Source organism: Bacillus sp. 105MF, from assembly GCF_000374885.1.
Lineage (GTDB): Bacteria > Bacillota > Bacilli > Bacillales > Bacillaceae_G > Bacillus_A > Bacillus_A pseudomycoides.
Genome location: NZ_KB895566.1, coordinates 57,672 through 115,342, shown reverse-complemented (window position 1 = coordinate 115,342; position 57,671 = coordinate 57,672). Strand labels below are relative to the sequence as shown.

The following is a 57,671-nucleotide window of genomic DNA, read 5'->3' as shown; positions in this document are numbered from 1 at the left end:
CTAGAAGAAAGTCAAAAAAATGCAGAGCGCGAATGGAACGAAGCAGAAGAGCATCGTAAACAATCTGAAAAACTTCATCGTGAATTACAGCGTCAAATCATTGAATTTAACGATGAGCGTGATGAAAGATTATTAAAAGCGCAAAAAGAGGGCGAAGAAAAAGTAGAAGCTGCGAAAAAAGAAGCAGAAGGTATCATTCATGAACTTCGTCAACTGCGTAAAGCGCAGCTTGCAAGCGTGAAAGATCATGAGCTCATTGAAGCGAAAAGTCGTCTAGAAGGGGCAGCGCCAGAGCTTGTGAAAAAACAAAGAGTAAAAGTGAAAAACACAGCGCCAAAACAACAATTGCGAGCAGGCGACGAAGTGAAAGTATTAACATTCGGTCAAAAAGGACAGCTGCTGAAAAAAGTAAGCGATAATGAGTGGAACGTCCAAATTGGTATTCTGAAGATGAAAGTGAAAGAATCCGATATGGAGTACATTAATACGCCACAACCGGTTGAGAAGAAAGCAGTGGCGACTGTTAAGGGAAGAGACTATCACGTTTCCTTAGAGCTTGACCTTCGTGGCGAGCGTTTTGAAAATGCGATGATGCGCGTTGAAAAATATTTAGATGATGCACAGCTTGCAAACTATCCACGTGTATCCATCATTCACGGAAAAGGAACAGGAGCACTTCGCCAAGGGGTACAAGACTACTTGAAAAAACATCGCGGCGTGAAAAACTACCGTTACGGTGACATGGGCGAGGGAGGCCTAGGCGTAACAGTTGTCGAATTAAAATAACACAAAACCAAGCAAAAGGGGAAACCATTATATGTTTATGGACAAACTTGCAAAAGTATTGTTAGCTTGTTGCGGAATATTTTTGGTGATTGGGGTTATTTATTTAGTGGTTTTTGCGAAGTAAGGGAGCGTCAATCTCGGCATCAGTATACCGCCTGAGATTGACGCTTTTTCTTTTCGGATAATCTATAAGAAAAAAGGAATATGACATGAAAATTAACCAATTTATAAGCGAAGCATTATCCTGCTCAAGGCGAGAAACAGACCGCCTTATTAAAGCGGACCTCGTGGCAATTAACGGTGAAGTGTGTACGCACGGTACGATTGTTACGGAGAATGATATTGTAACGATTGATGGCAAAACGATTGAAAAAGAGGACAAAGAAAAAATCTACATTGCCTTCCATAAACCAGTTGGCATTACTTGTACAGCTGCGGATCATATTGACGGGAATATCATCGAGTATATCAATCATCCCGAAAGAATCTTTCCAGTTGGCCGCTTAGATAAAGCGTCGGAAGGATTGATTTTGTTAACGAATGATGGAAGGATTGCCAATCAAATTTTACACGGAGGTCATGAGCATGAAAAAGAATATATTGTAACGGTCGATAAGCCATTTACAGATTGGTTTATTGACGGAATGTCCCGTGGCGTGAAGATTAAAGATGGAATAACGAAGCAGTGTAAAGTGACACGAGTAAATAGTTCTACATTTCGAATTATTTTAACGCAAGGAATGAACAGACAAATTCGTCGAATGAGCCGTGCTTTTGGATATACAGTAACAAAACTGAAGCGCGTACGAATTATGAATATTAAGCTTGATGGATTAGAGGATGGAGAGTGGCGGAATGTCACAGTGCAAGAGTTACAGGAATTATTGAAGCAGTTATAGTCGTTTTTCTGTGTTTATTTTTAAAAAAATAAAACTATTGATTTTTTTAAAAATAGCCCATATAATAAAAAACAACAATATTCGACAATATATTTTATAAAAGTAATGATGAGGACACGAGTTATTTTTTACGATTCTCAGAGAGGGGAGCCTTAGGCTGTGAGCTTCCTAATACGAAAAGATATACTTACCACCTCTAAACTTCAAGAGTGAACGGCATGATGCATTGTAATTCTTGACGGATAAAACCGTTATCAATTTACACGAGCTATAAAATGAGTTTATTTCGTTATACATTCATTTTATTAGAATAAGGGTGGAACCACGATTTCAACACTCGTCCCTTTGTTAGGGACGGGTGTTTTTTGCGTTCTTTTATAGGGGAAGTAGGATTGAAAGAGGAAATGTAACGGATTTTTATTTCTGAATATTTTGTCTATTTATCGATTTTTAGGAGGTAAATGAAAATGAAATCATCTTTAAAGTTATCTGAGATGTTTGCAATAAGTTTAATGTTATTTGCACTATTCTTCGGCGCAGGTAATATGATTTTCCCACCAGCGTTAGGACAAGGTGCTGGAACAGATGTATGGATTGCGTTGTTTGGTTTTATCATTACAGGGGTAGGACTTCCTTTACTAGGGGTTATTGTCATTGCTTTAAAAGGAGATATCAATGAATTAGCAGGTCGCGTGCATCCTTTATTTGCACTTGTTTTTACAGTTGCGATTTATTTATGTTTAGGTGTATTTGTCAGCGTTCCGCGTACAGGAACGGTTGCTTATGAGATGGGAGTCGCTCCATTTTTATCAAGTTCAGTAGCGAGCCAAGCATATCCACTTGTTATCTTTACATTCATTTTCTTTGCAGTTACTTTCTATTTAGCATTAAACCCTTCAAAATTAGTAGGGCGCATCGGAAAAGTATTAACACCAATTTTATTAGCTGTCATTGCAATTATTGTTATTAAAGCACTTATTACACCAATTGGAGAGTTCGGTGCACCGACAGAAACATACAAAGATCCACTGTTTAAAGGATTTATTGATGGATATTTAACATTAGACGGATTAGCAGCACTTGTTTTCGGAAATGTGGTTATCAATGCCCTAAAAGGAAAAGGGATTACAAATAAGAAAAGTATTGCGAAAGTAACAATCTTTGCAGGAATTATTGCAGCACTTGGCTTACTTATCATTTACTTAGCACTCGCTTACCTTGGGGCTTCTAGTGTATCGCTTGGAATGGGAGAAAACGGCGGTGTTATTTTAACAAACGTTGTTCATCATTTATTTGGAAATTACGGCACACTACTACTTGGGGTAGCAATTGCGGCTGCATGTTTAACAACTTCTGTTGGGATTGTCGCAGCTTGTGGAGATTTTTTCTCAGCACTACTACCAAAGCTGTCTTATCAAAAAGTTGTTTTTATCTTCTGCGTGTTAGCATTTATGGTAGCAAACCTAGGTTTAACACAATTAAATGCATTAGCATTACCAATCTTAATAGCAATCTATCCAATTGGAATCGTATTAATCATATTATCGCTAATTGAAAATTACCTTCGTATCCCGTTGGCAATGTATGTGGGTGGTATTATAGGAGCATTTGTTATTAGCTTTTTCGATGGATTAAATAATGCACACATTCAAATTGCAGCATTAGCGCCGATTTTAGAAAAAGTTCCGTTTTATAGTGTAGGGATTGGATGGTTAATTCCAGGAATGATCGGTATGTTTGTTGGGTATGTTGTTTCGGCTTTTCAGAAGCGAGAAGTTGTTGTAGGGAAATAAGGTAAAGAGGCTTTCTTTGAAAGAAAGTCTCTTTTTTTTGTAGAAAAGCTTACATATATAGAAAGTGAGATGTTGGGAAATGTACCCCGCATTACTGCCTGTAAAAGCCCGATTGGTGAGGGCCAATAATCAGTGGGGGATGAAGAAAATCCCCACTGATTAAAGTTTCACTTTATCTAAATCTATTGTTCATTGATGAAGGAGTTTTCAAGCTAAAAAAGACTGTCATTTTATTAATCCTTGTTTGTAACACCTATTCAGTTTCACCCACATAATATAATATCGTCGTTCAATAAAGTTTGAGGAGGAATATACCTTATGAATAAAAAGCCAATTGTTCTCCATGATGAGCCTTTTGTAGCCCAGTATGAACAAATAATTACACCAGCAGAATGCCAAGAGTTAATCGAACTATCTAAAAAGCACATCCAACCCGCACAAGCCTATGGACATACAGGGGAACGGAAATCAGATTTTACTTGGCTTCCACACTATTCACATGGACTTGTTAGTCAAGTATCTGAACTTATTGCTACTGCTATGCCCTTGCCGCTTAATCACGCTGAGCCATTACAAGCAGCGAGATATGAAGTTGGAGGGAAATTTGATGCTCATATTGATTGTTATGGTACCTGGCACGAAGACGGAAGGAACCGAGTTGAACAAGGGGGACAACGACTTTATACAGCTATTCTTTATTTGAATACAGTTAATGCAGGTGGAGAAACTTTTTTTCCCTCTCTGAATCTTACAGTTACTCCAAGCGAAGGGAAATTATTAGTTTTTGAAAATTGTAAAAGAGGGACAAATGAACCACATCCCCTTTCATTGCATGAAGGTTGTGCGGTACATGAAGGAGAAAAATGGATTGCTACATTATGGTTTCGTGAAAAACCACAATATTAAAAATCCATTATTTGGTTTTTGAGAGAAATGAAAGTTTTTGTTTATTCTTGTTTATGTACAGGGTTTTTCCGTTGGACAGTGCTCTAAGACTGATCTTTAGATAAGAGTCTCATCTTTTACATCGTATAAAGTGAAACTTTAATCAGTGGGGATTTTCTTCATCCCCCACTGATTATTGGCCCTCACCAATCGGGCTTTTACGGGCAGTTGATCTCCCACCTAACTTCTTTGCTTTTGCCGAATTTTGAGATGGGAGTCTTACTGCCCGCAAATAGCGGGATAAATATATAACAGTCGTTCTAGGCAACGAGCTGGTTGTACTCGCAAAGCAATAATATGGTATAGTGAAACGAGGCTTTTTTTCAGTCTCGTTTTTTAAATGCTTCCTACTAAATAGAAAGCATTCAAATGGAAAGGAAGACATTACATGCGATCAGAAGTAAATGTAAAGATAAAACCGAAATTTATAAAAGAGATTAAAAGTGGCTACCCACTTATTTTAAAAGATGCAATTCAAAACTTAAATGATATACGTGAAGAGGGGGCAATCATCAAAATTGTTGATGAGAAGAACCAATTTCTTGGTAAAGGATATTACGGAAAGCAAAATAAAGGATATGGCTGGATTTTAACAAGAAAAGAGCAGGAGCACATTGACCAAGCTTTCTTTGAAAGAAAAATCAAATCAGCGTTACATAAGAGAAAAGGTTTTTACAAATCGAATGACACGACTGCATTCCGCGCTGTAAATGGTGAAGGTGATGGCCTTGGTGGTTTAATCATCGATTATTACGATGGTTATTATGTAATTAGCTGGTATAGTGAAGGGATTTATTCTTTTAAAGATGAAATCATTGGGGCTCTTCAAAAAGTAGCAAACTTTAAAGGAATCTACCAGAAGAAGCGTTTTGATACAAAAGGAAAGTATATTGAAGAAGATGACTTTGTAAGTGGAGAGCACGGTGAGTTCCCAATCATCGTGAAAGAGAACGGGGTAAACTTCGCCGTATACTTAAACGATGGAGCGATGGTCGGTGTATTTTTAGATCAGCGTAACGTTAGAAAGCAAATTCGTGACACGTACGCAAAGGGGAAAACAGTGTTAAATATGTTCTCTTACACAGGTGCTTTTTCTGTATTCGCAGCACTTGGCGGAGCGACAAAAACAACAAGTGTTGATCTTGCGAATCGTAGTTTAAGTAAAACAATTGAACAATTTAGCGTGAACGGTATTGACTACGAAGCGCAAGATATTATCGTAGAAGATGTATTCCATTACTTTAAATACGCGGCGAAAAAACAAATGAAATTTGATATGGTTGTACTAGATCCACCAAGCTTTGCACGGTCTAAAAAATATACATTTAGTGCAGCAAAAGACTATAAAAACCTATTAAAAGAAACAATCGCCATTACAGAAAACAACGGTACTATCGTTGCTTCTACAAACTGCAGTACATTTGATATGAAAAAATTTAAAGGCTTTATTGATACAGCGTTCAAAGAAATGAATGGCAAATATAAAATATTAGAAGAACATTCTTTGCCAGAAGATTTCCGTACGATTGACCAATTTAAAGAAGGCGACTATTTAAAGGTTGTTTTTATTGAAAAAATTAAAGGATAATTAAAACATATCAGCATTTTGACAAAGGATATCGACTTACAGATAAAAAACGATATAAGAAAAGGAGCTCAATTTCAAAATGAGCTCCTTTTCCTATTGAACAATATGCTGCACTCTGCCAACTTGCCCGTCTTGTAAGCGCACTTTAATGCCGTGCGGATGAGACGGTGAGTTTGTCAAAATATCTTTTACAGTCCCTCTAGTGAGTGTACCAGTACGTTGGTCTTTTTTTAAGACAATATCAACTTCAAGACCTGGTGAAATGTTAGCTCGTTTTTGCCCGTTCATTTACACACCTGTACGTCTACGTTGGTTGTTCGTTTTCTTCGTTTGTTGGTTTTGTAGTTTTTTCGTTGCTTGACTTTGATTTGCAGCATTTGCTCCGTTTCCATTTCCTTGCTTTTTCTTTGCAAGTTGTTCGCGCATTAAATCAGCTAAGCTTACTTTTTTATTTTCTGACATGGTAAAACTCCTTTATATTAGGTTAATTGTAAACAATAGTTGTGAGTTCCATCATAACATTGTTATGAAAAGAAATGAAGTCGGATTGAATTTTCATATAATTCTTTTCACCTTTATCGACTTCAGTTACAATTAAATTGTTAATGTTTGTAAAAAAGGGGGGAGAAACATGTTACATCATATTTTACTCGTGGAAGATGATAGCGCGATTCAAGAAATGGTCGAGAAATATTTAATCAAAGAGGGCTTTCAAATAACAATTGCATCCGATGGAGAAGAAGGAGTTCTCACATTTCTAAAAGGCTCATTTGATTTAATCATTCTCGATATCATGATGCCAAAGCTAGACGGATTAGAAGTTGTGAGAATCATTCGCGAAAAAAGTGCTGTGCCGATTTTAATGATGTCCGCAAAAGATACGGATGTGGATAAGGCGGTCGGTTTAGGACTTGGAGCAGATGACTACATCTGTAAACCATTTTCTATGATTGAACTGGCAGCTCGGGTAAAGGCAAGCATTCGAAGATCTACAAAGTATTCAGCCACGGAGCAGAAAGAAGAAATGATTGAGATTGGTGATTTAAAAATTGATCTGATCAATTTCACTGTGCAAAAAAAAGAAAAACAGCTAAAACTGACTTTGAAAGAATTTGAGATTTTAAAATTATTTGTGAAGAATCAAAATCGTGTATTTACAAAAGCACAAATCTATAACCTGATTTGGAATGAAGAATATTATGGTGATGATAACGTGATTAATGTTCACATGAGACGGTTGCGTGAAAAGATTGAAGATGATCCTTCTAATCCAGAATATATTAAAACATTATGGGGCATTGGCTATAAGTTGGAAGTGATGTAGTATGATCTCTCTTTTAACGATCGTTATCTTCATATTATTAGGTGTTATTTATTTTCAATATAGAATACAGAAAAGTAAAAGTGCAAATGTACGCTATACATATGAAAAGTTACAGGATATTGTAAAGCAGCAAACAGGTGAGAAATTATTAGTTGTGACGGATGATAAAGAACTGCAAAAATTATTAGTAGCAATTAATCATTTATTAGATGCGAAACAAAAAACGAATGCTGATCATGCGAAGGTTGAAATTTCGATGAGAAAGATGCTTTCTAACATTTCACATGACTTAAAAACACCGCTCACTGTTATTCTTGGGTATACAGAAATGTTAAATGTGGATAAAACGATAAGTAAAGAAGAACAACAAGTATTGCTAGAAAAGGTACATTTGAAAACTTTGGAAGTAATGGAATTTATTCATAAATTTTTTGATTTGGCGAAATTAGAATCTGGAGATAAAGCAGTCGAAATGACAAAGGTGAATATGAATGAAGTATGCCGAGAAAAGATTTTAACGTTTTATGATTTAGTAACGACCAAAGGATTTGAGGTGCATATTGATATACCGGAGAAAAATGTATATGCACTTGGAAATACAGAAGTATTAGGTAGGGTGTTGAATAATTTAATATCCAATGCAATTGCGTATGGATATGATGGGAAAACACTTGGTATTACATTAAGAGATGATGATAGGTGCGTGTATGTTGATGTGTGGGACCGTGGTAAAGGAATTGATGAATCGCATATTGATAAAGTATTTGAACGCATGTATACGTTAGAAGATTCAAGGAACCGATTGTATCAAGGCAGCGGTCTTGGGCTTACGATTACAAAACGACTTGTGGAAGCGTTAGGAGGAGAAATTCATCTTTCTAGTACGCCATATAAGAAAACGGTATTTACAATTGTACTGAAAAAAATAGAGTTTTAGCTTGTAGAAAAGAGTATTCTACAAGCTTTTTTTTGAACGTAAGGAATTTGTAAGGAATGGGTAAGAAAAAAGAGATTTTCATTGTCTATGATATAAAGTGAAACTTCCATCAGTGGGGAGGCTTTATCCCCCACTGATGGTTAGTTGAACCAATCGGGCATTTACGGGCAGTTTTATCTTCCTTCGAGTTAGGGGAATCTTACTGCCCGTTAATGCGGGGGAAGTATGAAGTGGAAGCGAAAGGGGAAAATGATATGTCCTATGTATTAAAAACAAATCAGTTAACAAAAGTATTTGAGGGGAAAGAAGTAATTTCTGGGGTTAATATGCATGTGAAAAAAGGGGAGATCTACGGTTTTTTAGGGCCAAACGGTGCTGGTAAAACAACGATTATGAAGATGATTACAAATTTAATAAAACCAACGAGTGGGGATATTGAAATTTTCGGTGAGAAATTAACAGATACATCTTATGATGTGTTAAAACGTATGGGAACAATTATTGAATACCCTATTTTTTATGACAAGTTAACAGCTAAGGAAAATTTATATCTTCATTGCGAATATATGGGTTACTACGACAAGAAGGGGATCCAGCATGCATTAGACCTTGTCAATTTACACAACGTGGAGAATAAAAAGGTAAAAGATTTTTCATTAGGGATGAAACAAAGGTTAGGAATTGCCAGAGCGATTCTGACAAAGCCAGAGCTATTAATTTTAGATGAACCAATTAATGGTTTAGATCCAATTGGGATTAGAGAATTGCGTGATCTATTTAAAATGCTTTGTAAAGAATATGGAATTACTTTATTAGTATCTAGTCATATTTTAGGTGAAATGGAGCAAATGGCAGATACAATAGGGGTTATTCAAAATGGGAAATTGATAAAAGAAGTTTCAATGAACAGTATTAATGGTAAGCAAACGGAGTATATTGAAATTCACGTTCAAGATGTAAAACGAGCAGCGTATGTTTTAGAAAACAAACTACGTATAACAAATTACAAAATTCTGAGTGAGAATATCATTCGCGTGTACGAAATGACAGAGACGCAACAAGCGATTTCTAAAGCGCTCATCATGAATGACGTAGAAATTGAAAGTATAAACAAAAAGCATAGTTCATTAGAAGAATATTTCTTGAATCTCGTGAATGGAGAGGGGATCCATGCTTAATTTAATGAGACTTGAGCTTATGAAATTTAAGTTGTGGCCGGTTATTAGAGGCGCACTCATCGCAATTTGTATTCTTTCTATATGTATTCCGTTGATATTATGGGATGAAGCAGGAGTAAATGGATATAATCAAACGTTTGCAATCATTGACACGTTTTCACGAGGAGTGTTTATGATTTTCGGAGCAAGTCTAATTGCGAGATTTATTATTCAAGAGTTTCAAGAAAAGACGATGACAGTGATGTTTATGTATCCAATCAATCGTAAAAAGATGATGTTTGCAAAAATGTTTATTATCATTTGTTTTATTCTTTGCTTTATTATGATTTCAGATCTTGTCATTTTTGGCGTTGTTTATATATTCAATTTGTATCATCCAGTCATTACGGGATCATTAACCGTATCAATTTTAATCCAAAATGTATTAAAACTATTCATGAATGCATTAGCAGCAACGGGAATTAGTTTAATCCCAATATACTTTGGAATGAGAAAATATTCTGTGCGTACAACGTTTGTATCAGCGATAGTGATTGTAGCTATGTTAAATTCAGGTAGGGGAATTGAAGGTACATTGTTCGATTTTGTTGCTATTCCCGTTACATTAGCTTGTATTGGTTTATTGATCGCTTATATGGCAATAAGAAAGATTGAACAGGTAGATTTGTTTAAATAGGGCGAGTTTAAAGAATAGGAAATAGAAGATAGAAACGAAAAAGTATAACTCATTAGAAACATATTTTTAAAATCTAATGAATAGAGGAGAACAACATGCTTAAACTTATGAAACTAGAATGGAAAAAACATCGCTTATCTCGTTATTTTAAAGGAGTAGCAATTTGTATTGTAGCAATTTTCGTTGCTGTCGGTCTTATGGCATGGGGTTCTAGAGCTGAGAGTGAGCAAATGTTTCTAGATTATGCAGGATTTATGTCTTTAACAAATATTTTTATTAGAACAACATTTATGATTTTTTCAGCTGTCATTTTATCACGTTTAGTAATTGATGAATACAAAAGTAAAACGATGCAATTATTGTTTACCTATCCGTTACAACGAAAAAAACTTATGCAAGCGAAGTTAGCAATTGTTTTTGGATTTTGTTTTTGCAGCATAATCATTGCTACTTTTATCATCAATATGTTAATTTTCTTCTTAAATCCAATAATAGGATTCTTTGAAATACCTGTTAGTGTAGGTGAAATCATTGCTACAGTTCCAGCTACTTTTATTAGCGCATTTATGATGGCTGGAGTAAGTCTCATTCCTTTATATTTTGGCATGAGAAAAAAATCAACTCCTACAACGATTACCTCGTCTATATTAATAGGATTATTGATTAACTCCACTGTTTCTAATGGGGGAGGACAGCTTAGTTTGTTTGACTTCATTATAGTACCGATTGTGCTCTGTCTATTAGGTCTTGCAATTGGCTACCTTTCTTATCATAAAGTGGATAAAATAGATGTGGCTTAAATAAAAATACAATCTTGAATGAGATGTGGGCTTAAAATGAACTGGGGAATAAAACATGAAGAAAACGATATTAGCTTCTATTTTAATAATTGTAGTTGCAGGAGTAGTTTTTAGTCTCAAGGAAGTAGGGACAAAGAGTTTTGAAAAAGAAAATTCTTTTGCAGTAGGTAGTGTAGAAGAAATAGAAATAAATAACGAAAATTGGGATGTTGCGTTCAAAAGTGCGGAATCAAGCAAAGTAACAATCGCAGTTGAGGGAAAACAGGAAGATAAGAAGAATGATCCTGTAACAATGAAAAAGGATGGAAAGAAAATTGTAGTGAATCAGAAAGAGCAAAAGGAAGGTTTTGCGGAAGGGTTCAGTTTTGGAAAGAAAGGCACTATATATATCAAATAATAATTAGAAGAGGTGAATATACCATGCAGAAAAAATCAACTCGTTCCGTCAGTGACGTATTTGCTATACTGGTTTTTTACTGTACGACGGGACTATTAAGTGCTATTGTTGTTCCAGTTTTGGCAACGATCGCGTACGGTTTCGGTTTTTGCACTGTACTTATATTTATTGCAGGTATTATTCGTTCTTTTGGAGTTGTGTGGATAAAAATGGATATTGGACTTGGTTTATCAATACCTCAGGAGTGGAGCATGGTTTTGGCTCTGATCATAGGTGGAATCGTGGGAAGTATCGCATATTTTAGTTGGAAGTATCTCCGTATTTATTTGAATTTTCTATCTAGAAGTTATCGTAAAGTATTACCAGTGAATAAACAATAAAATTGAGCAGGAGGATTTATTTAATAAAACATATGAACTAGGGAGGGAAATAACATGCTGCAACTAATAAAGCTAGAAATAAAGAAAAGTAAGCTCGGCTGGTATATAAAAGGTGCGATTATCGCAAATATAGTGATGGTTGCGATGTTGTTTTTTGTAAGCTATGTGTCACAAATTGAAGGGGATGTAGAATTAGGAAACCCTCAAGGTATTCTTTTAATGGCGAGTGCAATGGTAAGAGGGACGTTTATTGTCTTTGCAGGAGTATTAATTGCGAAATTAGTAATTGAAGAATATAAAAATAAAACAATATTGCTCATGTTTTCGTATCCGATTAATCGAAAAAAAATCATTGCAAGTAAGTTATTAATTACCGCAATACTAACATTCATAACAATCTTATTATCTAACATTTTTATAGTAGGTGTCTTCTTTACAGTAAATAGCTATATTTTAGTTATTCCGAATACAATAACGATAGATGAGTTGATTCAAGAAGGTATAAAAGTGGTTCCTTTTGCCGTTGCAGCTGCAGGAGCAGGTATAATCCCATTATATTTTGGTATGCGTAAATATTCTGTTCCAACAACGATTGTTTCTTCCTTAATTGTTGTGATGATTGCATGTCAAAGCCAGCCAGAGTTTTCATTAGCAACTTTTCTGCCACTTCAATTAGCGCTTGCGGCTATTGGCATTATGATTGCTTATTATGGAATCAGAAATATTGAGAAAGAGGATATGCTATAACGTTTCACATGAAACAAGTTACATAAAAAAGACAAGGTGCTGAATCACCTTGTCTTTTTTATGTCATTACATTTTCGGAGCATCCATCCCCGCAGCAGTCCATTCTTCCTTAGTGGGCCCATAAATACCTGGAAGCTTTAATCCAGCTTGGCGCATTAAAACAGTCATTTGACCGCGGTGATGGTTTTGATGGTTAATGAGAGTCATTAAAAATATAGAATTCGGCATTGGGCGTCCAAAAAAATCGTTGATTGTTGTTAAATCTTTATCGGTCCACTGCGTTTGAATTGCTTCAACAAAAACTGTGTTTACTTTACGGTAATTTTCTGCAATCGTCTTTGCAGAAGTTGGAACAGGATAATCTTTTGTTTCCCCCTCAAACTGTAAACCTGTCCCTGACAGCATTACTGGAATCGCGGTGACGATATGCCAAGCAACTCTACCTAAAGTCCAATGACCAGGTGCAATCTCTTGAGTCAATGATTCATCTGTTAATGCATCCAATACCTTTTGCGTAGAATCAGCCTCGTATTTCCACGTTTTTAGAAAGCCTTCAATTGTTTGATACATGCTATCCCTCCTATGGTTACATTCATATGGTAAATTCGTGAAAGGAGGAGGTTTTTCCTTTCACGAATTAGTTATATTGTTAACATAAGATGAAAGCATCCAAAACGGGGGAATTTAAAGTATTGAGTGTAAAAGAACCAGCATATTTTAAAACGTGGATTACGAAAATATTAATTAATAAGTGTAACGATATGGTACGGAAAAATAAAGTTTTATATGTGGAAGATTACGGAGAAGTGGGTAGTGGGCACGCAGTAAAAGAAAATATGGAACAAAAGCTAGAATTTGAAAATATGCTTAGTCATTTAAGTTTAGAGTATCGACTCGTGATTGTACTCTACTATGTGAATAAATTCAAAACAAAGGAAATTGCGGAGATTTTAAATGAAAAAGAAGGAACTATAAAATCAAGACAAAAGATATAAGCCGAAAGAGAAAAAAGTTGTATGTAATAAATATTAGAATGTACATCTTGGCTCCTTCTATACAATTAGAATAGATGCAAAAGATCTTGTAGGAGGGCTAGTACATATATGAGGTTATAAATGAATAGGTGTGTAAGAGTCAGAATATTATGATTGTAACACGATTATGGCTATAATATAATGAAAATAACCATCATGAATGGACATTCATTTTATTTGTGTAAGAACAGGAAGGAGGAATGGGAATGGAGAAACCTTGGTTACAAAACTATCCAAAGGAAATTCCGCATACAATTTCTAATGATATGCAGCCGCTCCATGTATATTTACAGCAGATGTCTTCTCGGTACCCAGAAAAGAAAGCGCTTCATTTTTTAGGGAAAGATATTACATTTGCAGTGTTAGATCGTAAGGTGAGACAATTTGCAAATTACCTTAAAAGGCTTGGTGTGAAAAAAGGTGATCGAGTTGCGATTATGTTACCAAATTGTCCGCAAGCTGTGATTGGATATTATGGTACGTTACTTGTAGGTGGTATAGTGGTACAAACAAATCCCCTTTATACAGAGAGGGAGTTAGAATATCAGCTCCATGATTCCGGGGCGAAAGTTATTCTTTGTGTTGACCTAGTTTTTCCGAAAGTCACCAATGTTCAATCTGCTACAAAGGTGGAGCACGTTATTGTAACCCGCATTGCTGACTTTTTGCCATTTCCAAAAAATTTACTCTATCCAGTTGTACAAAAGAAGCAAAGCAACCTGGTTGTAACAGTAACGGAAAGTGATACGATTCATGTTTGGAAATCGGTAGAAAAAGAAAGTGATGAAATGGTAGAAGTGCCGTGTGATCCTGAAAATGATTTAGCACTCTTACAATATACTGGAGGTACGACAGGTTTTCCGAAAGGAGTTATGTTAACACACAAAAACCTTGTATCGAATACACTAATGGGTGTGCATTGGCTATATAACTGTACAGAGGGAGAGGAAGTCATTCTCGGTGTTCTTCCATTTTTTCATGTGTATGGAATGACTGCTGTAATGAATTTGGCTATTATGCAAGGATATAAAATGGTATTGATTCCGAAGTTTGATATGAAAATGGTGTTTGAAGCGATTAAAAAACATAAAGTTACACTATTTCCAGGAGCTCCAACAATTTATATTGCCCTTTTAAATAGTCCTCTACTTCGGGAATATGATATTTCTTCGATTCGGGCTTGTATTAGTGGCTCTGCCCCACTTCCAGTAGAGGTACAAGAGAAATTTGAAAAGATTACAGGCGGTAAGCTGGTAGAAGGATATGGACTCACAGAATCATCTCCAGTTACACACGGCAATTTTTTATGGGAAAAACGTGTGCCGGGAAGTATTGGTGTTCCGTGGCCAGATACAGATGCACGCATTATGTCACTTGAAACAGGAGAATATTTGCCACCCGGTGAGATTGGTGAAATTGTAGTGAAGGGCCCGCAAGTGATGAAAGGATACTGGAATAAGCCTGAGGAAACAGCAGCGGTATTACAGGACGGGTGGTTACACACAGGTGATATTGGGTATATGGATGAAGAGGGTTTTTTCTATGTGAAAGATCGCAAGAAAGACATGATTGTTGCCAGCGGATTCAATGTTTATCCGCGCGAAGTGGAAGAAGTATTATATGAGCATGAAAAAGTGCAGGAAGTGGTTACGATTGGTGTTCCAGATCCGTATCGCGGGGAGACTGTGAAAGCTTTTGTTGTGCTAAAAGAAGGAGAAGTTTGTTCTGAAGAAGAGTTAGATCAATTTGCTCGTAAATATTTGGCTGCTTATAAAGTCCCAAAAGTATATGAGTTTCGGAGCGAGTTACCAAAAACAACAGTAGGGAAGATTTTACGCCGTGTCCTTATAGATGAAGAACAGAAGAAGAAAGAGGATGAGAAGACGGGCTAAAGGCCCTTTCTTTTTGAAAATATAGGATATAGGATTGACATTTTTTTAAATAGTCAGTATTATATGAAATATGAATGACCACTCATTCAGTCATCTTCTTGAAGGGGACAGTAAAGTGAAAAAAAATCGACCAAAATATAACCAAATTATTGATGCTGCGGTTATTGTAATTGCAGAAAATGGATACCATCAAGCGCAAGTTTCTAAAATTGCAAAGCAAGCTGGTGTTGCTGATGGAACTATTTATTTATATTTTAAAAATAAAGAAGATATATTAATATCCTTATTCCAAGAGAAGATGGGAGAATTTATAGAAAAAATTCGCCAAAAAACAGCAGGAATTGAAAGCGCTGTAGCGAAGTTATTTATGTTGGTAGAAACGCACTTCTTGCTGTTGTCACAAAATGATCCTCTTGCTATTGTCACGCAACTAGAGCTTCGTCAATCCAACCAAGAGTTACGCCTCAAAATAAATGAAGTATTAAAAGGATACTTACAAGTTATCGATGAGATTTTGGAAACGGGTATAAGACAAGGAGAATTCCAAGCGGATTTAAATGTTCGCGTAGCAAGACAAATGATCTTCGGAACAGTAGATGAAGTTGTGACCAATTGGGTAATGAGCGATCATAAATATGATTTGGTCGCACTTTCAAAAACGGTACATGGGCTGCTTATTTCAGCTTGTGGTTATCGTCAATAATGGGAGGGATCATGTTGAAATTCCTATCTGTAACAGTAGAAGACCATATTGCGGTGGCAACGTTAAATCATCCGCCAGCTAATGCGATGTCTTCACAAGTTATGCATGACGTTACTGAGCTAATTGATCAAGTCGAAAAGGATGAAAATATCCGCGTTGTTGTTCTTCATGGTGAAGGCCGCTTCTTTTCAGCAGGAGCAGATATTAAAGAGTTTACTTCTGTTGAGGAAGCGAAACAGGCAACAGAGTTGGCACAGCTTGGACAAGTTACGTTTGAGCGTGTCGAAAAGTGCTCAAAACCAATCATTGCGGCAATTCATGGAGCGGCACTTGGCGGTGGCCTTGAATTCGCTATGTCTTGCCACATGCGCTTTGCAACTGAAAGTGCAAAGCTTGGTTTACCAGAGCTAACGCTTGGACTTATTCCTGGCTTTGCAGGTACACAGCGTTTGCCACGCTATGTTGGTAAAGCGAAGGCTTGTGAAATGATGCTAACAAGTACACCAATTACAGGTGCACAGGCATTAGAATGGGGACTTGTTAACGGCGTTTTCCCAGAAGAAACACTTTTAGAAGAGACTCTCAAAATCGCAAAACAAATTGCTGGCAAAAGCCCAGCGACAACTCGTGCTGTGTTAGAGCTATTACAAACAACAAAATCATCTCATTATTATGAAGGTGTACAGCGTGAGGCACAAATATTTGGTGAAGTGTTTACGGGTGAAGATGGAAGAGAAGGTGTAGCGGCATTTTTAGAAAAACGCAAACCTTCATTTAGTGGTAGGTAGTTCAAATTATTTTTTTAATATAAATTACCAGAATATTAAAATTGATAGAATCTTTCTGAAAAACAAGGGGGTAAATGGAATGAACATCTACGTACTCATGAAACGAACATTTGATACAGAAGAAAAAATCGTAATTAAAAACGGTGCAATTTATGATGGCGAAGCGGAATTCATCATCAACCCTTACGATGAATATGCGATTGAAGAAGCAATTCAAGTAAGAGATGCACAAGGCGGTGAAATTACGGTTGTAACAGTTGGCGGAGAAGATAGTGAAAAAGAACTTCGCACTGCGCTAGCGATGGGCTGTGATAAAGCGGTATTAATCAATATTGAAGATGATGTTGAGAATGGTGACCAATTTACAACAGCGAAAGTGCTTGCTGAATATTTAAAAGATAAAGAAGTAGATTTAATTTTAGGTGGAAACGTAGCGATTGATGGTGCGTCTGGACAAGTTGGACCACGCGTAGCAGAAGCGCTAAATATTCCATATGTAACAACAATTACGAAGCTTGAAATTAATGGCACAAGCGTGAAAATTGAGCGCGATGTCGAAGGTGATACTGAAGTGATTGAAACATCACTACCACTTTTAGCAACAGCACAACAAGGTTTAAATGAACCGCGTTATCCATCGCTTCCAGGTATTATGAAAGCGAAGAAAAAACCGCTTGAAGAACTAGAATTAGATGATTTAGATTTAGAGGAAGATGATGTGGAAGCAAAAACAAAAACAATCGAAATCTATTTACCTCCTAAGAAAGATGCAGGAAAAGTGTTACAAGGCGAGCTGCAAGATCAAGTAAAAGAACTTGTATCGTTGCTCCATACAGAAGCGAAAGTAATCTAATAAAATACGAAATTATATATGCAGGAGGGAAAATCTATGGCTCGTAAAGTATTAGTAATGGGTGAAGTTCGTGACGGATCACTACGTAACGTTTCTTTTGAAGCAGTAGCAGCAGCGAAAACAATCGCAGAAGGCGGTGAAGTGGTTGGCCTTCTAGTTGGAGAGAGCGTTGCATCTTTTGCAAATGAATTGATTCATTACGGTGCAGATCGCGTTGTGACAGTTGAAAATGATAAATTAAAATCATATACATCCGATGGTTATGCACAAGCATTTTTAGCTGTGTATGGTGAAGAGAAGCCAGAAGGTATTGTCTTTGGACATACAGCACTCGGTAAAGATTTATCACCAAAGTTAGCTGCTAAGCTTGAAGCTGGCCTTGTTTCTGATGTAACTGCATTAGAAGTTACAGGTGGAAATGTTGTCTTCACACGTCCAATTTATTCTGGTAAAGCGTTTGAGAAGAAGGTTGTAACAGATGGTATTCTATTTGCGACAGTTCGTCCAAATAACATTACGCCACTTGAAAAAGATGAAGCGCGTACAGGTGATGTATCTTCTATTACAGTTGATGTAAAAGATTTACGTACAATCATTCAAGATGTTGTGCGTAAAACAGCAGAAGGTGTAGATCTTTCAGAAGCGAAAGTTATTATTGCTGGTGGACGCGGAGTGAAAAGTGAAGACGGTTTTAAACCGTTAAAAGAATTAGCAGATGTATTAGGTGGTGCTGTTGGTGCATCACGTGGTGCTTGTGACGCAGAGTATTGCGATTACTCATTACAAATTGGACAAACAGGTAAAGTTGTTACGCCAGACTTATATATTGCATGCGGTATTTCTGGCGCAATTCAGCATTTAGCTGGTATGTCTAACTCAAAAGTAATCGTTGCAATTAATAAAGATCCAGAAGCAAGTATTTTCAAAGTAGCTGATTATGGTATTGTTGGCGACTTATTTGAAGTGGTTCCTTTATTAACAGAAGAGTTTAAAAAGTTAAAAGTACATTCTTAATTTGAGTGACCCTTGAGTTCCAAGTGAAATACCCCTATATATAGAAAAACGAGAGGTCCCCTGCCTCTCGTTTTTTAGCATATACCATAGATTTTTTGTATAGTATAAAGGTACATTTTTTTGTTACAATACATAACGATACATAATATTCGCCACGTATATAACTTAATGATATACTTTTGGTAGAATATACTTGAAGGAGGAAACAAAATGGCAATTGTAAACGCAACTGACCAAAACTTCGCAGCTGAAACAAGCGAAGGTATTGTATTATTAGATTTCTGGGCACCATGGTGTGGGCCTTGTAAAATGATCGCTCCTGTATTAGAGGAAATCGATGCAGAATTAGGCGAAAAAGTAAAAGTAGTAAAAGTAGACGTTGATGAAAACCAAGAAACTGCTCGTAGTTTTGAAGTAATGAGCATTCCATCTCTTTTCGTGTTAAAAGATGGTAAAGTGGTTGACCAAGCGTTAGGATACAAACCAAAAGAAGCGTTAGTAGAATTAGTTTCTAAACACTTCTAATTCAAAAGTCCAGCATAAATGCTGGGCTTTTTTTTATTGGTTGAAATTACCTGCTAATAATATGACAACGAATATGATTTTTTTGTTGACACTTATCGTAAGCGCTTTTATAATCAATTTGATAATAATGAAAATCACTATCACTTAAGGGCGTAGGGGGAAGTAATCCATGACATTCAAGTTAAAAGTATTATCTGCAGCAGCAGTAGCATCTCTTCTTTTTGCAGGTTGTGCGAAAGAGGAAACAAAAAAATCTGAAGCACAAGATAAAAAGGCAGAACAATCTGTTAAAAAAGAAGAAACAAAACAACAAGAAGCAGACTTTGTACAGGCTTACAAAGATGGAGTAACTGAACTTGAAAAAGCGAAAGATGGCAAAGAGGTTGACTTCGATAAAGTAACAAAGTTATATAAAGAAAAGCTACAATCTCTTGTTCAACAACGTGATGGTGAATTTAACGAACAAATCGACCAAACAATTACAGCTGCATTAGAAGCAGGTAAAAAGAAAGAAATGGAACCAATGGTTGTAAAGCAACTATTTGATAAATTAATGCAAAAAGAATTCTTCCAATCAATGCGTCATGATTTCAAAGAAGTAGATGAAAAATGGGGCAAAAAAGATGATGTGAAGAAAGAAATGGAAGAAGCGCTTGCTTTTTATAAAGGTGTAGAAGGTACAGTTGGAAAGCGTGATACAGCATACGGTACACAAATGGCTTCTCAAATTAAAGGCGGCTTTGATGAAATGCAAGCAGCCATTGACAAAGGTGACAAACTTGCATTTGCGCTTGGTAAACAAGTTGTAGATAAAACGTTAATGAAAACATTCTATTTTGCAACAGGTGCTCTGCCAAACGGTTATGCTACAAAAATGGTAGAAGAAGCAAAGAAAGATGAGAAAAATGCAAAGGTTGAGCAAGCAGAAGGATGGGCATTTTATCAAGCTATCTATCCGTACATGAAAAAAGCAGCTCCTGAAGATGCGGACTTTATCTTAAAGCAATTTGATTTAAAAACAGATGTGAAAACAGTTGATGCAAAAGCAGTAAATCAAGCATTTGTACGTGGATTCGCAAAAGTTGCATTAGGTGAGTATAAAGAAAGCCAAGAAAACTTTGGAAAAGACAAAGGTCCGGTTACAGCATTAGAGGGTGCATTGTTCATTAATATTATCGAAAATGATTTAAAAACAGTACTTGGTGAACAGGAAACAGTAGAGTTAACAAAAACAGCACAGTCTTATTTAGAAGCAGTAAAAGCGAAGAAGAAAGAAGATGCTGATAAATTGTTACCACAACTTGAGTCTGCCTTAAATAAAGCTGTTGAAACAGCGAAATAGTCTGCTGATACGTATGTCTTTTTTGAAGAAACCTTGTCTTGACAAGGTTTCTTCTTTTACATAGTGTGGTAGAAGGTGGTGAAACGAATGAAAGTATTAATTACTGGAGGAGCAGGTTTTATTGGAAGCCACCTTGCTTTGAAACTGTTAGCACAGGGAAAGCAAGTTGTACTACTCGATAATTTCCACTCCTACTACGCAAAATCAAGAAAACAGTTCCAGCTTGAGCAAGTCCAGCGCTGTGGAAATGTTCCATTTTACGAGTGCGATATTTTGCACAAGGAAGATGTGAAAGCTGTTATGCAGCAAGAGAAGATTGATGCAGTTATTCATTTAGCTGGATTTCCTGGTGTGAGGCCGTCACTTGAAATGCCAGGTGCTTATGTTGATATTAATATAAAAGGGACAAGCAACGTATTAACATGTGCAGGAGAAGAAAATGTAAAACATGTTATCGTAGCATCCTCTTCTTCTGTGTATGGAGAGCAAATGGGAATGCCCTTGAAGGAGGAAATGGCGAACGGCCGTGTCTTATCTCCTTATGCAGCATCAAAATACGGAGCAGAATCACTTTGCCATGCTTATCAATATATGTATGGATTTCAAATGAATATTTTACGTTTCTTTACTGTATATGGTCCGTGGGGGCGTCCTGATATGGCAATAGCAAGCTTTACCCGGAAATTGCTGAATGGAGAAGAAATTATTGTATATGGAAAAGGAACAGGCCGAGATTACACATATATTGATGATATTACAGAAGGAATTGCTCTTACGTTAGAGTCGAATAGAAGTGATGTATACAATCTAGGGTCGAATGCACCAATTTTAATGACGGAATTGCTTACGCAGTTAGAAAAACATTTCCCATTAATGCGTGTAAGGAGAGAAGGGCATCGTAAAGGGGATGTGACATCGACGTGGGCTGATATTTCGAAAGCGAAAGAACAGCTTGGATATGAACCTCGTGTATCATTTGCAGAAGGGTTGGAGCGAACAATTGCTTGGGCGAAACAATATCCGGATACTGTTTAATCTTTGTGGTATTTTTTTGTTATGTGTTTTTTTTGTCATATCGTGGAAATCGTTTGAAGCGTCTTCTTTGTGGAGACAACTGTATGGATTATGGAAACATCCTTATACGGTAGTGCTTCTTATCATGATGTATGGTGTTGCATTTTTCTTTCGTGCCTATGCTTGGAAATTGTATCTTCATCATCATATTACAATGAAAGAGGCTTTATGTGGGTTGTTTTATAGTTTGTTTATTAATCATGTTTCTCCATTGAAAGTAGGAGATGCTGTTCGGATTGCAATTATTACAAAAGAAAAAAAAGTGACCTTAGGGGAAGGGGCACAATCAGTTGTTGTGCTCCGTATATTAGATTTGCTTATCCTTGGTATATTTGGAGCCGTAGGGATGTTTATACTGTGGGGAGATATTTTGCTGAATGCTCCCGTTATCCTCGCTTGTATATGTACTGGAATTGGTATGTTGTTTCTTATGCATAAGAAAGCACCGCAATTTGTAGAGAGTCAGTGGAAGCAATTAAAGGCAGTTTTGTTTACAGTGCAAGGGATCATTATTATCTTACTGATTGTAATAAGCTGGATTTGTGAAGCTTTTGTTATATATGAAATCGCGAGTTCTCTTACATTTATACAAGCGATTTGGGTCAATAGTGTGACCATCGCGGGGCAAGTATTTCAATTAACGCCAGGCGGTATTGGGACATATGAAACGGTAATGACGTTTGCGTTAAGAGCGCTTGGGGTAGGATCAGTAGAGGCGTATGAATGGTCATTAATGAGTCATGGATTTAAGTTTATATTTTCTTATGGTGTGGGCGCACTTTTACTCGTTTTATATCCCATGGAATTGCGTTCACTTGTTAGTCAGAAGGGAGAAAACATCCGGTGGAAGAAGTAAAAAAGGCATCAAAATTTGAAAAGGTAGCAGCCCGCTGCTGGAACTTGCTGAATGAAGGGAAACCATTTACACCGATTTTTGTATTCGGTACATTTTTATTGTTTTCTATCTCACAGTTTGGACAAACTGGTTTTATTTCAGCATTTGTTAGCAGTTTTGTCCTCGTTGTACCTTTATTTGTTTTATATTATTTGTTTGATTTTCCATTGTTTTTACGAAACTATTTATGGTTTCCGTTTGTTGCCTATTTAATTGTATTTAAGATGGTTCATTTACCATTATTCTTTTTTGCATTAGGATTATATTTCTTCTTTACAATTTTATTTTGGGGAACGTTATATTATCATTTGCGGATTGGGACATCATGGTTGAACTTTACACGATTTTGGAAGCTTGTTTTGAAAAATAGTGATTCTACAAGTGGGAATGCACAGGAACAAATGCCAAAGTTTTTACTATTACTTTCGCTTTGGTATTACTACTACGAGTTCTTCCAAGAGGGTGGTACATTTAGTGGTGTAGATTGGAAAACGCTTCTTATATTTTACAGTGCTCTTCTCGTATATACACTTATATTACATCGTAATTTATTTGATTGGCAGCCGAAAGCAATTCCTACTTATACGAAGAATATGCCTGAAAATCAAAAGGCATTAAATGAAAAAGTAGTCGTGATTGTGATTGACGGTATGCGAAAAGATCGTTTTGAGGCGGCGCATACACCATATTTAGATTCACTTCGAAAACAGGGGACAGAGTTTTTAAATATGGAAACTGTATATCCGGCTCGTACAGTGGTATGTTTCTCATCTATGTTTACAGGAACGTATTCATTTGAGCATGGTATTAAATCGAATATGGTTTGGAAGCATGGAGTGAACGTAGAGAGTATTTTTGATTCTCTTCGTAAAGTAGATAAAATAGGGAAAATGTTAGCAGTTGCGCATTTAGTCGACGCGTTTGGCGATGATGTGGAAACATTTACGGCTGTAATGAAAAATGATGTTGTCGACTCGAAAATTATGGAGAAAGCAAGAAAAATTATGGATGAACAAGATCCGGATTTATTTATCGTCCAGCTTATTTCTACAGATCAAACAGGGCATAGTCGCGGCGTATTATATGATGAATATTTACAAAAAATTCATGAAGCAGATCAGCATGTGAAGCAGTTTATCGAGCATTTAGAGAAAACAGGCAAAGCAGAAAATACGACATTTATCATTTGCGCAGATCATGGACAAGCGGATGGAATTGGTGGTCACGGTCATTTAGATGAGGGCGAGCGGTTTGTACCATTCTTTATGTGCGGTCCTCATATCGCTCAAGGAATAAAAGTAGAAGAGAAGAAGAGTCTTGTTTCTATGGCACCTACAATTGCTTACTTATTAGGAGCGCCGTATCCATCTCATAGTCGTGGTCCTGTATTAGTAGAAGCGTTAAAGGAGCAGGAAAAGGAATGAAAGTAATTGTTTTTATACCAGCCCTAAATGAAGAGGATTCTATTGCACATGTCATTCAAAAGGTGCCGCGTCATTTTCATCCAAATGTAACGGTAGAAGTACTTGTCATCGATGATGGCTCAACTGATAGAACAGTAGCTGTTGCAAAAGAGGCGGGGGCTGATCACATCGTTTCATTTGCAAAAAACGGAGGACTTGGTGCAGCTGTTCGAGCAGGTTTACAGGAGAGCTATCATCTTGGGGCTGACATTAGTGTAATGATTGATGCTGATGACGAATACCCAGCTGATGAAATCCCGAATATACTTGAGCCTATCTTTGCTGGAAAAGCAGATTATACGATGGGTTCTCGTTTTCGAGGAACAATTCAAGGGATGAAATTACATCGACGTCTTGGGAATTACTGCTTTACGATGTTGCAATGTTTGTTACTACGGAAATGGATTCGTGATGGACAATCAGGCATGCGTGCCTTTTCTAGACAAGCCATGGAGCATGGGGAAATTATTCACGATTATAACTATGCCCAAGTCATTACTTTGAATTTAGTACGAAAAGGATTTCGAGTACAAGAAGTACCGATTACGTATAAAGTACGAAAAACAGGGGAGTCTTTCATATCTTTTCGTAAGTATATGACGCGTGTGTTTCCAGCGATTTGGAAAGAAATGACACGTCCGGTAGAAAAAGTTACGATTGCCTATGCTGCACATGCATTAACAGAGGATAAGAAGTGCTCGTAGCGAGCATTTCTTATCTTGATAATAAAAATGATAATAATTATCATTAATCTCGGGAGGAACGTTCATGAAAAAAATCATTACATCATTATTTGTTGTTATTTTCTTAACATTCTCAATTCAAACGAGTGCATTTGCTTATTCGTATGGAAATCCGAACGAAGAAAAAGTTGCAGAGGCATATAAGCAAATGGTTGCAAAGCTAGATGAAAATCCGGCAAACTTTAAAGAAGCGAAAAAAGCATATGAGAATGTGCAAGAAGAAATTGATCAACATATGGGAAAAGAACCTTCTAAAGCAATGATGAAGGACTTTGATAAACAAAATAAAGAAGATATTATTGCTGATATGCAAAAAATTCTTGCGCTTAATATTAATCGCCGTTTAACAAATGTTGATGAAAAATTTACAGACTATGATACAAGCAAACGTTTATTAGCTAAAGCATTTGCTACATATGAGGCGTTATCGCCAGTTGTTGGTGAGCGCAATAAAGAGTTGGATACAAAGCTAAAGGATGAATTTAATAAAGCATTAGAATCATTAGGAAACCCAGGATTATTTGGGGTAGGTCAAAAAGAAGCAAATCAAGATGCTTTCAAGAAAAGTAAAGATGTTATTTTAACAAGTTTACAAAAAGAGTTTAAAATTAAAGACTTTAAAGTGGGACACTTCAGTGCGAATAGTCAAGAAGATAAAGTAGCTTCTGATAAAACAGAAAAAGCAGAGTGGACAGATTTAAGTAGCTTGAAAAACTGGGCTCCAATTGTAGTTATTGTACTTATACTTGTTGGGGTCATTGTATATGCTGTAAGAAAACGTAAGTAAGGATGAGGGGGAAGAGCGATGCAACTTCAGGCATTTCTCATTACATTTCGTGAAGTATTAGAAGCGTTGCTTATTGTTGGGATTATTACGACATATTTAAAGCGTACAGATAGTAAGCAATTTGTGAAATATGTTTGGCTAGGAGCAGGGCTTGCGGTTGTAGCAAGTTATATTGTCGCTCTTGTCTTTCAAGTTGTATTTACTGGTTTTGCTGCTATGGGCAGCGAAATGTATTTGAAAATATCCATTATTTTCGTTTCGGCCATTCTACTTACACAAATGGTATTTTGGATGGCAGAACATAGTAAAAATATGAAAGCCAATATGGAAAGTAAAATGAGTCAGTATATTACGGCTGGAAACATAATTGGAATGGTCGTGCACTCTTTTCTTGTTGTACTTCGAGAAGGTGTTGAAACAGTGTTTTTCTTCGCAGCTATTACAGGCGGGAATATTGGAGAAGCGATGAAAGGCTGGGGAGCTATTTCAGGCCTACTCGTTGCAGTTGTTGTTAGCTACTTATTCTTTAAAGGAACGATGCGCATTTCACTTAAAGTATTCTTTAAAGTAACGGGCGCATTTATCGTCTTAATTGCAGCGGGTCTTCTTGTACAAGGCATTTCTATGCTCCAAGATTTAAAAATACTCGGCAGCGTTATGCCGCATGTATATGATATTACATGGCTACTACCAGAGCATCCAATTGATTACGCTCACTATTTGCGTGATCATGGTACTGCACCACTTCTTTCCGGGGATATCGGTATTTTCTTAAAAGCATTTTTAGGATATTCATCGATGCCATCTCTTGAAGAAGTACTTGTGTATATCGGATATTTTGTTGTATTGTACATGTTAATCATCTTTAAAAAACCTGTTAAAAAAAAGCAAACAATAGTCGAAGAAGATAAGTCAGTAAGCTAAAAGTACAAGGAGTTTTCCTTGTGCTTTTTTTGCAGAAAGGAAATAAGATGAAACAAATATTACGTATATGGGCAGTTATTCTATTTACTAGCGCGATTTGTATTCGGTTTTTCTATGCGAGTCCGTTTGCGGCAACGTGGGACGAAGTCGATTTTACGCTTGCATTAAAGCAATATGACATATTAGCAATGCAGCCACATTTCCCGGGCTATCCTTTTTTTATTTTAGGGGGAATGATAACGCATCTTTTTATAGAAAACCCTGTGCAATCGTTAGGGATTTTTAACGCCATTATGGCACTTAGCGCAGCTTTTCCGATGTACTGGATTGCGCGTCATTATGTAAGTAGAACGAGCGCTCTTATTGTTGTAGCTGTTTTACAAACGAGCGGCTATTTCTCTATTTTAGTAACGCAGCCTATGTCAGAAGGTGCAGCATTAGCAATCGTATGGTGGTATATATGGAGTATTGAACGTGCCTTTCGTACAAAGCGTTTTCAAACTCAATTTTGGCCCGTTCTCTTCTTTGCGCTATTAATGGGCATACGCTTATCATACGCGCCGTTTGGAATTGTGCTTATTTTGTTATTATGGCAACAATGGCATGAAGAAAAATGGCGGTTTATAATCTTATTTTGTACAACTGTCCTTTCACAGTTAGTTTGGGTCAGTGCTCTTATTTGGAACATTGGTGGAATAACGGGGTTGTGGAAAATCTCTTTCGGATTTGTAGAAGGCCATTTTACTGAATGGGGCGGAGCAGTTACAGAAACGAGTGAACCACTTATTTCACGTTTCTACCGTTTACTTTCTGAAAACATCATCTTTGCAGGAATAGGCATGCACTCGTATTATCTGGTAGGTTTCTTTCTTTCCTTTTTGTTTCTATTTGTTTTACAATGGAAGAACATACGTTGCTATCCAAAGGTTATAATTGCTCTTGGAAGTTTCTATTTTCTTTGGAATTTACTTGGACAAAATATTGATAAACCGCGCCATTCTTATCCGATTGTAGCGATGTTCCTTTGCGTATTTGCTATCTCGTGGTTAAAAAGACATCGTGGTATTGTATTGCTGTTATTTGCTACAAGCCAACTTATAGTAAGTATACCGCTTATGAAAAAACAACAGGTGGAGGTACCGGCAACGTATCAGCTGGCATCATATTTAGAGGGAAAACAGCAGTCATTTATTGTATACACGTGGGAAGAGACGAGGGTTATGGAATACTTGCAGATGCCGTATGAACATAAACGTTTTTACACATATGACTATTTTTCACAGGATAAAAAATATCATAAAAATGATACGATATACGTTACAAATCATCTTATTGAAGGATTTGAAAAGCAAGGGATTGATATAAAAGGACAACTGGAACAAGTAGCTGTTTTTCGTTCTAATCCATTATTTGATCCTGTGTATCATAAAATAGTCTTATATAGGTGGAAAAAGTAAGAGAGGAGAAAGCGAGTGCACGAGCATTTAAAAGAAAAATTATCAATTTTACCAGATCAACCAGGCTGTTACTTAATGAAAGATAAGCAAGGAACGGTTATATATGTCGGGAAGGCAAAGGTGTTAAAAAATCGTGTGCGCTCGTATTTTACTGGTTCACATGATGGGAAGACACTCCGTCTTGTCGGAGAAATTGTTGATTTTGAATATATTGTTACCTCCTCGAATCTAGAGGCACTTATTTTAGAATTAAATTTAATCAAAAAATATGATCCAAAATATAATATCCAATTAAAAGATGATAAAACATATCCATTTATTAAAATTACAGCTGAAAAACAGCCACGTTTGCTCATTACGAGAAATGTAAAAAAGGATAAAGGAAAGTATTTTGGTCCGTATCCAAATGCGCAATCAGCTCATGAAACAAAAAAACTATTAGATCGCATGTATCCGCTTCGGAAATGTACAAATATACCAGATAAAGTTTGTTTATATTATCATATGGGACAATGCTTAGCACCTTGTGTACAAGAGGTAACGGATGAACAGAATCAAGAAATTGTAGATGGAATTGTTAAGTTTTTGAATGGTGGACATAAAGAAGTTCGTTCAGAATTAGAAGCGAAAATGTATGAAGCATCGGAAAAATTAGAGTTTGAACGTGCAAAAGAATTACGTGATCAAATTTCTCATATAGATGCGATTATGGAAAAGCAGAAGATGATTATGAGCGACTTAGTTGACCGCGATGTGTTTGGTTATGCGGTGGATAAAGGCTGGATGTGCGTGCAAGTTTTCTTTGTCCGAAAAGGTAAGTTAATCGAGCGCGATGTCTCTATGTTCCCAATTTATGATGAGCCAGAAGAAGGGTTTTTAACATTTATCGGTCAATTTTATGAACAAAACAATCATTTTAAACCAAAGGAAATTGTAGTGCCAGGCAGTATTGATCCTGAATTAGTAGAGCGTTTTTTAGAAGTGGATGTAACGCAGCCAAAACGAGGAAAGAAAAAAGACCTCGTTGAATTAGCAAACAAGAATGCGAAGATCGCTTTAGGGGAGAAGTTTTATTTAATTGAACGTGATGAAGAGCGAACAATTAAGGCTGTTGAAAATTTAGGTAAGCAGCTTGACATTGAAACACCATATCGTATTGAAGCATTTGATAACTCAAATATTCAAGGGACGAATCCAGTTTCAGCAATGATTGTCTTTATTGATGGAAAACCAGCGAAAAAAGAGTATCGAAAATATAAGATAAAGACAGTTCAAGGGCCAGATGATTATGAATCGATGCGAGAGGTTGTACGCCGGCGGTATACGCGTGCTTTAAAAGAGAATTTGCCACTACCTGATTTAATTGTGATTGATGGCGGGAAAGGACATCTTGCAGCTGCTAGTGATGTGCTTGAAAATGAACTTGGCTTATATATTCCGATGGCTGGACTTGTTAAGGATGATAAACACCGTACATCGCATTTAATGATTGGTGATCCTCCTGATCCTGTTATGCTTGAAAGAAATAGCCAAGAATTTTATTTATTGCAGCGTATTCAAGACGAGGTACACCGATTTGCAATTACATTTCACCGTCAGCTTCACGGGAAATCAGTGATTCAATCTGCTTTAGATGGGATTCCTGGAGTTGGTGAAAAGCGAAAAAAAGTATTGTTAAAACATTTTGGCTCCCTAAAAAAGATGAAAGAAGCTTCTGTGACGGAATTTGTCGAAGCGGGAATGCCGCAAAATGTTGCAGAAACCATTTATTCCTATTTAACAGATAAGAAGACGTTGTAGTTTACAATGTCTTCTATTTGATATAATTTCAGAAGATTAAAAATTATTAAAAATGAATGAATATGCAATATAAATCCATTTTGATTTTTCGACATATAAGCTGTAGCTATGAAAACAAAACAGTTCTTCACACATTTCCTCCTTTTGTTTTCACACGGTAGGGGGAGAAAAAAAGCACTGACCGCTTCTATGCATGGCCGGATGCTCTCTCCCACCTAAAAAGAAATGGTTTATGTCGTTTTTTTAATTTGGATTTATATAGAAAAGTCAACTAAACCTATATGTCTAGTTGACTGTTAATGTAGATTCTACACTTCGATAGGATCTTTTACGTCCCATTTCACAAGAAATGTGATAGAATCCGAACGTTTTTTTTGCTCTTCATATGACTCTGCAACAACATTTCGTTGCTTTTGAATTTGTTCTGCAACAAATCCAGTTTCTAATTGGTAAGAACAATGTCTATTTTGCTTTTGACGCTCTGTAATGAGCGGGCCTGTTAGCTGAAAATGCATTTCACGGCGTTTATGTTCGATGATGTTCAAGCGACCCCAGCCAGCTTTTTCAAAAAAATAAATGACTTCTTCAATCGTCTCTAGCGGATATTTTCGTGCTAGGTTTCTGCCGGCCCAGTATAAGATGTCATCTAATTCTTTACCAATTAGGTCAGGTAGTACTTCTTCCCGCAGCAGTTCATAAGCGAAAGCGTTCAATGAAACATCTTCTAAAGATGCTATATCAATTGTATTTTTGCTCAAAATATTCCCCTCTTTCTATAGGGATTATTATATAACATTTCCCATTTATAAAAACAGCACTTTCTTTAGGAAAATCTAAATATATAGAAAGAAAAAAGGAAGTGGCAAATTATATGCAAATTATGTACAAATTATGTATACGTTTTCTTGACGCTTCGACAAAAATAGGAGTAAAATGAATTTGGTATCAAATTATGCTGAAATATTTCGAATAATTTTTTCAGTTTTTCTTATAGCAATAGTGAAAAAACATTATTGTTATAAACTAATACTGAAAGCAGCAGTTAAACACTCAAGGGGGGTAATGGGGACATGAAAGGCCGCGAGTATACGTTTCGCAAGTGGCACTCATTAATGGGGGTCATTCCGGTTGGTGTCTTTTTGACGCAACATTTAGTAGTAAACAATTTTGCAACAAGAGGGGCAGAGGCTTTTAACAAAGCTGCTCATTTTATGGAGCTCCTTCCATTCCGGTATGCGCTAGAAATTTTCGTCATCTTTTTACCGATACTGTACCATGCTATATATGGATTATATATTGCATTTACAGCTAAGAACAATGCGACATCTTATAGTTATTTCCGTAACTGGATGTTCGTCTTCCAACGAATCTCAGGTGTCGTTACGCTTATTTTCTTATCTTGGCACGTTTGGGAAACACGTATTCAGGCAGCAATGGGTAAGCAGGTAAATTATGACATGATGGCAGATATTTTAAGCAACCCAGTTATGTTTGGTTTCTACTTAGTTGGGGTTGTATCAACAATTTTCCACTTTGCGAATGGATTATGGACATTCTGCATTAGCTGGGGAATTACAGTATCGCCACGTTCACAACGTATCTCTACTTATGTAACATTAGCTATTTTCTTAGGTTTATCTTATGTAGGTGTGAGTGCATTATTAGCGTTCATCGATCCACAGCTAGCAAATCAGTAAGGAGTGGGAGAGCATGAAAGGGAAACTTATAGTAGTCGGTGGTGGCTTAGCCGGCTTAATGGCAACGATTAAGGCAGCAGAAGCAGGAGTAAACGTGGAACTGTTCTCTTTAGTACCAGTAAAACGTTCGCATTCTGTATGTGCACAGGGTGGCATGAACGGTGCTGTAAATACGAAAGGTGAAGGGGATTCTCCATGGATTCACTTTGACGATACAATCTATGGTGGTGACTTCTTAGCGAACCAGCCGCCAGTTAAAGCAATGTGTGAAGCAGCGCCTGGTATTATTCATTTAATGGACCGTATGGGTGTTATGTTTAACCGTACAGAAGAAGGACTTCTTGATTTCCGTCGTTTCGGGGGAACACAACATCACCGTACAGCATTCGCTGGTGCAACAACTGGCCAACAATTATTGTACGCATTAGATGAGCAAGTACGCCGTCATGAAGTAGCAGGACTTGTAACGAAATATGAAGGTTGGGATTTCTTACGTGCTGTTGTGGATGACGAAGGCGTATGTCGCGGAATCGTTGCACAAGACTTACAATCTATGGAGATTAAGAGTTTCCAAGCTGATGCCGTAATTATGGCAACAGGGGGCCCTGGTATCATCTTCGGAAAATCAACAAACTCTATTATTAATACAGGTACAGCAGCATCTGCTGTATATCAACAAGGGGCATATTATGCGAATGGTGAGTTCATTCAAATTCACCCAACAGCAATTCCTGGGGACGATAAGTTACGTCTAATGAGTGAATCTGCACGTGGTGAAGGTGGACGCGTTTGGACGTATAAAGACGGTAAGCCATGGTACTTCTTAGAAGAGAAATATCCTGCATACGGAAACCTTGTGCCTCGTGATATCGCAACGCGTGAAATTTTTGACGTGTGTGTCGAGCAAAAACTAGGTATTAACGGTGAAAACATGGTATATCTAGATCTTTCTCATAAAGATCCGAAAGAACTAGATATTAAACTTGGTGGAATTATTGAAATCTATGAAAAGTTCACAGGTGATGATCCTCGTAAACTACCGATGAAAATCTTCCCTGCTGTTCATTATTCAATGGGCGGACTATGGGTTGATTATAAGCAAATGACAAGTATTCCAGGGTTATTTGCAGCAGGTGAGTGTGATTACTCTATGCACGGTGGTAACCGATTAGGTGCTAACTCGTTACTTTCAGCGATTTATGGCGGTATGGTAGCGGGACCAAATGCGATTGAATATATGAAAGGTCTTTCAAAATCATCTGATGCTGTTTCATCTACTTTATACGAGCAAAATGAATTAATCGAAACAGAGAAATTTAACAATATTTTAACGTTAGATGGTAATGAAAATGCATATGTTCTTCATAAAGAGCTTGGAGAATGGATGACGGATAACGTTACAGTAGTTCGTGAAAATAAAAAGTTATTAGAAACAGATGCGAAAATTCAAGAGTTAATGGAACGTTATAAACGCATTAACATTAACGATACAGCAAAATGGAGTAACCAAGGTGCTTCGTTTACACGCCAACTGGCAAATATGTTTGAATTAGCTCGTGTTATTACAATTGGTGCGTATAACCGTAATGAAAGCCGCGGTGCGCATTATAAACCAGAATTCCCAAATCGTGATGATGCGAACTTCTTAAAAACTACAATGGCGAAGTTTGAAGGAGAAGGAAATGCACCGGCATTCCATTACGAAGACGTTGATGTTTCATTAATCAAACCACGTAAACGTGATTATTCTTCAAAACATGATGTAGCTGCTAAGGGTGAAGAGAAGGGGGATAAACAACATGTCTGAGAAAACAATCCGCCTCATCATTACGAGACAAGATGGACCAGATGCACAATCGTTTGATCAGGAATTTGAAATTCCATATCGCCCAAATATGAATATTATTTCGGCTCTTATGGAAATTCGTCGTAATCCTGTTGATGCAAAAGGAAATCATACGACTCCGGTTGCATGGGATATGAACTGTTTAGAAGAAGTATGTGGTGCTTGTTCTATGGTAATTAATGGTAAACCGCGTCAATCATGTACAGCTCTTATCGATAAATTAGAACAACCAGTTCGTATAAAACCGATGAAGACATTCCCGGTAGTACGTGATTTACAAGTTGATCGTAGTCGTATGTTTGATGCTTTGAAACGTGTTAAGGCTTGGGTTCCAATCGATGGTACGTATGATTTAGGACCAGGACCAAGAATGCCAGAGAAAAAGCGTCAATGGGCATATGAACTTTCAAAATGTATGACATGTGGTGTTTGCTTAGAATCATGTCCGAACGTAAACAGTAAATCTGACTTTATCGGACCAGCGCCGCTTTCACAAGCACGTTTATTTAACTCACATCCAACTGGTGAAATGCATAAAGCAGAGCGCTTACGTGCAATTATGGGTGATGGTGGCCTTGCGAACTGTGGTAACTCGCAAAACTGCGTACAATCATGTCCAAAAGGTATCCCGTTAACAACTTCAATTGCAGCATTAAACCGTGATACAACAATTCAGTCGTTTAAAGATTTCTTTGGTAGCGACAATAACTATTAATAAATATTGCCTCTTCGAATCGAAGAGGCAATATTTATATAAATACAAATGGAAAAACCGACATAAAATTCTTCTTTTTGGGTGGGAGAGAGGATCCGATCATGCATAGAAACGGTAGCCCTATTCCCAGTGAAAACAAAGGGAGAAAATGAGTGTAGGTCACCTGTTGTTTTCCATAGCTGCGACTGATATGTTGGAAAATCAAAATGGATATATGGTTTTTAATCGTTTTAATTTTTTGTTTATTCTGAAATTTATTATGTGACTTATGAGAATGAGAGAAAAAGGAGAGAAAAACATGAAGAAGATTTCCTATATTGAAAACTTTGCTAGCTGGGAAAAAGATTTTTCATTTTACATTCCTGTGAAAGTTCGTTTTTGTGAAACAGATATGTTTGGACACATGAATAATGGTGTTGCTTTTACATATTTTGAAGAAGCACGTATTGAATTTTTTAAAGAGCTTGGTTTTATGCAAGAATGGACACATGAAGCATCAGAAACAATGATTGTTGTTGCTGACTTACAATGTAATTTTTTAAAACAAATTTTCTTCGATGAACATTTAAAGGTATATGTAAAAGCTGAAACAATTGGGAATTCTTCTTTGGATTTACACTATATGGTGAAAAATGAAGCGGGAGAAGTTTGCTTAGTAGGACGCGGGGCAATGGTGCAAGCCTCAAAGAAAACGGGAAAAGGGGCACCTTGGCCCCAAGAATGGAAGCAAAAGCTATTGCAATAAAAATAAGAGAGCTATTTAGCTCTCTTATTTGTTTCATCCATTGCTTCTTCTAATGTTAAGTGATGTTTATGTAAGTATGTAGCATATGGATTACCGACGTATCTAAGGTGCCACGGTTCATATGAGTATTCTGTTGTATCTGTTTTATCTTCTAAATAGCGAATGACGAAGCCAAATTCATGGGCATGTGCTGCAACCCATTTACCTTCTTCTGTTTCACCAAAAATAGGTTCTAATTGATATTTTGCAGATTTAGAACTAATATCCATTGCAAGGCCTGTTTGATGTTCGCTCGTTCCAGGAATTGCGCTCACTGAATCTGCTTCAGCTTGTCCTTGTCGTTTTATGTACATATTATGTAATGATTGTTGTCGTTTATAAGAACGGTATCCTGATACAGCAGTAAGCTCTAGTCCTTGTTCTTTTGCTGCATGGAACATTTTTTCGAGAGCTGCACCAGCATCTTTACGAAGTAATGTTTTCTCTTTATCTTTTGGATATGCAAATGGGACGTCTGGTCTTATAAGATCGTCTGGTGTATAGCCATCTGGTAATTTACGATGTTTATTTACTAATACAAGAGGTGAATCTGGATTTGTAACAAGAGAGAAATTCTCATCTATTTTTTTAGCAGTATGAGTTGCTTTTGGGAATGTTGGAATCTCTTCTTTTGGATGTTCAATATGTTTTTGTGTTTCGACAGCTTTCGCTTCATTTTGTAATGGTGATTTTGAGCTGAAATAAGCGAAGGATGTAATACCGATTACAATCGTAGTGGCAGAAATAACAATTACCTTTTTCATAACGCTATGTAATCTCAGTCCTTTCTTATAATTTTTCTAGTATGTTAATTATAAGTCTAGTTTCTATAAAAAGAAATATAAGAGTCGTAACGTAATAGAATTGCAAAGAAAATGTCAAAAAATGTTTGATTTTGTTGATTCATATACATACAAATGGAAAAAACAATACAAAACCTTTCTTTTTGGGTGGAGAGAGCGTCTGACCATGGATAGAAGCGGACAGTGCCTTTTTTAGCCCCATGCCGAGTAAAACCAAAGGGAGAAAACGAGTGGAGATTTCTTTTTATTTTCATAGCCGCGACTTATATATTGAAAAATCAAAATGGATATGTATATTGTTCGGGTATACACATAAATGGATTGGAATAAACCAAGGGTTAAGAAATAAAAGGATGGCTTAAGCCATCCTTTTATCCCGTTATTCGCGGACAGTAAGACCCCCACCTCAAGATTTAGTGAAAGTAAAGAAGATAGGTGAGGGATAAAGAAAACCCAACTGATGGAAGTTTCCCGTTATTTGTTTACTTCAAATGATTTTAAGTTATCACGACGAATTTTATCTTTTTCTGCATCAGATTTTTTGAAATTGTAATCATATAGAGCGCCTTCCCAATCACCATACATTGGGTTAGGGAAAATGATGAATTTCTCGCCAAATTGTGCTTTTGTTTCTTCAACTGTTTGATTGCGATCTTTTACAGATTTTCCATCAAATCCAGTGAAGTCAGATAAGTTATCACCGAAGAATAGGACGATATCGTGTGATTGTGAAACAAGTTCACGACGTTTTTCTTTCCCTTTTTCTTTCGGGTCTTGTAGTAAAATATGTTCTTTCGTTGCTTGTGGAGCGCCAACGCGTTCAAGGTTTTTAATCGTTGCATCTAATTGATTTGTTTTACGGTTTGAAATGTAGTAGATATCGACACCTTTAGATTCAGTATATTTTAAGAAGTCAATTGCACCAGGAAGAGCTGCCGCTTCTGCTTTATTAATCCACTCATCCCATTTATAAGGATAGCCCTTTCCTTCTTTCACAGTCATCGCTTGGTGGGGGCTGTTATCTAAAACGGTTTCATCTAAATCTAGTACAATTGCTGGTTTTTTACTTGTCCCTTTTGCAAGAGCAGCATCGAGTTTTAATTGTCCGATGTTATAGCCTTGATAATACAAAGCTTTTGTTTCACCAGCTGTTTGATACCATAGATCAGCCATTAGCTGTTGATCTGTTAATTTTACTTTTTCTTCTTTTGCTACAGTTTTTTCAGCTGTTCCTGAACATGCTACAAGTGATGTAGAAAGAACTGCTACAGATAATAATGTGGTAATGCCTCTTTTCATTTTCATATGTATCCTCCTTGATGCAACTAAATTCTTTAATATTATATATTAAAATATAATATTTTTTATACCTTTTTTTATGAACTTTTGTATATTGTCTTTTGTATATATAGTAGTGTGCCTTATATTAGAAAGATGAGCAAAATGATAATGAGTTATTTGACTTACTTTATTGTCAAAATGACAATTATAATTGACAAACTCCGTTCTGTTATTTACAATTTTAACTAAATGAAACAAATGATGGATTAGAGATGATGGTACATATAAGAGAATGAAATATAATACTATATTTTATTTCAAACAATCATAGTCTTTAAGAGAGTACGAATGATATTAAAGGGGAGGCTTTATACTTTGAGTTTACAAATTCAAAACTTAACAAAAACATTTGGAGAATCAAAGGCAGTTAACGGTTTGCAAATCTCGTTACCAAAAGGTGAAGTGTTAGGTTTACTTGGCCGAAATGGTGCAGGGAAAACAACGACAATTAAAATGCTTCTTGGGTTATTAACGCCTAATGAAGGTTCTATTACGTGGGATGGAAAAACATTTGGTAATAGTGGGGTAACAATTGGATATTTGCCAGAGGAAAGAGGATTATATACAAAAAGTAGGGTAATAGATCAACTGCGATATTTTGGTAGATTAGAAGGAATGACGAAGAAAGAAGTCGATCTTGCAATCGATCACTGGTTAGAACGATTAGCAATCCCAGAATATAAATTTAAAACGGCAGGAGAGCTTTCAAAAGGGAATCAACAAAAAATTCAATTAATTGCGGCCCTTCTTCATAATCCAGAACTACTTATTTTAGATGAACCATTTAGCGGACTTGATCCAGTTAATGCTGGAATGCTAGCTAGTATTATTGAAGAACAAGTACAGAGCGGAAAGACGATTATTTTATCAAGTCATCGTATGGAACAAGTAGAGGCTTTTTGCCAACATGTATGTATTTTGAAAAAAGGTGAAGCAGTCGTAGAAGGACAGCTAAGTGATATTAAGAAAGAATACGGTTTTCGTAATTTAACTATTGAAGATACAGCAGAGAATGAAAAGGGATTAGAAGCTATACATGTTCCGTATGAAAAACAACAAGGCCTTCTTTATGTAAAAGTACAAGACGATGCAGAAGCTCTAAAGATTTTGCAACAATTGCAAGAGCAAGGTGTAAGCTTAAGGCAATTTAAAATGCTAGAGCCGACGCTAAACGAAATATTTGTAGAAAGGGCGAAATAACAATGCGTAAATTTTCTCATGTATTTTCATTTTATTTCAGGGAAGCATTTTTTTCTAAAAAATCATTGATTACGAGTGCGATTTTATTTTTAGTTGTGTTTGGAATCTTTGCATTTAACCATTTCACTTCTGATGGAGATAAAAGTAAGGAGAAAGATAAGATTGCAGTTGTAGTAGAAAGTTCTACATATAAAATACAAAAAGAAGAGTTAAATAAGTTATTGCCATCAGCAAAAATAACGGTTGGTTCAAAGGGTGATTTTGATAAATTCCATAAACAAGTAGAAGAAGGAGATTTAGATGGTTTATTCCATGTGAAAGAAAAGAATGGAGTTCCAGAGGTTACGTATATGTTTAATGGGTTCCCTAGTGAAACAACTTCTACAATTATGGCTAGTTATTTAAAGGAGCAATATACGGCAGTAACGGTTGCTAAACATAATGTTTCACCGGAAATTGCACAACAATTGCAAACAGAAATTTCCGTGAAACAAGAAGCGATAAAAGATCGTTCTGCCTCTTTCGGAATTGCATATTTCTTTACATTCGCTTTGTATATGTTCATTGTTGCGTTCGGAAGCACAATTGCGATGAATATTGCTTCTGAAAAAGCTTCTCGCGTTATGGAAGTCATGATTCCGAAAGTAAAACCTCTTACTATGATGTATGCAAAAATTTTGGCAGTTGTTTCAACGGCGTTATTACAACTTGTTATATTGGCATGTGGTTACCTTGTTCCTTGTGTACTAGGCTGGGTAGATTTAGAAAGTGGTTCATTATTTGGATTGCCAATTGATTTTACAAAGCTAGATGCACAAGTTATCAGTATGTTCCTAATTTATTTTGTTACAGGATATTTCCTTTATGCGATGATGTATGCAGCTGCTGGTGCGGTTGTTTCTAAGACTGAGGATTTACAAGGTGTAATGTTCCCGGTGTCGATTTTAATAATGGCAGCATTATTCATTAGTATGAAATCATTAAGTGATCCGAATAGTACTATTGTTGTTGTAAGTTCGTATGTTCCGTTCTTTACACCGATGGTCACATTCTCGCGCATTGTAGCTGGTGAGGCGGGGATGTTAGAAATTACGATAACACTTGCGATTCTTTTGGCGACGATTGGTATATTAAGTGCTGTTACGAGTCGTATTTATGTAAATGGTGTAATGAATTACTCAGACAAAGTGAAATTTAAAGATTTAGCGAAATTTATTAAACGTCAATAATAGGAAAAAGCATGATTTTCTTGTGAAATCATGCTTTTTCTTTATGTATAAATTAAAAATAGTATATAATAATAAGAGTTGTCTTTTAATAGAATGAATAAAAAGGAGGGTGTGCAGATGGGAATTAGTAGCCGTTTTACAGTAGGTGTTCATATGTTAACGTTACTTGCGATAGATCGAAACTCTCGCTGTACCTCTGAATGGATTGCTGGCAGTGTGAATACAAACCCAGTTGTGATTCGCCGCATTACAGGAATGTTAAAAAGAGCAGGTCTAGTGGATGTACAAGCAGGGAAAGGTGGTACATCACTTGCTCGTGATTTAGATGAGATTACATTACTTGATGTATATAAAGCAGTGGAAGTAGTAGAAGAAGGACATCTATTTTCTTTCCATGAGAATCCAAATATTGAATGTCCAGTAGGTGCGAATATTCAATCGGTATTAGAAATTATATTAATGCAAGCGCAAGAAGCGATGGAAAGCGTACTTGCGAATGTAACAGTTCAGCAACTTGTTACAAATTTACAATCAAAAATTAAAAAGTAAAAGAAGCGAGCCTCATATAAGTGGGCTCGCTTCTTTTACTTTCAGAAAGATCGAAGATTCTATTTTTCAGTATTTAATACAAATTTCCCTACAATGGCAGCAACGATACCACCAAGAATTGGTGCAACAATAAATACCCACAATTGAGATACAGCTTCTCCGCCAGCAAATAAAGCTGGTGCTAGGCTACGTGCAGGGTTAACAGAAGTGCCTGTTAATGGAATACCTAATAAGTGAACTAATACCAGTGTAAAGCCAATTACTAATCCGGCTAATTGTGCGTTTCCCTTTTTACCTGTTACTGCAATAATTACTAAAATAAAGACGAATGTTAAAACAAATTCAACTAAGAAAGATCCTGACAAACCAAGATTTCCAAAAGCATTTTGTCCTAAGTTATCTAAAGACATATTAGAAGATTTTAAAATTGTCACTAATGTTGCAGTTCCTAATAAACCACCTAAAACTTGAGCTAATAAATAGTAGCTAAGTTCCATAGCATTCATTCGTTTGTTTACAAACATGGCAATTGATACTGCCGGGTTTACATGACATCCAGAAATTGTTCCAATGCTATATGCCATAGCAACAATTGATAATCCGAAAGCCATTGCAATTCCTAAAGTTCCAATTCCTTCAATTCCGCCGCCTAAAACAGCTGTTCCAGTTCCAAATAATACAAGTACAAAAGTACCAATAAATTCAGCGATTCCTTTTTTTAACATAATTTTCCTCCTCATGTACACATGAATCGTAGTATAGCATAAAATTAGGTGCTTTTAAGTATAAATGGAAAATGAAATATTATTCTGATAAAAAAATAGGGAAGGATTATACAATTTTGATCAAATAAAAAACATGATTCTCAAAGAATAATCATGTTTTTTATTTATGCAGTGTTTTCATTTGTTATGCTGTTTTCTTTCGTTTAGTAACTGGAATAGATCGATTCAAAATGCTATTTGTGATCATTCCAGCTATAATGATAATCATCCCAATAAGTGAGAGTCCGATAGGGAATGAACCATTTAAGAAAAGCATTTCACCAAGAACAGTAAATACCATAGTTCCGGCTTGCGTTGCTTCTACAGCACCTAATAAGGAAAGGTTATCTTTCGCTAAATCTGTTGCAAAGAAAAATGTCATTGTGGCGATAACACCAGAACATAATGCTAATAAAAATCCTTGAAGCATTTGACCGGATGTTGGAATGCCTGTTGCCCCAAAACCATATATTGCAAGAATAATTGCTATAGGCAGGCTGCCGATTGCCATTCCTAATACACGCTGGAAAGTATCAAGGCGTCCTCCTACAACTTCCATCATTTTTCGATTGCCGAATGGATATAAGAAAGCTGCAAGAACAACAGGAAGAAAACCAGATATAAATTGAGTGGCTGTAATATGCCCAGCTTCTGTTGCTTGCATACAAATGACACCAATTAAAATGAAAAGTGATACGTATAAACTGCGAAGTGGGATTTTTCCGCGTACGCGTTTTGTACCTGTTTTTGTTTCAATCGTAATAAAAAATAATGGCGATAGTAGCAAGCCAGCGAGTATTGTAACTTGCCAAGTTCCTGCAACAAGCCAAGCTGGAGAAAAGACAGCAGCAAAGCTTAATAAAGAATAAAAGCCGATCCCTGCTAAAGATCCCCACCCTAGCCATGCAAAGGGATGTTTTCGCATTTCTGACCATAAGGGCCAAAAGTTTTTGCGAAATAAAACGATAAGGAATAAAATAGGGAGAGCGAATAAAAAGCGAAAAGAAGCAGTCCAAGCCCAGCTTGTTCCAGATACATTCATTGCTCTGTTAATAATGAATGTTGCAGAGAAAAAGGCGGATGATAAAATACCTAATAATATTGCGCGCATGATACGTAAGCACTCCTTTCGAGATTCGAAATATTTATGTATAGTATAATATACTTAAAATTAATTAAAGTAAACTATTTTATACTTAGAGGTGATTTTGTTACTATGAAAGAAAAAGAGGATATGCAAACAAAAGAAGTCATTCAGCAAGTTGGTCAGTTATTAAGACAAATTCGTAATGAACAAAAACTGAGTTTAGAAGAATTGGCGCAAAAAACAGGGGTTAGTAAATTAACATTAGGAAAAATCGAAAGAGGTGAAACGAATCCAACATTAGCCGTCATTTGGAAAATTACGAAGGGGCTGTCAATTCCATTGTCGAGGTTAATGGTAGTTGGAGAACCAGTAGCGATTGCTCGCTGTGGAGAAGGATTTGCGGTAGACGTAGGACAGGCATGGCGGTTAGAGACAATGTTCCGGTATACGAAAGAAACGGGCATGGAGATGCATCGTGCTTGTTTAAGACCGCAAAGTATGTATGAGCCAGAGTCTCACCATGAAGGGGCGATTGAACTTGTTACAGTTATGAAAGGACAAGTTGCTATTCAAGTTGAAAATGATGTATATGAATTAAATGAATTTGATTCGATTCAGTTTGAAGCGAATAAGAAGCATAGTTATAAAAATGCTGGAGATGAAATAGCTGTTTTGCATTTAACGATGAAGTATTCTTCTTAGCTATAAAAAGGGAGCGCTTGCAATAAAGCGCTCTTTTTTTATAGATTTTAACTGTATTTTTGATAAAATACAGTTAAGTTGGAATATTCTGAAAAAATAAACTGAGTAGGATAAGGGATGAGGCGAATGACGAAATTTAGATTATGGAGATTGGTGCAACAAATTCGAACAAGCCTTCGTTTAAAGTTATTAACATGTTTTTTAGTGGTCGCACTTATTCCGCTCATGTTGTTTAGTTGGATGTCATATGAAAAGTCATCCAATCTTGTAAATGAACAGTTTGGGGATTATGGAAAGTTTGCTATATCGCAGCTTCAAACTCAAATTGAATTAACATTAAGCCATATGCATTTAATTGCTAGTGATATTCAAGAATATTTATCAGACCCGACATTAATTGTTTTAAAAAAAGAAGCACCGAAATCGTATTCGGAATTTATTATTGAGAAAAATTTTGAAAGGTTTTTAGAAGCGCATAAAACAGCACAAACGAAGGGGATCTTTTTAATTACACCTAGCGGTTATTATTATGGAGATCGGTATTTAGATGTGCAGAAACTAAAACAAGAAAAATTTTGGGAAGAACAAGGGGATTTATCACAAGGGTATTGGAATGGGATCTATGTTCCGAATCATTACTCTGCACTTGATAAAAGCAAAGTAATTGGATTACTTGTTCCAGTTAAAACATCATTCGGTAGCTTGAAAGATAGCCGAATATTAGTGGAAACAGATGCGACGGATTTATTTAAGTTTATTGATTCATTAGAAACAGATTTGCATGCATTGATTACCATTCGTGATGAAAAAAAACAGGTGATTTATACGACGGATGAAAATTATAAAAAAAACAAGGATGATATCATTTGGGAAAAGCCAATTCCATCAAATAAATGGAGTCTAGAAATTATTATTCCAGAAAAAGAATTTTATCAATCTTCTACAATTATTTTGTTTGTTACATTAATTGGAATTGTTGTATCACTGTGCTTAGCTTTTATGCTGGCATTTTTAATCTCGGCTAAGTTAACGGAAAATATCACGAATTTGGATCATGCAATATCTCAAGTAAGTAAAGGAGATTTTTATACAAATATACCAATAAATTCACAAGATGAAGTAGGGAGTTTAACTGTGAATTTTAATAAAATGGTTGTTAAAATTAAATCATTAGTAGAAGAAATATATCAGAAAGAAAAGTTGAAAAAAGAAGCTGAGCTCAAGGCAATTCATTATCAAATTAATCCGCACTTGCTATTTAATACATTAAATTCTATTCAATGGAAAGCAAAGCTTCAGGGGGCAAGTGATGTAAGTGAAATGATTTATCATCTTGTTGCTGTGTTAGAAGGGAATTTAAATTTTGCGAATGATCTTGTCACACTCCAAAGTGAACTAACCATTATTGAGCACTATTTAAAGGTACAGGAGATTCGATTTGGAAATCATTTTTCTTATACGCAAAATGTCTCGTCTTCTATGAAAGGGGAACATATTCCAAGAATGTCGCTTCAGCCTATATTTGAAAACATATTTTTTCATGCTTTCGACGATGGACATGGAGCTATTACATTATCGGCATTTGAAAAGGATAATGGTGACTTATGTATACATATTACCGATGATGGTCGTGGTATTTCTGATAGGCGGAAACGGGATTTATTACAAGAGCCGTCTGCAGAACAAAGAGGTGGGCTTGGATTATATAATATCGATCAAAAATTCAAATTACATTTTGGGCTAGAGTACGGATTAACGATTCAATCAGAAGAAAAGAAAGGAACTATAGTTCAGATTCTTTGGCCAAAGGGAGGGATACAGAAGTGAAACGTATTAAAGTGCTCATTGCGGATGACGAGACGATTGTTCGAAGGGGATTGAAGATGGCGGTAGATTGGTCGGCGTATAATATGGAAGTAGTAGCGGATGTGCCAAATGGTGAGAGAGGATGGGAGGAGTTTGTACAGCATGAGCCAGAAGTGGTTATTACAGATATTGTTATGCCTGTTGTAAATGGAATTGAGTTTGTGAAAAAGATTAAACAACATGCGCCGAAAACAAAGGTATTATTATTAAGTTGTCATCGTGATTTTGAATATGCGCAAGAAGGAATTAAACTGGGGGTTTCAGGTTATTTATTGAAAACATCGTTTCATGATGAGGAGCTGGATCAATATTTACGAGCATTTCAAAAAGAGTTAATGATTCATAGGGAAGCGGAAGGGATTGAACAGCAAAAATTCCTCTTTTACGAAGATTTTTTTCAATGGTTATGTGGTTTTCAAAATCAGTTTCAAGAAGTACTTGTGGATTTATTTCGTAATGAATGGAAATGGATGAACGATGGGTATTATGCTTGTTTTATAAGATCGGAATCGAGATTACATCTCATATTACAAGATATTGATCAAAAGATACCAAATCCACATGTGAAGATCTTATGTGGAAAGGAGCAATGTTTCTTATTTCTTAATGAAAACTATAAGGAAATGATGGAGCAAATGTTTATGGATGTAAAGAGTACATACGAAGAGCTATATTGGATTACATCAGGGGAGCTGTTCAGTATAGAGCAATGGATCGATTCGGTTAAATCGATGAAGCAATTTGCAGAACTTGAGATTAAGTATAAAGTAACGATTAACAATTGGCCAAAAACAATTAAAGAGGCTATTTTGTATACAATGAATCATTTATCAGAGCCAATTGTTGTTTCAGAAGTGGCAGAGATGGTGGGACTAAGCAGGAGCCATTTTAGTATGCTTTTTAAAAAGATAATAGGTGAAAGTTTTCATTCTTTCACAGAACGAAGAAAACTTGAACTTGCCATGCAAATGCTTCAAACAACCTCACTTACGATTCAAGAGGTAGCGGAACATATTGGTATTTCAAATAGTAAATATTTTAGTAAATGGTTTAAAAAGTGTACAGGAACAACGCCATCAGAATATCGAGAAAAACAATGTGGAACTTTATATAAAACAAATTGACACCCTGATTTCGTCGAACGAACAATTTGATAACAAAAATCGAACAAATCGATGTTTTTAATCGCTTTCATAAAAGGTAAAATGAAAGCGGTTAAATTATTTATTCTGAAAAATCAGAAATAAAAAAAGCTTTTTGGAGAAGGGGAGTGTGTGCAGTGAGAAAAATGGTACATGTATGTCTTAGTTTTATGCTCGTACTTATTGTTTTTTTAGCTGGTTGTAGCTCAAATGAGACTACAAGCAAAAAATCATCAAAGGATGATGAAAAGAAACAAACATCAAATGATGGAACAGTTTTGCGATTTGCAACTTGGGATGCTGGAAAGAATTTAAAGATTCAGCAGCAAATTGCAAAGAAATTTGAAGAGAAGAATCCGGGAGTAAAGGTACAGGTGGAGGCTTATGGTGATGGTTTTGATCAAAAGCTCGCAGCATCTTTCGGGGCGAAAAACCCACCGGATGTTATGTATATGTGGAATTTCCCAGCTTACTATAAATCTCTTGAGCCTTTAGATGAACTGGCAAAGAAAGATCCAGATGTGAAATTAGATGACTTTTATCAAGGGCTATTTAACTACTCTAGTATTGACGGGAAATTATATGGTATGCCAGCAGGGTTTACAACGCGGGTTATATATTACAATAAAAAGTTATTTGATAAAGCGAATATTCCATACCCGAAAGATGGATGGACTTGGGATGAGTTTGTAGACACTGCGAAAAAGTTAACAGATGCAAGCAATAAACAATATGGCTTTGCTTTACGACCTGAGCCAGATACGTATGATTTACAAGGGTTTATTTGGAGTAACGGTAGTAGTTTTGTAAGTGAAGATGGAAAACAAATAAAAGGACATATGAACAGTCCAGAAACAATTGAAGTTATGAAATCTTTCCAAAGTATGCTAAAGGATAAAACGGCTGTATTAGTAGGTGGAAAAAATCAACAGAGCGGTGATGATATTTTTAAAGCTGGGAAGTTAGCGATGTGGGAGAGTGGAATTTGGCCATTAGAAGGATTTAAAGATGCAAAAATTGATTTTGGTACAGTAGAACCTCCTGCATTTAAAGGGAAACCAGTGAAGGGACTTGTTGGTACATCAGCTGTTTCAATTGCAAAAGATGCAAAGCATAAAGAGTTAGCTTGGGAGTTTGTTAAGTTTTATTCTTCACCAGAAGCAATTAAAATGCGAACTTCTGATTTGCCAGTTCGAATTAGTGTTGTAAAAGAATTGAAGAAAGAGGAAGATGCGAATGTTAAACCGTTCTACACAATGCTAGAACGTTCAACAAATACACCAGCATTTTTACTTAACCCAAAATGGGATGAAGTAAACCGGAATTTATCAGCGGCAATAAATGCAATTATGCTTGGGCAAGATCCAGAGCAATTATTAAATAAATCTGTTCAAGATTCAGAGAAATATATGGATAAATAATTGTAAAAGCAAAGAGGTGTGGATGTTGAAATATGGAGTATCTATAGAAAGTGAAACGAATATAGCCATTAGGAAAAAGAAAATGAAATGGGAGAAACTCGTTCCTTATGCATTTATATTTCCATGGGTATTTGGCTTTGTAGCATTTACCCTTGGTCCTCTTTTATTTTCATTATTTATTAGTTTTTTTGACTGGCCGCTTATTGGAGAAGTTCAATTTGTTGGACTAAAAAACTATCAAGATATGTTTCTAAATGACCCGATGTTTTGGGACTCGTTATGGGTTACGGTGAAATTTGCAGCATTATTTGTTCCATTTAATTTAATTATTGCCCTATTTTTAGCGATTTTGCTAAATCAAAAGGTAAAAGGATATGCGTTTTTTCGAACATTTTTCTATTTGCCAAGCGTTATTTCTGGTGTGGCTTTAGCGATGATTTGGGCATGGGTGTATAACGGAGAGTATGGTATTTTGAATTATTTTCTATCGCTTGTTGGTATAAAAGGACCAAATTGGTTAAGTGATCCGAACTGGTCGCTAATTGCGATGGTAATTGCTAGTTTATGGGGACAAGGTACGCTTATGCTCATTTTTTTAGCAGGATTAAAAAATATCCCGCAAAACTTGTATGAGGCTGCTTCCATTGATGGAGCTGGAAAAGTGCAACAATTTTTCAAAATTACATTGCCGATGTTAACGCCGACGATTTTATTTAATTTAATTACAACAATTATCGGTGCGTTTCAACAATTAACATTAGCGCTTGTATTAACTGGCGGAGGTCCATTAAAGTCCACCTATTTTTACGCGATGTATGTATATGAAAATGCATTTAAGTATTTTAAAATGGGCTATTCATCAGCGAATGCTTGGTTTATGTTTTTAATCATTTTAGGGTTAACACTACTTGTTTTTAAATCATCAGCAGCTTGGGTTTATTATGAAAATGAGATGAAGTCAAAGTAGAAGATGAATAAGGAGGATGCAGTGTGAGAACGAAGAAGCGCATACATCGAATTGTAGTGTACGCACTATTAATAGGTTTTTCCATTTTATTTTTATTGCCCTTCTTTTGGATGATTACAACATCTGTGAAATCACCAGAAGAATTATATTTATATCCGCCAAAGTGGATTCCATCTGAGTTTAAATTTAGTAATTTTGCAAAGGCGTGGACGAGTCAACCATTTAATACTTTTTTATGGAATTCAATTGTTGTAACAGTATTTTCAACAATCGGACAGTTAATATCATCTTCTTTAGTAGCATACGGTTTTGCACGTTTTAAATTTAAAGGACGGGATATTTTGTTCATGATTGTGCTAGCGACGATGATGATTCCGTGGGAAGTAACGATGATTCCGCTTTATATGGAATTTAATGCTCTCGGCTGGATTAATACGTTAAAATCTTTAATTATTCCATCTTGGTTTGGCGGTGCGTTTTTTATCTTTTTAATGAGACAATTTATTATGTCTGTTCCAAAGGAGCTAGATGAGGCTGCAAGGATGGATGGTGCGAACGCTTTTCAAGTTTACTACCGTATTTATTTACCGATTATGAAACCGATTTTAATTCTTGTTGCTGTTTTTAATATTTTAGGATGTTGGAACGATTATCTAGGACCGCTTATTTTCTTAAATGACCAAAGCAAATATACATTAACGTTAGGCTTAGCACAGTTTAAAGGTATGTTTGGCGTTGATATGGAAGGGATTATGGCGGTGACATTGTTAATTAGTATTGTACCTCTTGCACTCTTCTTTTTCGCACAACGCTATATTGTGGAAGAGTCGGGGCATACGGGCCTTAAATAATAGAGCGTAGAAATGATGTGACAAAGTGAATGCAAAAAGGAGGATCGATATGGGACATAACATGTTAGAGGACTTAGAAAATGTTCAAGTAACAGGGCGGAATCGCATGGAGGGAAGAGCACATTTTATTCCATTTCAAACTGAACAAGCGGCTCTATCTTTTACGCGTGAAAGCTCTTCTTATTACAAATTGCTGAATGGAATGTGGAAGTTTTTGTACTTAGAATCCCCAAAGCAACTTCCAGAGAATTTTTTCATAAGTGAATTTGATTGTAGTGAATGGGATACGATTCATGTACCTGGGCATTGGCAATTGCAAGGATACGGAAAGCCGCATTATACCGATTTATATTATCCGTTTCCGGTTCAGCCACCCCATGTTCCATTTGAAAATCAAGTGGGTTGTTATAAAAATGAATTTTATATACCAGAAAGTTGGAACGGAGGATGTATTCGTATTCGATTTGAAGGTGTGGATAGTGCCTTTCATTTATGGATAAATGGAGAAGAAGTGGGATATAGCCAAGGAAGTCGTTTGACGGCAGAGTTTGATATTACATCGTTTGTTCATGCCGGAAAGAATACGATGATAGTATGTGTGTATAGATGGTGTGATGGATCTTATATAGAAGATCAAGATATGTGGTGGCTAAGTGGTATTTTTCGTGATGTGTACATTATGCATGAACCTGCTGTACATATTTATGATATGAGGTTAGGTACAACGCTTGATGAAAATTATGAAAATGGTGTATTACAACTAAGTACAAAGATTTGCAACGAACAATTACTGAATAAAAATTATGTACTAGAGTATAAGTTTTGTAATAAGAATGGGGAAGTATTAGATCAACATACATCGTATTTGGACTTACAGGGGAAAAGGGTTATAGATGATACACATTCGTTTTCTGTCAAAAAGCCGCAGAAATGGTCCGCAGAAGACCCGTATTTGTATATTGTATTGTTCACGATTCGAAACGAAAATAGTGAAGTTGTAGAAGTGATTTCACAGAAGATCGGTTTCCGGATGATTGAGATGAAGGATAGAAATCTTCTTGTCAATGGTATTCCCATTATATTTAAAGGGGTGAATCGTCACGATCACGACCCGGATACAGGAAGATATGTCACATATGAAACAATGAAACAAGATGTAATGCTTATGAAACAGCATAATATTAATGCGGTGCGAACAGCACATTATCCGAATGATCCACGTTTTTATGATCTATGCGATGAATATGGTTTATATGTAATTGATGAGGCTGATTTGGAATGCCATGGATTTGAGTTAATTGGTAATGCAAACGTATTAAGTGATGATCCTGAATGGGAAAATGCTTATGTAGATCGTGTGGAACGTATGGTGCGTCGAGATCGCAATCATTCTTCAATTATTATGTGGTCACTCGGAAATGAATCTGGGTTCGGTTGTAATTTTATTGCAATGGCGAATAAGTGTAGGGAATTGGACCAATCAAGAATCATTCATTACGAAGGGGATCGAGAAACGAAAGTCGCTGATATTTTTAGTACAATGTATTCTTCAGTCGAAAAGATTATTGGTTATGCAGAAGAAGAAAAGTGGGAAAAACCTCATATTTTATGTGAGTATGCTCATGCGATGGGAAATGGACCAGGCGGATTAAAAGAATATTGGGAAGCGATTTATAGTCATAAAAGATTACAAGGTGGCTTTGTTTGGGAATGGATTGATCACGGATTACGTCAAGTGAATGAAAATGGAGAAGAGTACTTTGCATATGGAGGTAACTTTGGAGATACTCCGCATAATAGTAATTTCTGCATTGATGGACTACTCTTGCCAGATCGAACGCCATCGCCAGCTTTGTTGCAATATAAGAAAATAATTGAACCTATTAAAGTAGGAGAGATAGACATACGAAGTGGTAGGATTTCGATACAAAATATATATGATTTTCGCTCATTGAAAGGCTATCGTATGCAGTGGACTGTCAAAAAAGAAGGAAAAGTAATTGCGAGTGATTCTATAGATGCCCCGCCTTTGTTACCGAAAGAGAGTTGTGAGATTCAGTTGCTCTTTAAAGATGAAATAGCCCTTCATACAGAGGAGGATTGCTATGTAACAGTATCGATTGTATTAGGAGCAGATACAAATTGGGGAGTAGCAGGACATGAAATAGCTTGGGAACAATTTTGTATTCCAGCTCTGAAAAAGATAAGAAGAAAAAGAGATTCGAAGTTATATGAGTCAGTAACTTTACATGAAACAAAGGAGGAAATTCGTGTTGCTGGTGAAAGTTTTGCTATTTCTTTTCACCCTGTAACAGGGCGTATAAAAGACTGGACCTTTAAAGGGCAATCACTTATGGAAGAAGGGCCTGAATTAATTATTTGGCGGGCAACAATTGATAATGATATGTATGTAGTTGAAAAATGGAAAGAACAATATGTACACCTTGTGAAACATGACGTAGCGAGTATAGAAGCTGTACAACTTGAAAATGGAAATGTTGAAGTTGTTGTGAAAGGATTTATTTCCCCGCTTGTCGTGAATTGGAAAATTGCTTTTACTTATACGTATGAAATTGAAAGAAGCGGAGCTATGAAAATAGAGACAAAGTTGAATCCAAGCGGTACTTTACCAGAGATGCTTCCGCGAATTGGGCTCGAAATGCGTCTGCCAAAACAATATCAAAATGTAAGTTGGTTTGGACGTGGACCAGGAGAATCATATGTGGATAGTAAAGAAGCGAACAAAATAGATTTGTATGAAATGACTGTAAAGGATGTATTTTTCCCGTATGTTTTTCCGCAAGAGACGGGAAATCGAACAGATGTAAAGTGGGTTTCGTTATATGATCAATATCATGTTGGATTTGTTGCGCATAGTACGCAAGATTTTAATTTTAGCGCCTTGCCTTACACGACAGAAGATTTAGAGAAAGCAGAGCATTTATATGAATTACAAGAAAGGGAGTTTGTTACGTTCCATCTAGATTATAAGCAAAATGGTTTAGGAAGCGCGAGTTGTGGGCCGGCTCAGCTTCAGGAGTATCAGTTGAAGCCGGAGCCGTGCCAGTTTGAAGTGTACATTGTTCCTTTTAATGGGGATCATAAACGAGCTTTTGAGATCGTAAAAGAATCTTAAATTACAAGAGAGCCCTTCTATTGCTAGGGCTCTTTCCTAGGGGGATATAAATGTTTGATTTACAACAAGTTCCATTTAGTCGGTACGGTTCTTTTTTAGTTATTTCTTTAAACTATGATAACGGATTATTGATTCGAAACATTCGCGGTGGTGACGACGATTTTGGTGAAGTGTTTAAAATAGAGGTATTAAATCGGAAAGGAGAGGTTTTACCATGTGAAACAAAGATGTCGCCATCTTTACTAACGCTCCAAACTGTAGAAGGTGATGTGAAGATTTGTTTCTCTCATTCTGATACAATTCGTTTTTATTCGGATCGATTGCAGCTACGTTTTATTGGGATTACAAGTTCGTATGATTACTGTATTCCAAGTGCACAAGGTGGGTGGGAAATTAATAGCTTTTCAAAAGAAATGAGATTTCATTTATCTGCTATAGAAGGGGTTATGCATATGGATGCCCCGTTTGAAGAACTTCGTTGTAAACATATTATTGTTGATATTTATGCGCAAGATGAAGAATCAGGGATTGATGTGGAACTAACGGAATACAAAACAGTATTGCAGAAGCCGAAGGAGACGAAGACATTCGCGGAGGCGGTGGATGCTGCTGAAGTGGATTTTGTAAATTGGTTACGTCATACATTGGCTGTCCCGAAAGACTTATTGAAAGGAAGAGAGTTAGCGGCTTATATTACATGGTCTTGTATGGTAGAAGCGGAAGGGTATTTACCGAGAAAAGCGATGTATATGTCAAAAAACTGGATGACAAATATATGGAGTTGGGATCATTGTTTTAATGCGATGGCATTAGCGATGCATCAGCCGACAGTGGCGTGGGATCAATTTATGATTTTCTTTGATAAGCAAGATGAGTGCGGTGTATTACCGGATTATATTAACGATAAAAGTGGGCTATGGAATTGCTGTAAACCACCTATTCATGGGTGGACGCTGAAATGGATGATGGAACATACAGATTTTATAACAGAAGAGCATTTACAAGAAGTGTATGAACCGTTATGCAAATGGACGGATTGGTGGTTTACATATCGAGATGATGATGGGGATGGGGTTCCTCAATATAATCATGGGAATGATAGCGGTTGGGATAATAGTACGATTTTTCACCGTGGTGCCCCTATTGAGAGTCCGGACTTAAGCTCATTTCTTATTTTACAAATGGAGGTATTATCGGAGGTCGCAGAGAAGCTTGGATTTGAAGAAGAAGCAAAGCGATGGGAAGCGCGGGCAAATACAACGCTCAATCGTATGATTCAACATTGTTGGAGAGAAAAGCGTTTTATTGCCCCGCAATCTGGGAATCATTCATATGAAGTATCAGATAGTCTTGTGTTATATATTCCTCTCATTTTAGGAAAAAGGTTACCTGAAGAAATCATTGAAAGCTTACTTGTAGAATTGAAAAAAGAAAATCACTTTTTGACAAAGTATGGTTTTGCAACAGAGAGTATAAGGAGTCCATATTATCGTGATGATGGATATTGGCGCGGGCCAATTTGGGCACCGACAACATTTATTATGACTGAGGCTTTACAAGCAGTTGGCAAAAATGAATTTGCAAAGGATATTGCTGTTCGTTTTTGTAGGATGGCAAATAAAAGTGGGATGGCTGAAAATTTTCATGCACAAACCGGGCAAGGATTGCGTGATTTAGCGTTTACATGGACTTCTAGTGTGTTTCTTATTTTAGCAAATAAGTATTTGTTAACACAAAAAGAAAGTATGCTCTATCAAAAAGTGACAAGATGAAAGAAAGGCACCGATTGGGCACCGGTGCCTTTTTAGTAAGAACGTGGCATAAGCAACAAACAAACAAGATAGACTAAAAAACCTGTTCCGAAGCATAGAATCGCAATAATCCAAAGTATGCGAATCATACTAACGCTTATATCAAAATATTCTCCTAAACCACCGCATACACCAAATAAAACTTTATCAGTTTCAGATCTACGTAACTTTTTTTCCATTATAAACCCCTCTCCTTTTTAATCACCATTTTGTTTCTTTTATGTATTGGTGATTCTTTATACTTTTATCTTACATGGAAAAGAATATGTAAACTATCGAATTATATTACATTTTTCTGAAAGAAGATTACAGTTTTGTAAGGCAGTTGTATACATAAAAGAAAGGAGAGGATAGCCTCCTTTCTTTTACGTATATATTGCTTTTATTTTCGGAAACGGTAAGGAACTGTTGTGACTATAACATTTTTCTTATATAGAAGATAGACACGTAGTAATACACTCGATTGGTTGTGTAAAAAGTTATGCCAGTTCTTTTTTGTAATAAATTGCGGAATTAAAACGGTAACGAAACGATTCTTTTCTTGCGCCTTATGCTGAATAATTGTAATTAATTTTGCGATAGGACGCATTAAGCTTCGGTAAGATGAGATAAAGGTAACGAGACGAATATTCGGTTGCCATTCTTTCCATTTTTCCTGCATACGTAGTTCGCTTTCTTTATCAAAAGCTACATACACAGCGATAACTTGATCGCTAATTGTTTCTGCGTAATTGATGGATTGTTCGACTACTTTTGTAATACCAGCGACGGGAACAATTACGACGTTACCAGTTACTTTTTCAGGAATTTCATTAAAATTGATGCGCAACTGTTCTCCTACTGCAACATAGTGATTGTGGATGCGATGAAAGATGAAAACAATGATAGGTAAAAAGATAAGAATGGACCATACTTGCGCAAATTTTGTAATAAAAAAAATGAGAAGCACAGTTAATGAAATAAGAGCGCCTAATAAGTTTGTTAGTAACTTAGGCATCCATCCTTTTGGCTTTTCTCGTAACCATTTTATAATCATACCTGTTTGTGACAATGTAAAAGGAATGAATACCCCGACAGCATACAACGGGATTAATTGCTCGGTTTTACCTTGGAATGCAACGATTAAAAGCATAGAACTAATACCTAACGTAATGATTCCATTTGAATACCCTAAGCGATCTCCACGCATTAAATACATACGCGGCATATATTTATCTGATGCTAAATTAAATGCTAAAAGTGGAAATGCTGAAAAACCTGTGTTTGCAGCTAGTACTAAAATAAGCGCAGTTGTTCCTTGAATAAAGTAGTATACAAAATTCCTTCCAAATATATTTGAAGCAATTTGGGACACGACAGTGTCATTATGTTTCGGAGCAATTCCATACCAATAGGCTAAAAATGTAATACCCGTAAATAAAATAGCAAGAATCGTTCCCATGATAACTAATGTTTTTGCTGCATTTTTTGCAGCCGGTTCTTTAAAATTTGGAATTGCATTGGAAATTGCCTCTACCCCTGTTAAAGCGGAACAACCAGATGAAAAAGCCTTCAACAAGAAGAAGAGTGTAATGCCAGGCACGACTGTTCCAATCGGTGTATGTAAATGAGCGGGAGCTTGCCCAGAAAAAATTTTAAAAACACCAGCAATAATTAAAATAACAAGTGCAAAGGCAAAGAGATAGACAGGATAAGCTAGAATCGATGCTGACTCCGTTACGCCTCTTAGATTCAAAATTGTAATAAATAAAACAAGTATGACCGCGATTGGAACGGTGTATGTGTGCAAAGCCGGAAAAGCAGATGTAATAGCATCGGTTCCAGCTGAAACACTTACAGCTACAGTAAGGATATAATCAACAAGTAATGATCCTCCTGCAATAAGCCCAGCATTTGTGCCTAAGTTTGTTTTGGAAACAACATAAGCACCTCCGCCATGCGGATAAGAAAAAATAATTTGTCGGTATGATAAAATGAGCGCTGTCAATAAGATTAAAACGCCAATTGCAATCGGGATGGAATACCAAAAAGCAATCGCTCCAAATGCAGCTAATACAATTAAAATTTGTTCTGTTCCGTAAGCGACAGAAGAAAGGGCGTCAGAAGAAAGGATCGCGAGTGCCTTTAGTTTATTTAATTTTTGTTCCCCGAGTGCTGTTGACTTAAGTGGTCTACCGATTAAAAATCGTTTGAAGGCCGAAAACATAATGACACCACCAATACATAAAATTTTGCGTGCAAAGCGGATTGGTATGAACACATACATCCCTGTTTGGTAGTATTGGCTGTTTATTGACGAATCTTTCTGAAAAGAAAGAGGTAATAAATGGAGTTTGGGGATTTTCGCGCTTAGTATTTAATAATTCTTTTGATGAATAGCGATTATTGTTTGAAAAAGATTTTTTGGAAGTTCTTACATATATATAAATCATAAATAACGTGCCGAAATTAGCCCATTTTCATTCACCACCTGCACATTTTGTTCATACAATATCTTGACTAAATAAACACCCAACTTACACATATACAGCTCTGGCTTAAGCAAGGAGGGTTATACCAGTTGAAGGAAAAAGCATATCAATCTAAACCGTTACTCACAAAGAGAGAGAGAGAAGTCTTTGAATTATTGGTTCAAGATAAAACGACGAAAGAAATTGCAAGTGAACTATTTATTAGTGAAAAAACTGTACGCAACCACATATCAAATGCAATGCAAAAGCTAGGGGTTAAAGGACGTTCGCAAGCGGTTGTTGAGCTTCTTCGTATGGGGGAACTCGAATTATAATAGGTGAAGCCGACTTTTTATAAAAGGTCGGCTATTTTTCTGTCTTGCAAATTGCGAAGAAAAGGAGCAAAATAAAAAAGTCCTGGTCTATACAGGTACATATTTGGAAATCTATTAACAGGTATATTTTGGATCTGTAAAGATCTAAAGTATGTAAGATATAATGATATGCAAAAAAATAAGATGATGAATGAGAAAACGGGTGATTATGTTGAATAGAGCAATTGGTGTCATTGATTCGGGAGTAGGGGGATTAACGGTAGCGAAAGAGTTAATTCGTCAGCTGCCAAAAGAGCGTATTATATATTTAGGAGATACAGCACGTTGTCCTTATGGCCCGCGTTCTCGCGAGGAAGTGCGTCAATTCACATGGGAAATGACAGAGTATTTATTAGCACTTGATATTAAAATGCTAGTTATTGCTTGTAATACTGCAACTGCGGTCGTACTTGAAGAGATGCAAAAACAATTAAAAATTCCAGTAGTGGGTGTGATTCATCCTGGTTCGCGTACAGCTTTAAAAGTGACGAATACGTACCATGTTGGTATTATTGGAACAATTGGAACGGTGAAAAGTGGTGCGTATGAAGATGCGTTAAAGTCCATTAATAACCGCGTTATGGTAGAAAGCTTAGCGTGTCCGCCATTTGTTGAACTTGTTGAAAGTGGAAACTTTGAGAGTGAGATGGCGTATGAGGTTGTTAGAGAAACGTTGCAACCACTGAAAAATACTGAAATTGATACGCTGATTTTAGGATGTACACATTATCCGATTCTAGGCCCAGTTATTAAGCGGGTAATGGGAGATAAGGTGCAGTTAATTAGTTCTGGAGATGAAACAGCTCGTGAAGTAAGTACGATACTATATCATAGTAAAATGTTAAATGAAGGGGAAGAACAAAGCGACCATCTTTTCTTAACCACAGGAAAAATAGATTTATTCAAAGAAATTGCTTCTAAATGGTTTGGACAGCCGATTGAAAATGTAAAACATATTAATTTGTAAACAAGTTAATAATAGATTTGTATAAAAAACTTCTGAGAAATCAGGAGTTTTTTTGTTTAGTAAATTGTAAGATAAGTTGTTATTGCTTGTTCTAAAATGATAAAGAGCTCGTATACATATAGTACAAACTTAGATTTTAGGGGGAAATGGTATGCCTAAATCCACTTTTAAATGGCTTGTTTGTGTTACAGTAAGCGCAGTTTTATTATCAGGATGCGGTTTGTT

Annotated in this window: 57 protein-coding genes and 1 other annotated feature (2 of these 58 cut by a window edge); of the genes, 47 read left to right on the top strand and 10 right to left on the bottom strand. The window is 36.3% G+C overall.

Annotated features, from left to right (window positions below; genetic code table 11):
- From C564_RS0103535 to C564_RS0103510, 5 genes are all read left to right on the top strand, one after another.
- Positions 1-786 carry the 3' end of an endonuclease MutS2 gene (locus C564_RS0103535; protein ID WP_018764438.1) on the top strand. Its footprint begins 1,575 nt before the window's first position, so only the last 786 of its 2,361 coding nucleotides appear in the window; the start codon falls outside the window, past its left edge; it ends in the stop codon at positions 784-786.
- A gap of 209 nt (positions 787-995) precedes the next feature.
- Positions 996-1,685, top strand: coding sequence for a 23S rRNA pseudouridine(2604) synthase RluF (locus tag C564_RS0103525; RefSeq protein ID WP_018764437.1), 690 nt, complete (start codon positions 996-998; stop codon positions 1,683-1,685).
- A gap of 96 nt (positions 1,686-1,781) precedes the next feature.
- Positions 1,782-2,033 (top strand) — a binding site (T-box leader).
- 119 nt (positions 2,034-2,152) lie between these two features.
- Complete coding sequence (gene brnQ6, locus C564_RS0103520; RefSeq protein WP_018764436.1) at positions 2,153-3,478, top strand: branched-chain amino acid transport system II carrier protein BrnQ6; 1,326 nt, start codon at positions 2,153-2,155, stop codon at positions 3,476-3,478.
- Between the two features lie 318 nt (positions 3,479-3,796).
- A complete protein-coding gene (locus C564_RS0103515) occupies positions 3,797-4,384 on the top strand; it encodes a prolyl hydroxylase family protein (protein WP_006096209.1) in 588 nt (195 codons plus the stop codon).
- Between the two features lie 427 nt (positions 4,385-4,811).
- On the top strand, positions 4,812-6,011 hold the full coding sequence (locus C564_RS0103510; RefSeq protein ID WP_018764435.1) for a class I SAM-dependent rRNA methyltransferase: 1,200 nt from the start codon (positions 4,812-4,814) through the stop codon (positions 6,009-6,011).
- A 93-nt stretch (positions 6,012-6,104) separates the two neighbouring features.
- Here C564_RS0103510 and C564_RS0103505 read toward each other — a convergent pair whose 3' ends face one another.
- Both C564_RS0103505 and C564_RS36650 read right to left on the bottom strand, forming a co-directional pair.
- On the bottom strand, positions 6,105-6,299 hold the full coding sequence (locus tag C564_RS0103505) for a YwbE family protein (RefSeq protein ID WP_003200907.1): 195 nt from the start codon (positions 6,297-6,299) through the stop codon (positions 6,105-6,107).
- Positions 6,300-6,473 (bottom strand): hypothetical protein, encoded by a 174-nt coding sequence (locus C564_RS36650; protein WP_003200909.1) that lies wholly within the window; start codon positions 6,471-6,473, stop codon positions 6,300-6,302.
- Positions 6,474-6,642: 169 nt separating this feature from the next.
- On the opposite strand from C564_RS36650, the gene C564_RS0103495 reads away from it, so the two are divergent.
- The 8 genes from C564_RS0103495 (at position 6,643) to C564_RS0103460 (ending at position 12,450) form a co-directional block, all read left to right on the top strand.
- Positions 6,643-7,335 carry a response regulator transcription factor gene (locus C564_RS0103495; protein ID WP_018764434.1) on the top strand — a complete coding sequence of 231 codons (693 nt, stop codon included), beginning with the start codon at positions 6,643-6,645 and terminating at the stop codon, positions 7,333-7,335.
- A gap of 1 nt (position 7,336) precedes the next feature.
- Positions 7,337-8,272 (top strand): HAMP domain-containing histidine kinase, encoded by a 936-nt coding sequence (locus C564_RS0103490; protein WP_018764433.1) that lies wholly within the window; start codon positions 7,337-7,339, stop codon positions 8,270-8,272.
- A 254-nt stretch (positions 8,273-8,526) separates the two neighbouring features.
- Positions 8,527-9,450: an ABC transporter ATP-binding protein gene (locus C564_RS0103485; RefSeq protein ID WP_026008453.1), complete on the top strand. Its 924-nt coding sequence runs from the start codon at positions 8,527-8,529 to the stop codon at positions 9,448-9,450.
- The gene (locus tag C564_RS0103480) at positions 9,443-10,126 is read left to right on the top strand and encodes an ABC transporter permease (RefSeq protein ID WP_018764432.1); all 684 of its coding nucleotides are present in this window, start codon (positions 9,443-9,445) and stop codon (positions 10,124-10,126) included. Before C564_RS0103485 ends, C564_RS0103480 begins: the two co-directional genes overlap by 8 nt.
- Before the next feature lie 95 nt (positions 10,127-10,221).
- Positions 10,222-10,926: an ABC transporter permease gene (locus C564_RS0103475; RefSeq protein WP_018764431.1), complete on the top strand. Its 705-nt coding sequence runs from the start codon at positions 10,222-10,224 to the stop codon at positions 10,924-10,926.
- Between the two features lie 55 nt (positions 10,927-10,981).
- The gene (locus tag C564_RS0103470) at positions 10,982-11,323 is read left to right on the top strand and encodes a DUF4097 family beta strand repeat-containing protein (protein WP_018764430.1); all 342 of its coding nucleotides are present in this window, start codon (positions 10,982-10,984) and stop codon (positions 11,321-11,323) included.
- A gap of 23 nt (positions 11,324-11,346) precedes the next feature.
- Complete coding sequence (locus C564_RS0103465) at positions 11,347-11,703, top strand: hypothetical protein (protein ID WP_018764429.1); 357 nt, start codon at positions 11,347-11,349, stop codon at positions 11,701-11,703.
- Between the two features lie 54 nt (positions 11,704-11,757).
- On the top strand, positions 11,758-12,450 hold the full coding sequence (locus C564_RS0103460; protein WP_003200921.1) for an ABC transporter permease: 693 nt from the start codon (positions 11,758-11,760) through the stop codon (positions 12,448-12,450).
- Positions 12,451-12,516: 66 nt separating this feature from the next.
- On the opposite strand, the gene C564_RS0103455 is transcribed toward C564_RS0103460, so the two are convergent.
- Positions 12,517-13,020, bottom strand: a complete 504-nt coding sequence (locus C564_RS0103455) for a DinB family protein (RefSeq protein ID WP_018764428.1) — start codon at positions 13,018-13,020, stop codon at positions 12,517-12,519.
- Positions 13,021-13,142: 122 nt separating this feature from the next.
- Between C564_RS0103455 and C564_RS0103450 the strand changes: the two genes are divergently transcribed.
- The 16 genes from C564_RS0103450 (at position 13,143) to uvrC (ending at position 29,744) form a co-directional block, all read left to right on the top strand.
- Positions 13,143-13,445 (top strand): RNA polymerase sigma factor, encoded by a 303-nt coding sequence (locus tag C564_RS0103450; RefSeq protein ID WP_018764427.1) that lies wholly within the window; start codon positions 13,143-13,145, stop codon positions 13,443-13,445.
- Positions 13,446-13,690: 245 nt separating this feature from the next.
- The gene (locus C564_RS0103445) at positions 13,691-15,376 is read left to right on the top strand and encodes a long-chain-fatty-acid--CoA ligase (RefSeq protein WP_018764426.1); all 1,686 of its coding nucleotides are present in this window, start codon (positions 13,691-13,693) and stop codon (positions 15,374-15,376) included.
- Between the two features lie 115 nt (positions 15,377-15,491).
- Positions 15,492-16,079 (top strand): TetR/AcrR family transcriptional regulator, encoded by a 588-nt coding sequence (locus C564_RS0103440; RefSeq protein ID WP_018764425.1) that lies wholly within the window; start codon positions 15,492-15,494, stop codon positions 16,077-16,079.
- A gap of 11 nt (positions 16,080-16,090) precedes the next feature.
- A complete protein-coding gene (locus C564_RS0103435) occupies positions 16,091-16,867 on the top strand; it encodes an enoyl-CoA hydratase (RefSeq protein WP_026008452.1) in 777 nt (258 codons plus the stop codon).
- 79 nt (positions 16,868-16,946) lie between these two features.
- The gene (gene etfB / locus C564_RS0103430; protein ID WP_018764423.1) at positions 16,947-17,720 is read left to right on the top strand and encodes an electron transfer flavoprotein subunit beta; all 774 of its coding nucleotides are present in this window, start codon (positions 16,947-16,949) and stop codon (positions 17,718-17,720) included.
- A gap of 36 nt (positions 17,721-17,756) precedes the next feature.
- Positions 17,757-18,734 carry an electron transfer flavoprotein subunit alpha gene (etfA, locus tag C564_RS0103425; protein WP_018764422.1) on the top strand — a complete coding sequence of 326 codons (978 nt, stop codon included), beginning with the start codon at positions 17,757-17,759 and terminating at the stop codon, positions 18,732-18,734.
- A 210-nt stretch (positions 18,735-18,944) separates the two neighbouring features.
- On the top strand, positions 18,945-19,259 hold the full coding sequence (trxA, locus tag C564_RS0103420; protein WP_003200692.1) for a thioredoxin: 315 nt from the start codon (positions 18,945-18,947) through the stop codon (positions 19,257-19,259).
- Positions 19,260-19,428: 169 nt separating this feature from the next.
- Positions 19,429-20,601, top strand: coding sequence for a hypothetical protein (locus tag C564_RS0103415; RefSeq protein ID WP_018764421.1), 1,173 nt, complete (start codon positions 19,429-19,431; stop codon positions 20,599-20,601).
- An 87-nt stretch (positions 20,602-20,688) separates the two neighbouring features.
- Positions 20,689-21,636 carry an SDR family NAD(P)-dependent oxidoreductase gene (locus C564_RS0103410; protein WP_018764420.1) on the top strand — a complete coding sequence of 316 codons (948 nt, stop codon included), beginning with the start codon at positions 20,689-20,691 and terminating at the stop codon, positions 21,634-21,636.
- Between the two features lie 16 nt (positions 21,637-21,652).
- On the top strand, positions 21,653-22,531 hold the full coding sequence (locus tag C564_RS0103405; protein ID WP_018764419.1) for a lysylphosphatidylglycerol synthase transmembrane domain-containing protein: 879 nt from the start codon (positions 21,653-21,655) through the stop codon (positions 22,529-22,531).
- Positions 22,519-23,994: an alkaline phosphatase family protein gene (locus tag C564_RS0103400; protein WP_018764418.1), complete on the top strand. Its 1,476-nt coding sequence runs from the start codon at positions 22,519-22,521 to the stop codon at positions 23,992-23,994. Before C564_RS0103405 ends, C564_RS0103400 begins: the two co-directional genes overlap by 13 nt.
- Positions 23,991-24,737, top strand: a complete 747-nt coding sequence (locus C564_RS0103395) for a glycosyltransferase family 2 protein (RefSeq protein ID WP_018764417.1) — start codon at positions 23,991-23,993, stop codon at positions 24,735-24,737. Before C564_RS0103400 ends, C564_RS0103395 begins: the two co-directional genes overlap by 4 nt.
- Before the next feature lie 64 nt (positions 24,738-24,801).
- Complete coding sequence (locus C564_RS0103390; RefSeq protein WP_003200702.1) at positions 24,802-25,563, top strand: hypothetical protein; 762 nt, start codon at positions 24,802-24,804, stop codon at positions 25,561-25,563.
- Between the two features lie 18 nt (positions 25,564-25,581).
- Positions 25,582-26,487: an FTR1 family iron permease gene (locus C564_RS0103385; protein ID WP_003200704.1), complete on the top strand. Its 906-nt coding sequence runs from the start codon at positions 25,582-25,584 to the stop codon at positions 26,485-26,487.
- 47 nt (positions 26,488-26,534) lie between these two features.
- Positions 26,535-27,944 carry a hypothetical protein gene (locus C564_RS0103380; RefSeq protein ID WP_026008450.1) on the top strand — a complete coding sequence of 470 codons (1,410 nt, stop codon included), beginning with the start codon at positions 26,535-26,537 and terminating at the stop codon, positions 27,942-27,944.
- A 15-nt stretch (positions 27,945-27,959) separates the two neighbouring features.
- The gene (uvrC, locus tag C564_RS0103375) at positions 27,960-29,744 is read left to right on the top strand and encodes an excinuclease ABC subunit C (protein WP_006096223.1); all 1,785 of its coding nucleotides are present in this window, start codon (positions 27,960-27,962) and stop codon (positions 29,742-29,744) included.
- A 308-nt stretch (positions 29,745-30,052) separates the two neighbouring features.
- Here the strand turns inward: uvrC and C564_RS0103365 are convergent, their stop codons facing one another.
- The gene (locus C564_RS0103365; protein ID WP_018764415.1) at positions 30,053-30,502 is read right to left on the bottom strand and encodes a YslB family protein; all 450 of its coding nucleotides are present in this window, start codon (positions 30,500-30,502) and stop codon (positions 30,053-30,055) included.
- A gap of 312 nt (positions 30,503-30,814) precedes the next feature.
- On the opposite strand from C564_RS0103365, the gene C564_RS0103355 reads away from it, so the two are divergent.
- The 4 genes from C564_RS0103355 (at position 30,815) to C564_RS0103340 (ending at position 34,747) form a co-directional block, all read left to right on the top strand.
- Positions 30,815-31,441 carry a succinate dehydrogenase cytochrome b558 subunit gene (locus C564_RS0103355; protein ID WP_003200710.1) on the top strand — a complete coding sequence of 209 codons (627 nt, stop codon included), beginning with the start codon at positions 30,815-30,817 and terminating at the stop codon, positions 31,439-31,441.
- 13 nt (positions 31,442-31,454) lie between these two features.
- Positions 31,455-33,248 carry a succinate dehydrogenase flavoprotein subunit gene (gene sdhA / locus C564_RS0103350; RefSeq protein ID WP_003200712.1) on the top strand — a complete coding sequence of 598 codons (1,794 nt, stop codon included), beginning with the start codon at positions 31,455-31,457 and terminating at the stop codon, positions 33,246-33,248.
- Positions 33,241-34,002 (top strand): succinate dehydrogenase iron-sulfur subunit, encoded by a 762-nt coding sequence (sdhB, locus tag C564_RS0103345; protein ID WP_016116528.1) that lies wholly within the window; start codon positions 33,241-33,243, stop codon positions 34,000-34,002. The genes sdhA and sdhB overlap by 8 nt, the downstream gene beginning before the upstream one ends.
- A gap of 298 nt (positions 34,003-34,300) precedes the next feature.
- Positions 34,301-34,747, top strand: coding sequence for an acyl-CoA thioesterase (locus tag C564_RS0103340; protein WP_018764413.1), 447 nt, complete (start codon positions 34,301-34,303; stop codon positions 34,745-34,747).
- A gap of 11 nt (positions 34,748-34,758) precedes the next feature.
- Here the strand turns inward: C564_RS0103340 and C564_RS0103335 are convergent, their stop codons facing one another.
- Both C564_RS0103335 and C564_RS0103330 read right to left on the bottom strand, forming a co-directional pair.
- Positions 34,759-35,550 (bottom strand): M15 family metallopeptidase, encoded by a 792-nt coding sequence (locus C564_RS0103335; protein ID WP_018764412.1) that lies wholly within the window; start codon positions 35,548-35,550, stop codon positions 34,759-34,761.
- A gap of 513 nt (positions 35,551-36,063) precedes the next feature.
- On the bottom strand, positions 36,064-36,894 hold the full coding sequence (locus C564_RS0103330) for a 5'-nucleotidase, lipoprotein e(P4) family (protein WP_003200718.1): 831 nt from the start codon (positions 36,892-36,894) through the stop codon (positions 36,064-36,066).
- Positions 36,895-37,245: 351 nt separating this feature from the next.
- Here C564_RS0103330 and C564_RS0103325 point away from each other — a divergent pair, with 351 nt between their 5' ends.
- The 3 genes from C564_RS0103325 (at position 37,246) to C564_RS0103315 (ending at position 39,908) form a co-directional block, all read left to right on the top strand.
- Positions 37,246-38,130 (top strand): ABC transporter ATP-binding protein, encoded by an 885-nt coding sequence (locus C564_RS0103325; RefSeq protein ID WP_003208657.1) that lies wholly within the window; start codon positions 37,246-37,248, stop codon positions 38,128-38,130.
- 2 nt (positions 38,131-38,132) lie between these two features.
- A complete protein-coding gene (locus tag C564_RS0103320) occupies positions 38,133-39,359 on the top strand; it encodes an ABC transporter permease (RefSeq protein WP_003200723.1) in 1,227 nt (408 codons plus the stop codon).
- Between the two features lie 117 nt (positions 39,360-39,476).
- Positions 39,477-39,908 carry an Rrf2 family transcriptional regulator gene (locus tag C564_RS0103315; protein ID WP_016116523.1) on the top strand — a complete coding sequence of 144 codons (432 nt, stop codon included), beginning with the start codon at positions 39,477-39,479 and terminating at the stop codon, positions 39,906-39,908.
- Positions 39,909-39,967: 59 nt separating this feature from the next.
- On the opposite strand, the gene C564_RS0103310 is transcribed toward C564_RS0103315, so the two are convergent.
- Positions 39,968-40,633, bottom strand: a complete 666-nt coding sequence (locus tag C564_RS0103310) for an aquaporin (RefSeq protein WP_018764411.1) — start codon at positions 40,631-40,633, stop codon at positions 39,968-39,970.
- Positions 40,634-40,817: 184 nt separating this feature from the next.
- Entirely contained in the window at positions 40,818-41,783 is a 966-nt protein-coding gene (locus C564_RS0103305; protein WP_018764410.1) for a DMT family transporter, read from the bottom strand.
- A gap of 105 nt (positions 41,784-41,888) precedes the next feature.
- Between C564_RS0103305 and C564_RS0103300 the strand changes: the two genes are divergently transcribed.
- From C564_RS0103300 to C564_RS0103265, 8 genes are all read left to right on the top strand, one after another.
- A complete protein-coding gene (locus C564_RS0103300) occupies positions 41,889-42,461 on the top strand; it encodes a helix-turn-helix domain-containing protein (RefSeq protein WP_003200737.1) in 573 nt (190 codons plus the stop codon).
- Between the two features lie 117 nt (positions 42,462-42,578).
- Positions 42,579-44,288: a sensor histidine kinase gene (locus C564_RS0103295; RefSeq protein ID WP_051107053.1), complete on the top strand. Its 1,710-nt coding sequence runs from the start codon at positions 42,579-42,581 to the stop codon at positions 44,286-44,288.
- Positions 44,285-45,451, top strand: a complete 1,167-nt coding sequence (locus C564_RS0103290) for a response regulator transcription factor (protein ID WP_018764408.1) — start codon at positions 44,285-44,287, stop codon at positions 45,449-45,451. Before C564_RS0103295 ends, C564_RS0103290 begins: the two co-directional genes overlap by 4 nt.
- A 188-nt stretch (positions 45,452-45,639) precedes the next feature.
- Positions 45,640-46,890 (top strand): ABC transporter substrate-binding protein, encoded by a 1,251-nt coding sequence (locus tag C564_RS0103285; protein WP_081621443.1) that lies wholly within the window; start codon positions 45,640-45,642, stop codon positions 46,888-46,890.
- A 22-nt stretch (positions 46,891-46,912) separates the two neighbouring features.
- Positions 46,913-47,857 (top strand): carbohydrate ABC transporter permease, encoded by a 945-nt coding sequence (locus C564_RS0103280; RefSeq protein ID WP_018764406.1) that lies wholly within the window; start codon positions 46,913-46,915, stop codon positions 47,855-47,857.
- Positions 47,858-47,880: 23 nt separating this feature from the next.
- The gene (locus C564_RS0103275) at positions 47,881-48,708 is read left to right on the top strand and encodes a carbohydrate ABC transporter permease (protein ID WP_018764405.1); all 828 of its coding nucleotides are present in this window, start codon (positions 47,881-47,883) and stop codon (positions 48,706-48,708) included.
- 49 nt (positions 48,709-48,757) lie between these two features.
- Entirely contained in the window at positions 48,758-51,844 is a 3,087-nt protein-coding gene (locus tag C564_RS0103270; RefSeq protein ID WP_018764404.1) for a glycoside hydrolase family 2 TIM barrel-domain containing protein, read from the top strand.
- 50 nt (positions 51,845-51,894) lie between these two features.
- The gene (locus C564_RS0103265) at positions 51,895-53,616 is read left to right on the top strand and encodes an amylo-alpha-1,6-glucosidase (RefSeq protein ID WP_003200750.1); all 1,722 of its coding nucleotides are present in this window, start codon (positions 51,895-51,897) and stop codon (positions 53,614-53,616) included.
- Between the two features lie 32 nt (positions 53,617-53,648).
- Here C564_RS0103265 and C564_RS0103260 read toward each other — a convergent pair whose 3' ends face one another.
- Both C564_RS0103260 and C564_RS0103255 read right to left on the bottom strand, forming a co-directional pair.
- Positions 53,649-53,834 carry a PspC domain-containing protein gene (locus C564_RS0103260; RefSeq protein ID WP_018764403.1) on the bottom strand — a complete coding sequence of 62 codons (186 nt, stop codon included), beginning with the start codon at positions 53,832-53,834 and terminating at the stop codon, positions 53,649-53,651.
- A 203-nt stretch (positions 53,835-54,037) separates the two neighbouring features.
- Positions 54,038-55,861, bottom strand: coding sequence for an APC family permease (locus C564_RS0103255; RefSeq protein WP_018764402.1), 1,824 nt, complete (start codon positions 55,859-55,861; stop codon positions 54,038-54,040).
- Between the two features lie 354 nt (positions 55,862-56,215).
- On the opposite strand from C564_RS0103255, the gene gerE reads away from it, so the two are divergent.
- The 3 genes from gerE to C564_RS0103240 all read left to right on the top strand — a co-directional run.
- Complete coding sequence (gerE, locus tag C564_RS0103250) at positions 56,216-56,440, top strand: spore germination transcription factor GerE (RefSeq protein WP_000659494.1); 225 nt, start codon at positions 56,216-56,218, stop codon at positions 56,438-56,440.
- A 190-nt stretch (positions 56,441-56,630) separates the two neighbouring features.
- Complete coding sequence (racE, locus tag C564_RS0103245; protein WP_003208646.1) at positions 56,631-57,446, top strand: glutamate racemase; 816 nt, start codon at positions 56,631-56,633, stop codon at positions 57,444-57,446.
- A gap of 151 nt (positions 57,447-57,597) precedes the next feature.
- On the top strand, positions 57,598-57,671 hold the 5' end (the start) of the coding sequence (locus C564_RS0103240; RefSeq protein WP_003200757.1) for a GerMN domain-containing protein. Its footprint extends 973 nt past the window's final position; only the first 74 of its 1,047 coding nucleotides appear in the window; its start codon is at positions 57,598-57,600; its stop codon lies beyond the right edge, outside the window.

Bases quoted from the DNA above. Each gene is read 5' to 3' on its own strand.
- C564_RS0103525 (WP_018764437.1), top strand. From the start codon at position 996: ATGAAAATTAACCAATTTATAAGCGAAGCATTATCCTGCTCAAGGCGA.
- brnQ6 (WP_018764436.1), top strand. From the start codon at position 2,153: ATGAAATCATCTTTAAAGTTATCTGAGATGTTTGCAATAAGTTTAATG.
- C564_RS0103515 (WP_006096209.1), top strand. From the start codon at position 3,797: ATGAATAAAAAGCCAATTGTTCTCCATGATGAGCCTTTTGTAGCCCAG.
- C564_RS0103510 (WP_018764435.1), top strand. From the start codon at position 4,812: ATGCGATCAGAAGTAAATGTAAAGATAAAACCGAAATTTATAAAAGAG.
- C564_RS0103505 (WP_003200907.1), bottom strand. From the start codon at position 6,299: ATGAACGGGCAAAAACGAGCTAACATTTCACCAGGTCTTGAAGTTGAT.
- C564_RS36650 (WP_003200909.1), bottom strand. From the start codon at position 6,473: ATGTCAGAAAATAAAAAAGTAAGCTTAGCTGATTTAATGCGCGAACAA.
- C564_RS0103495 (WP_018764434.1), top strand. From the start codon at position 6,643: ATGTTACATCATATTTTACTCGTGGAAGATGATAGCGCGATTCAAGAA.
- C564_RS0103490 (WP_018764433.1), top strand. From the start codon at position 7,337: ATGATCTCTCTTTTAACGATCGTTATCTTCATATTATTAGGTGTTATT.
- C564_RS0103485 (WP_026008453.1), top strand. From the start codon at position 8,527: ATGTCCTATGTATTAAAAACAAATCAGTTAACAAAAGTATTTGAGGGG.
- C564_RS0103480 (WP_018764432.1), top strand. From the start codon at position 9,443: ATGCTTAATTTAATGAGACTTGAGCTTATGAAATTTAAGTTGTGGCCG.
- C564_RS0103475 (WP_018764431.1), top strand. From the start codon at position 10,222: ATGCTTAAACTTATGAAACTAGAATGGAAAAAACATCGCTTATCTCGT.
- C564_RS0103470 (WP_018764430.1), top strand. From the start codon at position 10,982: ATGAAGAAAACGATATTAGCTTCTATTTTAATAATTGTAGTTGCAGGA.
- C564_RS0103465 (WP_018764429.1), top strand. From the start codon at position 11,347: ATGCAGAAAAAATCAACTCGTTCCGTCAGTGACGTATTTGCTATACTG.
- C564_RS0103460 (WP_003200921.1), top strand. From the start codon at position 11,758: ATGCTGCAACTAATAAAGCTAGAAATAAAGAAAAGTAAGCTCGGCTGG.
- C564_RS0103455 (WP_018764428.1), bottom strand. From the start codon at position 13,020: ATGTATCAAACAATTGAAGGCTTTCTAAAAACGTGGAAATACGAGGCT.
- C564_RS0103445 (WP_018764426.1), top strand. From the start codon at position 13,691: ATGGAGAAACCTTGGTTACAAAACTATCCAAAGGAAATTCCGCATACA.
- C564_RS0103435 (WP_026008452.1), top strand. From the start codon at position 16,091: ATGTTGAAATTCCTATCTGTAACAGTAGAAGACCATATTGCGGTGGCA.
- etfB (WP_018764423.1), top strand. From the start codon at position 16,947: ATGAACATCTACGTACTCATGAAACGAACATTTGATACAGAAGAAAAA.
- etfA (WP_018764422.1), top strand. From the start codon at position 17,757: ATGGCTCGTAAAGTATTAGTAATGGGTGAAGTTCGTGACGGATCACTA.
- trxA (WP_003200692.1), top strand. From the start codon at position 18,945: ATGGCAATTGTAAACGCAACTGACCAAAACTTCGCAGCTGAAACAAGC.
- C564_RS0103415 (WP_018764421.1), top strand. From the start codon at position 19,429: ATGACATTCAAGTTAAAAGTATTATCTGCAGCAGCAGTAGCATCTCTT.
- C564_RS0103410 (WP_018764420.1), top strand. From the start codon at position 20,689: ATGAAAGTATTAATTACTGGAGGAGCAGGTTTTATTGGAAGCCACCTT.
- C564_RS0103395 (WP_018764417.1), top strand. From the start codon at position 23,991: ATGAAAGTAATTGTTTTTATACCAGCCCTAAATGAAGAGGATTCTATT.
- C564_RS0103390 (WP_003200702.1), top strand. From the start codon at position 24,802: ATGAAAAAAATCATTACATCATTATTTGTTGTTATTTTCTTAACATTC.
- C564_RS0103385 (WP_003200704.1), top strand. From the start codon at position 25,582: ATGCAACTTCAGGCATTTCTCATTACATTTCGTGAAGTATTAGAAGCG.
- C564_RS0103380 (WP_026008450.1), top strand. From the start codon at position 26,535: ATGAAACAAATATTACGTATATGGGCAGTTATTCTATTTACTAGCGCG.
- C564_RS0103355 (WP_003200710.1), top strand. From the start codon at position 30,815: ATGAAAGGCCGCGAGTATACGTTTCGCAAGTGGCACTCATTAATGGGG.
- sdhA (WP_003200712.1), top strand. From the start codon at position 31,455: ATGAAAGGGAAACTTATAGTAGTCGGTGGTGGCTTAGCCGGCTTAATG.
- sdhB (WP_016116528.1), top strand. From the start codon at position 33,241: ATGTCTGAGAAAACAATCCGCCTCATCATTACGAGACAAGATGGACCA.
- C564_RS0103340 (WP_018764413.1), top strand. From the start codon at position 34,301: ATGAAGAAGATTTCCTATATTGAAAACTTTGCTAGCTGGGAAAAAGAT.
- C564_RS0103335 (WP_018764412.1), bottom strand. From the start codon at position 35,550: ATGAAAAAGGTAATTGTTATTTCTGCCACTACGATTGTAATCGGTATT.
- C564_RS0103330 (WP_003200718.1), bottom strand. From the start codon at position 36,894: ATGAAAATGAAAAGAGGCATTACCACATTATTATCTGTAGCAGTTCTT.
- C564_RS0103320 (WP_003200723.1), top strand. From the start codon at position 38,133: ATGCGTAAATTTTCTCATGTATTTTCATTTTATTTCAGGGAAGCATTT.
- C564_RS0103315 (WP_016116523.1), top strand. From the start codon at position 39,477: ATGGGAATTAGTAGCCGTTTTACAGTAGGTGTTCATATGTTAACGTTA.
- C564_RS0103310 (WP_018764411.1), bottom strand. From the start codon at position 40,633: ATGTTAAAAAAAGGAATCGCTGAATTTATTGGTACTTTTGTACTTGTA.
- C564_RS0103305 (WP_018764410.1), bottom strand. From the start codon at position 41,783: ATGCGCGCAATATTATTAGGTATTTTATCATCCGCCTTTTTCTCTGCA.
- C564_RS0103300 (WP_003200737.1), top strand. From the start codon at position 41,889: ATGAAAGAAAAAGAGGATATGCAAACAAAAGAAGTCATTCAGCAAGTT.
- C564_RS0103295 (WP_051107053.1), top strand. From the start codon at position 42,579: ATGAGGCGAATGACGAAATTTAGATTATGGAGATTGGTGCAACAAATT.
- C564_RS0103285 (WP_081621443.1), top strand. From the start codon at position 45,640: ATGCTCGTACTTATTGTTTTTTTAGCTGGTTGTAGCTCAAATGAGACT.
- C564_RS0103280 (WP_018764406.1), top strand. From the start codon at position 46,913: ATGTTGAAATATGGAGTATCTATAGAAAGTGAAACGAATATAGCCATT.
- C564_RS0103270 (WP_018764404.1), top strand. From the start codon at position 48,758: ATGGGACATAACATGTTAGAGGACTTAGAAAATGTTCAAGTAACAGGG.
- C564_RS0103265 (WP_003200750.1), top strand. From the start codon at position 51,895: ATGTTTGATTTACAACAAGTTCCATTTAGTCGGTACGGTTCTTTTTTA.
- C564_RS0103260 (WP_018764403.1), bottom strand. From the start codon at position 53,834: ATGGAAAAAAAGTTACGTAGATCTGAAACTGATAAAGTTTTATTTGGT.
- C564_RS0103255 (WP_018764402.1), bottom strand. From the start codon at position 55,861: ATGTTTTCGGCCTTCAAACGATTTTTAATCGGTAGACCACTTAAGTCA.
- racE (WP_003208646.1), top strand. From the start codon at position 56,631: ATGAGAAAACGGGTGATTATGTTGAATAGAGCAATTGGTGTCATTGAT.